Here is a 57,038-nt window from a genome sequence, read left to right as displayed (position 1 = left end):
GAGCACGCCCGCGAGGACGGCGCCCGCACCTTGCGCCGCGGCGATCGCACCCCATGCCGAGGCTCCGCCGAGGTCGCCGCGCGCGATCACGGACCCAGCACCAGGAACGGCGCGACCACGAACAGGTTCCACAGCGCCAACTGCAGCACGCCGCCCCACAGCCGGCGGCGGGAGCGGAACTCCGCCCAGCCTTCGCGCAGGTCGGTGAGCAGCCGCGTGCGCGCGACGCCGGTGCGCGGCGCCACCCGCACGCCGGCCAGGAACAACGCGCTCGCCAGGTAGCTCGCCCCGTCGACGACCAGCACGACCCCGGAGCCGCCCAGCGCCACCAGCACGCCCGCGACGGCCGGACCGGCCACGTCCGGAACCGCATTGGCCAGGCCCAGCACCGAGTTGGCGCGCTGGAGCTGGTTTTCCGTCACGAGGTCCGCGGGCATGGCGGCCGGCGCGGGCTGGTAGAACGCGGACGCCCCGCCGCGGACGGCCGCCGGCAGCGCCATCGACCACAGCTGGGTCGTGCCGGTGAAGACCAGCGCCGCGAACACGAACTGCGCGGTCGCCGACACGAGGTCGGCGCCCACCATGACCGCCCGGCGCGGCACCCGGTCCGCCAGCACGGCGAACGTCATGGCCGGCGGCGCCATCGAGGAGCCGATCAGCGACGTGGCGCAGCCCAGGAAGCCACCCGGCGGGCACGGATGTCACCGCTGTCCCGCCGGCGGGCGGTGTGTCCCTAATGGACGCACGGTACCGGTCGCGTGTCAGGCCTCGCTTCAGCGGACCGGCTTGCGGGCCTCGATCAGGAAACGGCGGGAGTGGGCGACGAACCGGCCGTCGGCCCGGATCAGCTCGTGCAGCGCTTCGAGGCGGTCGCGGTACTTCTCGACGGTGAAGTCCGGGACGAACCAGATGACCTTGCGCAGGAAGTAGACCATCGCGCCGACGTCGAAGAACTCCATCGTCGACTCGGCGGTCCGCAGGTCGACCACGTCCAGGCCGGCCGCCTCCGCCGCGGCCCTGGCCAGTTCCGGCTCGCGATCGCTCTGCCCGAGCGGTTGCGGGCCGAGGAAGAAGTCGTAGACCTCGTGGCCGCTGTCCGGGCCGACCTGCTGGGAGAAGTAGGTGCCGCCGGGCGCCAGGACGCGGGCGATCTCCGCCCAGTGGACCGTCACCGGGTGTCGGCTGGTGACCAGGTCGAACGTGCCGTCGGCGAACGGCAGCGGTGGCCGGTCCTCGTCGGCGACCACGACGACGCCCTTGTCCCGCAGGTTCTCCTGCGCCCGCGCGATGTTGGGCGGCCAGGACTCCGTCGCGACCATGGCCTTGGCCGCGCGCTGCGGTATCCCGGCCAGCACCTCGCCGCCACCGGTCTGGATGTCCAGGCTCATCGTCGCGCGACCGACCCGCTCACCCATCAGCTTCTGGTAACCCCAGGGCGGGCGCTCCTCGGTGGCCCGGCCGTCCAGCCAGGAGAAGTCCCAGCCGGTGACGTCGACCTCCGCGGCCTCCGCGATCAGCGCGTCGAAACCCTTGTCCACAACCGCCTCCCGGCCGGAAGGGTACCGCAGCACTGCTTTCGTCACAGCTGTCCCGGAGGCGACAGCGGGGTCTTGCCTACGGCGACTCGTCCACCAGGTCGGCGTGGTGGGCGATGACGGCGGCTTCGACGCGGTTGCGGACGCCGAGGTGCCTGAACCGCGCCGCCCGCTCCCAGCCCGACTCGACCAGCTGCACCTGCTGCCGCCGGTAGCGGCCGACCAGCCAGGGGAACACGCCGAACACGACCAGCCCGCCCGCGCGCACCAGCCGGCTGTACACGTCGGCCGACAGGGACAGCACCACCGCCCCGTCCGGCGGGCAGCCTGCGCCCGGCCAGGCAGCCCGTCACCGCCACGGCCGGCAGGTACCGCCAATCGACCACCGCCACCACGGTCGCGACCGCCGAAGCCACGAGCGGCAGCCGGCCGGCGGGCGGGACCACGAGCGCGGTGGCCACGACCCCGATCACCGACGTAAGCCGGTCGAGGTCGACCAGGAACGGGCGTCCACAGTCGACCCCGGCCGAGGTCGGGGTCGACCGCGGGAGGTGATCAGAGCGGGATGTAGACGCCGAAGTCGCGGCTCGCGGTGCGGAAGTCCTGGAAGCCGATCCGCGCGCCGGCCGCCCTCGTCACGGTGCCCTTGGCGATGACGCCACCCGACGACGAGGGGCCGTACACGGGTCCGCCGCTGTCACCGGCCCGTGCGGCGGGCCGGCCGTTCACCTGCTCGCCCTCCACCAGGTCCTCGCGGTCGGCGTAGAAGAACAGCACCTTGATGTCGCACACGGGCGCGCCGGTCACGCGGGCGCTGGTGACGCCGGACTGGCACAGGTACTCGCCGGTGTAGACGTCGCCCCAACCGCGGACGACCTCGGTGGAGTTGCTGTCGCCGCCGCCGACGTACTGCTGGTTCACCACGTTGCCGGTGGGGATCAGCATGATGTCGTGGTCGCCGTGCTTCGCCCCCGCCGTGCCGATGTACTCGCCGGTGGGGTCGGTGACGCGCACGTCAGGGTTGCCGCAGTGCCCCGCGGTGAGCAGGAACCGCGCGTTGTCGCCGTTGCGGACGGAGAACCCGGACGTGCACGCGGCGTTGCCCAGGACGATGGTCGCACCGCCCTTCCACGGCGGCGCGTCGTTCTGCCGGGACACCGGCGCGAGCGGCTCCTCGACCACGGTCCGCACCGGCACGTCGACGTCCACGGCGCGGGTCGCGAACTCCGACGTGGCGCCCAGGACGAGACCGCTGCCGTCGGCGGGGAGCTTGATCGCGTGCACGCCGGGTCCGCGCTGCGCCTGCACGACCTCGGCGGCCTCGCGCAGTTCGGCCTCGGAGTGCCGGGCGGCCTCGAAGGCCACCGGTGCCTCGCCCTGCGATGCGGTGTCGCGCACGGCGGCGGGCACGTCGCCCTTCCACCACAGCGCGACGTGGTCGTCTTCCAGGACCAGCCCGGCGAAGCCGGCGTGCCCGCCGCGCCGCACCTCCGCCTGGATCGCGTCGGCGGTGCGCACCAGCGGCTGCTGGGCGAGCATGCGGTCCCAGTCGGTGACCGGTCCGGCGGTGGCGGGGGTGGTGATCAGCGCGGCGGACGTGACGGCCGCGGCGGCCATGGCGGTGATCGTGCGTGCTGTCCTCACGAGCGGAACTCCTCTGCGTGACAGGGACGGACAGCGGCGGCGTCTGACCAGGTTATGGTCTGGACCAAACCGCTGTCACTGACACGACCGGACAAGAACGCACGGAGTCGAACAGGATCGGCCATTCGGACGCTGGAGGCCAGGTGGAGCGAGCTGTGCCGGGACGAGGCCCGGGCCGTCCTCGCGAGGTAGCCTCGGTGGTCGGCACAGTGAACGGAGTGGGACGATGAGCGGGGACCAGGAACCGGTGATCGACGCCGAGATCGTGGAATACGAAGCGCCCCCGGTAGTGGTGCCGCCCGCCGACTACACCGAGGACGGCGTGCCCACGTTCGAGCACGTCCGGGACCGGATCGAGAACCGGGTCGCCACCGGCATCGGGGCCGAGGAGCTCGCCGGGGCCACCCCGGAGGCCAAGGCGGTCGAGGACCAGTTCGAGGCGCGGCGACAGGCCGGTATCGACAAGCTCGAGGAAATCCGCCGGTCGATGCGCGGCGACGCCTAGTGGCATGCCGCAGAGGGTTGACCCGGTAACCCCTGCTACCGCGTTCAACCTGGTCACCGGACGCATCCACGACCGGATCCGGTACCAGGAGTTCACCGTCGTCAGGCGGCGAAGTGCGCCTTCACGGTCGCGATCTCCTGGGCGAAGAGGGCTTCCAGGTCGTCCAGGAAGCCGGCCGGCGCGCCGGGGACCACGCGGAACTCGCGCTCCCAGTCGATGAAGCTGCGGCCCGGTTCGTTCGTCACCGGCCGGACCCGGTAGGTGGCCACGTAGTCCACGATGAACAGCACCTGCGCGACCGAGCGGTAGGTGAGCGAGCGGTCGGTCTCCGAGCGGCCGACGACTTCCTCCCTGGCCAGGTCGTGGTTGGGCAGGAGGGTGAACTCGAACGTCGACGGGACCTTCTTCGCCGAGCCGCCGTGGGTCCAGTGGGCGTTCTCGATGCCCTCGCCGAACACGATGTCGAGCAGCACCATCATGTCCCGGACCTTCGCCCACACCTCGTCGGCGTCCGCGTCGAGGACGGCCGAGTGGTAGACGGAGTACTTCGGCGACAGGGCCATGGTGGGTCTCCTAGTGCGTGGCGGGCACTTCAGGGGGAAGCGCCGCACGGGCGGGCCGCGGGGTGCGTACCCAGTTGACCAAGTCGTCGAAGACCGACGTCGTGTTACCGGACGCCGAATATAGAGGACATATAGCGGGACAACCGGGTACCGGATCGGAATTCCCTAGGGTGCTGGGGGTTGGTTCACGACCCTGATGGATCCTGGGGGATCTCCCATGAATCGTGTTCTGCGCCGAGCGGCCACCCTCGCCGTCGGCACGGTCCTGCTCACCGGTCCGGTGGTCACGTCGGCCGCGGCCGCGCCGGCGCGGGTCGGGCTCCAAGCGGCGCTGGACGGTGCGGTCGCCGTCGGCGCGCCCGGTGCTCTCGCCGGTGTCCTCGACGAGGGCGGGCAGTGGTACGGCCACAGCGGAGTCGGCAACCTCGCCGACCGCGGCACGCCCAAGCCGCGCGGGCAGTTCAGGGCGGGCAGCATCACCAAGACCGTGGTCGCCACCGCCGTGCTGCAACTGGTCGGCGAGGGCAGGGTCGAGCTGGAGGACCGGATCCAGGACCGGCTGCCCGGGCTGCTGCCGTACGCCGAACCGATCACCGTGCGCCAGTTGCTCCAGCACACCAGCGGTATCCCCTTCACCGAGCGGTGGGCCGGCCTGCCGGAGATCGACACGACGCGGTGGCAGCACCAGCCACCGGACGAGACGATCCGCAAGGGGGCCGAGGGCAAGCCGCTGTCCTTCCCACCCGGCCAGGGCGTGGAGTACTCCAACACCAACTACGCGGTGCTGGGCAAGCTGGTCGAGAAGCTCACCGGTCGGTCGTTGCACGCCGAGTTGCAGCGGCGCGTGCTGGACCGGGCGGGGATGCGGGACAGCTACCTCCCCTACCGCCACCCCCACGTCGACCGGCCGGCCGCGCGCGGTTACGAGAGGCTGCACGGCCCCGACGCCGCGCCGACCGACGTCACCGACTACGAGATGTCCCGGTTCTGGGGCTCGGGCAACCTGGTGTCCACGGTCGACGACCTGAACCGGTTCTACCGCGCCCTGCTCGCGGGCGGGCTCGTGCCGGCGGCGCAGGCGGCCGAGATGCGCACGACCGTGCCGAGCGGGATCCCGGGGCTGGAGTTCGGGCTCGGCCTGATGCGGATCCCGCTGCCGCCGGGCTGCGCCGCGCCGGACATCTGGGGCTTCAACGGCTCCGTGCCCGGCTACCACACGTGGACGATGCACTCCCCCGACGCCCGGCGGCAGGTCTCCGTCGTCGTCACCGCGAACCTCACCTCGGTCGCGGCCCAGGACGCCGCGCTCCAGGCGGTGTTCGCCGAGTTCTGCGGAGCGGGTCAGCAGGTCACGTCGCGCGCGGGCGCGGTGGCGAGCAGGTAGGAGTCCGCGGCGGCCCGGGTGCACGCGTTGGCGTGGTAGACGCCGTGACCCGGGCCGTCGAACGTGACCAGGTGCGAGCCCTGCGCCTGCCGGTGCACGGTCCGCGCCCACCGGTAGGGCGTGGCCACGTCGTAGCGACTGGTCAGCAGGAGGAGCGGCGGCGCCTGGTCGACGTCGAGGCGGTGCGGCGGGTTGGTCGGGCGGTCGGTGAACCCGATGCAGGTGGCGGCTTCCTGGTGGCCGAGGAACGTGCCGCGCAAGGTGGGCGCCGCGCGCAGCTCGGCCTCCCGCAACGCCCGGTACTCGGCGAAGTCCGCGAACCGCAAGGCGAAGTCCTGGCACACCACGGCGTAGCGCAGGGAGTCGTAGTTCGGCTCGAACGACACCCGCACGCCGCCGACGTCGGCGATGAGGGACGCCAGGCTCTCCCACGCCCCGCCGCGGAGCTCGGAGAACGCGCCCTGGATCAGCCCGTCCCGGCCCCAGCCGATCTCGTCGGCCTTGTCCAACGCCCGCTCCCAGGCCGCGTGGACGTCCTGGCCGTGCAACGCGCACGTGGTGTTCTCCTCGCACCACGCGACGAACACGCCGAACGCCTCCTCCACGGCCCGCGCCCGGTCCAGCAGCAGCCGGGGCAGGTCGGCGCTGTGGTCGATCACGCCGTCCAGCACCATCGAGCGCACCCGCGGGCCGAACAGCTCCGCGTACTGCTGACCGAGCAGCGTGCCGTAGGAGATGCCGTAGAAGCTGATCCGCCGCTCGCCCAACGCCCTGCGCACCGCGTCCAGGTCCCGCGCCGAACGGGCCGTGTCCACGTGGTCGAACACGGGGTGGTCGGCACGGCAGTCGTCGCGCACCGCGCGGTTGTGCGCGGCCAGCGCGGCGAACGCGGCCTCGTCCGCCGGGTCGTCACCGGGGTTGCGCGCCATCAGGTCGGGCGAACACCGGATCGCGGAGCTGTTGTTCGTGCCGAGTTGGTCGAAGCCGACGACGTCGAACCTGGCCCGCACCTCGGCGCTCAGGTACGGGGCGCGCGCGAACTCCGCGCCGGACCCGCCGGGACCGCCCGCGTCCACGAACACCACGCCGATCCGGCGAGTCGGGTCGGTGGCGCGGACCCGGGAGACGGCCAGGTCGGTCCGCGGGCCGCGCGGGTCGGTCCAGTCCAGCGGGACGGACACCGTGCCGCAGTCGGCCGCGGGCTGGTCCGGGCACGGCTGCCAGGCGATCGTCGTCGCCTCGGCCTCGGGTGCGACCACCAGCAGGCTCGCGGCCAGCGCGGTGACGAGCAACGTCCGCATGGAGTCCCCCAACCGTGAACGCAGGCGTGCAGTCTCGCGACGCCGCCGCGCGGGGCGCAACCCCTGCATACCCCTCGACCGAATTCACATATCTGTGCGCTCGGCGCGCAAATGCACGCAACCGGTTCACGAGTATGACCGCCGGGGACCGCATTCGTTCACAAGCATGACCAGCCCGCATTTTCGCTGCGGTCCCGTTGACCTGCGGTTGCGAACCTCCTAGCATCCGACGGGAAAGTGGTTTCCCGTCCTACGGCGCAATGAAGCACCAGGGGGCATCGTGTCTTCCACTGCGTCGGAATCGGTTATTCCCTACGCCACGGAGACGTATTATGCGCGTGAAACCCATGATTGCCTGCGTCGGGCTGTTGGCCGGCGCTCTGGTCGCGGTGGCGTCGTCCACCGCGCAGGCCGCGCCCACGCGGTACGAGGCGGAGAACTCGCCCGCGGTGTGCTCCGGCTCGATCGACACCGACTGGAGCGGGTACAGCGGTAGCGGGTTCTGCAACGGCGCCAACTCCACCAGCGGCTACCTCCAGTTCACCGTCACCGCCGCGGCCGCGGGCACGGCGACGGTGGGCGTCCGGTTCGCCAACGGGACCACCACGGCCCGGCCCGCCAACCTGCTCGTGAACGGGTCGACGGTGCAGTCGCCGTCGTTCGAGGGCACGGGCGCCTGGTCGACGTGGGCGACCAAGACGTTCAGCGTGCGGGTCAACGCCGGCAGCAACACGATCCGGCTGAACCCGACCACCTCGGGCGGCCTGCCCAACGTCGACCACCTCGACGTCGAGACCGGCGGCGACCCGCAACCGCAGCCGCCCGGCGGGCTCGTCGGCTGGGCCGCGCAGGCCGGTGGCACGACCGGTGGCGCGGGCGGCTCCACGGTCACCGTGAGCACGTTCGCCGACTTCCGCACGCAGGCGCAGTCCGCGGGCGCCAAGACCATCCTGGTCAACGGCATGCTCAGCGGCACGGGCACCGTCGAGATCGGCGCGGACAAGACGATCCGGGGCGTCGGCGCCGGCTCGGGCATCTCCGGGACCACCCTCAACATCGAGGACATGAGCCCGGCCAACGTGATCATCCAGAACATGAACATCCGCGGGAAGGTCGGCGGCGACGCGATCCAGATCGAGAGCGCCACGCACATCTGGATCGACCACAACACCATGTCCAGCACCATCGAGGACAACCCCGACCACTACGACGGCATGCTGGACATCACCCACGCCGCGGACTACATCACCGTGTCGTGGAACGTCATCCGCAACCACTGGAAGACCTCGCTCGTCGGGCACTCCGACGGCAACGGCGGCGAGGACCGCGGCCACCTGCGGGTCACCTACCACCACAACTGGTTCGACCGCACCTTCGAACGCAGCCCGCGGGTGCGGTTCGGCGAGACGGTCCACGTGTTCAACAACTACTACACCAACGTCGACAACAACGCCGATTCCTACGCCATCGCCTCGCTCATGGACGCCGGCCTCCTCGTGGAGGGCAACGTCTTCGAGAACGTGCAGCAGGCGTGCTGGTCGGCGAGCGGTTACGCGGACTCCGACCCCGGACGCCTGGTGGCCCGGGACAATTCTTTGACCAACTCCGGCCCGTGCGAGGTCAACGGCACGGTGGCCGCCATCCCGTACACCTACACCGCCGACCCCGTCGGCACGGTGAAGTCCTCCGTCACGGCGGGCTCCGGCACGGGCAAGCTCTGATCCACGTCCTGGACGCGGCGGCGACCGGCACCGACCCGGTCGCCGCCGTTCCGGTGGCCGGCGCGAGGCCTTCGATGCCACCCTGGACCCCATGGGGGATGTGCGGAGATCGATCGCGGTGGTCGGACTGGTCACCTTGATCGCGGCCGGGTGCGGCGGTCGTTCGGAGGCGGACTACGAGCGGGTGGCGAAGGGGCCGCAGGCCTCGGCGGACCGGGTCGCGGCGGCGGAGTCGGGCCGTGCGCGGGTCGCGGCGTTGCGGGCGTTGGTGCCGTGGCACGGGTGGCCGGAGCACTCGCTGGACCAATCGTGCGGTGTGGCCGGTCATCGGCACATGTCGCAGGTGTTCGGGCCCGACGACGGTCATGTGAGCTGCTCGACCGTCCTCGTGTGGTACGCGGGTTTCGACGGGGACCTCGCCGAGGAGATCCGGCGGTTCGACGGTCTGGCCACCGGGGCGGGCTGGTCGGGCAGCGAGTCGGACGTCCACATGTCGATCGACTACTACGCGAGGTACCGGGGCAGGCCCGAGGGCCCGCGCACCTACGACGCGAGCAACCTGCCCGGTCTCGGGTACCTCGACCCGCGTGACGACGAACAGCGCGGTTCGACGTGCAGCGGGTCGAGCAACGACTGGACCCTGCGCCAGCGCTGGCTGGAAGCCGGACAGCCGCTGCCCGCCCACGAGCCGGACGGGGCGGACGCGCTGGTGCGCGACTCCCCGACCCTGCTGCACGACGAGCAGCCACTCGACCACGCGGCGGTGAAGACGGCTTTGCTGGCACAGCACCGTTACGTGGCCGTGACCGCGCTGTCGCTGCACTGCGCCTACTACTTCGACTGAGTCCTCCGCGCCAAGCTCTCGACAGGTCTCGATCAGTACTGGTAGCACGTGTCGGTAGCCGGCTTCGGGAACTTCATGCGGTCCCTGGTGTTCGGGCCGCAGATGCCGTCGGCGGCCGTGCCGATGTGCCTCTGGATGGCCTTCAACGCGGCTTCGGTGCGCGGCCCGAAGCTGCCGTCGTCGGCCAGGTCCCCCACCTTCTCGTCCGAGTAGGGCGACGCCAGGTCGAGGTCCGGGTAGCACCGGCGCATCATCGACTGGAATCGGGACACCACCGAGGTGTTCGCCGCGTACTCGCGACCGATGGTGCACGTGGTGCTGCCCTTGACCGTCGGCACCATGATCGTGCGACCCGACCTCACGACCTCGGACGTCGTGGTGCACAACGCCGCCAGTGCCGCGGATGCCGGAGCGGCGGACATGATCACCGCCGCCCCCAGCACCGCGGCGGCCAGCCCGGACGCCCCGTAACGCCTACCTCGTGCCCCCATGCGATGCCCCTTTCCCGCGGTGTCCCGTCCACCGCGGAGAACCAGCCGCGGCAGGGAAGCCGCGACGGGCAGGAGCGTACGAGCGCAGGACCGGCCCCCGGTGTCCGGTGAACACCCGACACCGGGGGCCGGTCGGCGCTGGGTCGAGCGTCCGACGCTCAGCCCAGGAGCGAGGCGAAGCGGGACAGGCCGTGCTCGGCGACCCGCCGGCCGAGGACGACTCCGGCCTCGTCCGCCGAACGCGTGTGGATGCCGGACCAGACCCGTGCGTCCACGTTGTCCTTCGTGAGGTCGGCCCACCGCTGGTAGGTCCGCGTCACGCCCGGCGCGGTGGGACTGGTGGCGGTGAACGGCCGCCGCGCGGAGGGACCGGTGAACGCGGTCAGCACGACCTCGGCCGCCCCGGCGTAGGTGTTGTGGCCGCTGGGGTAGTCCGGGTGCGCGGGCGTGTCGTGCAGCGGAGTCCACTGTGGATCGACCGTGGCCCGGATGGCGGTGATCGGCCGCCAGCGCAGGTACGCGTACTTCGTGTCCGAGGTCGCGATCTGGGTGTCCACCAGGATCACGTGGAACGCCGCCACCAGCGCGGCCCGGCGGGCGGGCGGTCCGCCGAGCTGGGTGACGGCCGCGCGCAGCGGTTGGGTGTAGCCGGCCGCGGAGCTCTGGAGCCAGAACTGCGCGGTCGCGGTCTGGGACGCGGTGCGCACCGTGCTGTTCACGGCACCGTAAGCACGCACCTCCGCCAGGTCGATCCGGTCGCGTGGCGAGTCGAGGGCGGGCGGCGGCGGCAGGCGGAACTGGTCGGCGCGGGCCAGCACGAACGGCCGCGCCAGGCGGTTGCCTGCTTGCTGCGGCGGCGTGAGCGACGGAGGCGTCGGCTGCCATACGCCCGGTGCCGGCGAAGGCAGCTCGAACGGCGCGTTGACCGAAGCCGGGGCGAGGCCGTCACCCTGGCGCTCGGCCAGGAGGTCACGCGCCTCCTCGATGCCGTCGGCGACGCCGAGGTCGCGCTGCCCACCGGGCGTGAGGCGGTCCAGCGTCGTGCGCAACGCGGCGTCCAACTCCGCCCGGCGGGTGGGAGCCAGCGCCACCAGCGCGGTGTGCAGCGCCGAGGCCACGGCCGCGTCGGCACGGGTGCGGTGCGCGGCCGGGACGTCGTGCGCGGCACGTGCGGCGGCGAGCCAGCCGATCGCCCACGTCCGGCTGTTGGTCGACTGGGCGGACGCGCCGGCCGCCGCGACCGTCGCCGCGGTCACGTCGAACCACTCGGCCACCACGTCCACCCGGTGCTGCGGCGACCCGGCGGCCGGAGCCGCGCCCACCACCGCGAAGATCCCGGCGAGCACCAAGACGAAGACTCTGTTCATGCACGAGAGCATTGGGGCACAACGGAAGCGCTGTCCACGACGCCCACATGGCGGGAGCGGCCTGTCGCCCTCCGCTACTGTTCCCCCTGGCACGACCCGAAATGTCGGTGTCAGACAGTCGGGAGGACGGCAGGTTCACGCCTCGTCGGCCGGGTACACGCGTCGCGGCACGCACTCTGGTGACACCAGCCCCGACGAGAGGACCCACGACGATCATGGCCGCCGGCCGAGTGCCCGAGCACCCCGCGGACGCCGTCGAGCTCCGCACCGCCGACCCCGGCCGGGACGCCGCCGCGTGGCGGACCTACCAGCGCGGCCTGCACGAGGTGTACTCCGGGATCGGCGCGGCCGACCTGGCCCTGGGGCGGGAGGCGCCCGCCGCCACGCCGGCGTTGCCGGCCGGGGCCGAGGAGGTCCTCCGGCTCGTCGCCCGACCGGAGGTCGCCGCCCGGCTCCGGCAGCTCGGCGGTGGCGCCCGCCTCGCCGAAGCCGCGCGGGACGCGGTGGCCGGCGCGTCCGCCGTGGCACCGCTGTCGGTCCGCGAGGACACCCCGGAGAGCCGGCTCGCCGGTGGCCGCGCGATGCAGCGGACCCGGCTGCGTGCCGAGCGACTCGGCCTCGGGCCGCACCCGATGACCACCGCGGTCTACCTGTTCGACCTGCCGGCCGGCCCGGCGGCGACGATCCTCGACGCCGCCGAGACCGCCGAGCTGCACGACTTGCGCACCCGTTTCCACCGGGTGGCCCCGAAACCGGACGGGCCGGTGGCCCCGCTCTCGCGCTTGACCCGCACCACCGGCCCGGCCGTGCCGTCCCGGCGCCGGCCGGTCGACTCGGTGCTCACCATGGGATTCCCACCGGGGCATCCGGCGGCCTGACGCCCAGGTCGGCTCAGGACAGCGGGGTGAGGATGGCCTTGAGGTCACGACGGCCGGCCAGCCCCAGCTTCCGGTAGACGCGGGACAGGTGGAACTCGACCGTGCGCACGGTCAGGTACTGCTCCTCGGCGATCTGCCGGTTGCTGCGGCCGGTCCGGGCCAGTTCGCCGATCTTGCGCTCCTGCCTGGTGAGCCCGCCGGCGCGGTTCAGGGCGGTCATCCTGGCCAACGCCTCCTCCGCCCGCGCGGACCACATCGCGTAACCCCGGCGGCGGGCGGTGTCCCGCACCGCTTCCAACGTCTTGCGCGCCTCGCCGTGCAGCTCGCGCGTGCCCAACGCCAGGGCGAGGTCGTAACGGGCGTGCAGCGAGTCGCCGACCGCGTCCGTGCCGTCCAGGACCGCGACCACCTCGCGCAGGGACGCGGGTTCGCCTCCCGCGATCAACGCCGCGGCGTGCGAGGCCAGGCCGACCGAACGCGGGGTGCGCCAGCGGCGGGCCGCCGCCATCTCCTTCGACACCAACGCCTGCGCCAGGTCGGTGCGGCCGATCGCGTTCGCGCACACCGCCGCCCGCGACCGCCACGGCGCCACCGCCGGGTTCGTCACGCCCCACGCCGTCAGGTCGCGACCGCAGTCCAGGAAGTCCTCCAACGCCCGGTCGTACTGCCCGAGCGCGAACCGCAGCGCGCCCCGCGCCATGAACAGCTCGGCGCGGTCCTGCACGCCGGCCAGCGGGCCGCTGAACCCGTGCTCCAGCAGCAGGTCGTGCGCGCGGTTCAGCTCGCCGAGGTCGACCAGCGCCGACACCAGCCACGCCACGGCCACGCTGCGGATCTGCCGGCACACGTCGCGCCGCAGCGACCCGGCGAGCACCTTGGCCGCGCCGCCGGGATCGCCGCCCAGCCACATCAGCCGGGCCACCAGCAGCGCCACCACGCCACGCGCCTCGCCGAAGTCGATGACGTCCGGGCTGCGCATCGCGCGGACGCTGAGGTCCAACGCGGTGTCCAGCTCGTCGGCGTAGGCCAGCACGAGGATCCCGCACCAGAACGCGCCCGTCTCGCGCCCGCCGGGCAGCGCGAGCAGCTGCTTGGCGGTGGCGACCGTCCCGACCCGGTCCACGCCCCGGTTCGCCAGCTGCACGGCCCGCGCGGCGAGCCGCTGCTCCTCCGGCACGCCCGCCGCGTCCAGCCCGGCGCAGTGCGCGTCGTCCGGCGCCGGTCCGCCCGGCACGTACACCAAGCCGCCCAGCTGGGGACCGCGCACCCCGGCCGGACCGGTGGCGAGCAGGTCGATCACCTCCCGCACCACCTGGTCGGCCTCACCCCACCGCCCGCGCTCCACCAGCTCGGCCCTGGTCCGCCGCACCCCCTCCAGGGACAGCCCGTCGGGGCCGACGTTCTCGGGCAGCCGCCACTCCACCGGGACGCGACGACCCGTGCCGGTGGACCGATCGACGTCGTGCTCCACACACACCCCCAAGATCCGCGTGCCCGCGCGCCACGGCGACGGGCACGGCGTTGACGTTTCGCCTCTGCGATCCCGTCGGCGTGCGGCGGCGCCACCGAGGGGAAGCGTGCTCCACGGGGGGTGTGAGCGCGCCGCGGCGACCGCCGGTCGGTGGCCTCGCCACCCGTGACCGCCGCGGTCGACAGCGCTCCCCCGCCCCAGCCGTGGGATTCGCGGTCCGCGACGCTGCGGGCCGATGCGTGCTCAGACCTGTGCGCTCAGATCGGGCGGAACGTCAACAACGTGACGCGCCCGGCACCCGGTTCTCCGACCGGTGCGAAACCCGCTTCAGCCCCCAGGCGGGTCCAGTCCCCCCAACCCCTTTCCCGACCACCCAGAATAGTCATCATCTCAATATCCGACAGCTTACCGAGGTCAGGTACACCTGATCGGGTGAGAAGGTGGTTCACAATCCACAACCGAGCGTCACGATCGTCCCCGATGGCCTCTCTGACCCTGGCCAGGACCCGCACCGCGTCGAGGTCGTCCCAATTCTGCAGCGAGCGCTTGACCAGATAAGCGTCGAACCCCCGCGGCACCTTCTCGAAGAAATCGGTCGCGATCGCCTCCGCCCGGTCCGCCACGCCGCAGCGCGCGAATTCCTCGGCCGCGCCGGCGATCGCGAGCGGGTGGTCGCACACCGCGCCCGTCACGCCGGGGTGGCGGCGCAGCAGCTCGGCCAGGAAGCTGCCCCGACCGCCGCCGACGTCGGCGATCCGGCGGTACCGGTGCGAGCGCAGGTCGTCGAACAGCTCGTAGGTCTCGGGGCCGTCGTTGCGCACCATGGCCCGGTCGAACAGGTCCGAGGCGGCCGGATCACCGCGCAGGTGCTGGTAGAACGGCTCGCCGAACAGGTGGTCGAACGTCGGTTCACCGGTCCGCACCGCGTGCGCCACGTCCTCGTAGGGCCGCCACATCATCGGGTCGGTGAGGAAGAGCAGCACGTCCCGGAAACCGCCGGGCCCGCCGGTGCGCAGGCCGTCGGAGGCCGGGGTGAGCGAGAACCGGCCCGCGCCGTCCTCGGCCAGCACGCCCGCCGTCGCGGCGGCGGCGAGCACCCGGCGCAGGCGTGAGGCGTCCACGCCCGCCAACGCGGCCAGCTCCGCCGCCGTGCCCGGCCCGTCGGCCAGCAGGTCCGGAATGCCCAGTTCGACCACGGCGCGGATCGTGCCGATCGACCACTTCACCGCGGCGAGGTGGAACACCAGCCGCCGCGCGTCGCCGCGGGCCGCGGCGGGCAGCACGGGCGCGGCGCCGTCGTCCGCCGCGAATTGCGCGCCGTCCATCACCGGTCTCCTGTCATGTCGTCGATCGACCTCCGCCCGACCCGTCCCGGGAACGTCACGACACCGCCGCCACGAACCCGCCGTCCACGCGCAGCACCGAACCGGTCACGTAATCCGCCTGCCGGCTCGCCAGGTAGCCGACGGCCGCGGCCACCTCCTCGGGCGTGCCGTACCGGCCGACGTCGTTGGCCACCCATTCCGCCGCCGCACGCCGTTCGATCTCCGGCAGCTCCGTGCCCCAGCCGCGCTCCGGGCCGACGCGCGCCAGCCAGTCGCGCATGTACTCGACCATGATCGGCCCCGGTGACACGACGTTCGACGTCACGCCCGTGCCCTTCAGCTCACGGGCCAGCGACACGGCGAGGTTGTGCCGGGCCGCGAGCGCCGCCGAGTACTGCGGCTGCATCGCGATCGGCTGGGTGGCCAGGCCGCCGCCGACCTGGACCACGCGACCCCACCCGCGTTCCCGCATGGCGGGCACGAACGCGCGGATCATCCGCACCGCGGACACCACGTTCACCTGGTAGGCGGCGGCCCACAGGTCCGGCTCCGCGTCGAACCACGGCACGAGGTCCGTGCCGCCCGCGTTGTTGACCAGGATGTCGACCGGACCGCCGGCGCCCGCCGCGCGCACCACCTCGGCCGCGCCCGCGTCGGTCGACAGGTCGCCCAGCGCGAGGTCCACCCGGTGGCCGTGGCCGCGCACCTTCTCCGCGACCACCTCCAGCTTGTCCCGGTCGCGCCCGTGGACCACGACGTCCGCGCCTTCGGCGGCCAGCACGTCGGCCACCGCCGCGCCGATGCCGGAACTCGACCCCGTCACCAGCGCCCGTTTCCCGCTCAGCCCCAAATCCACGAATACTCCTCGTGACGATCATTCGCCGACGACCCCCGGACGAGTGAGCATCGATTACCCGTCCGGGGGTCGTTTCCGCAGTTATCCCTCGACGCGCGCCAACAATTCGTCGGTGAGCGCGGCCAGTCGCGCCGCGTCCTTCGGCGAGAACAACCCGTTGTGCACGCTCATCTGGCTGTACAGGTTGAACGCGGTGAGCGGTTCGGCCGGCGGGTTGTCCAGCAGCCGCACGATCGGCGCGACGACGGCGGTGGCCGGTTTCGCCAGCGCCTTCTGCTGCTCGATGTACATCGCGGTCTGCGGGTCGAACTCACCCACGAAGCCGGTCGACGTGGTGCCGGGGTGGAACAGGACGTAGCGCACCGGCCCGTCGCCGTGCCGTTCGGCGAAGGTCACCCCGAGCAGGTCGTCCAGCCGCCCGGTCATGAACATGGCGTTGACGCCGTCGTAGCGGCGCGTGCTCTGCAGGTCGTCCCACGCCACCGGGGTGTCGTGGCCGGGGCCCGCCACGTTGACGATCACCGGCCGCTCGGTCTTCTCCAGCGCGGGCCGCAGCCCGTAGCTGAACAGCAGCCTGCTCAGGTAGAACAGGGCGAAGTTGTCCTCGAAGCCCTCCGCCGTCTCACGCCGGTACGTGCGGAAGAAGCGCGCGCACAGCACCAGGCCGTCGATCGCCGGGTTCGCGTCCAGGATCTCGTCGACGACGCGCCGGTTGGCCGACACCAGGCTCAGGTCGGCCCGGACGAACTCCAGGGAGCCGGGGGCGCGCTCCGCCTCACCGGCCAGCGCCTCGCCCTTGCGGGGGTTCGTGCCGAGCGCGACGACGTGGTCCCCCCGGGTGAACAGCGCCCGCGCCACGGCCGCGCCGATGCCGTCGGTGGCGCCCGTGATCACGAATGTCCTCTTCAAACCGTGCTCCCTGGCTCTCGTTTATCGTTGAACTGGTGTGATGCGCGCTCAACGCATCGCCTCGATGACCCGGGAGAACGACATCATCTCGGGTTCGAGGACGCTGAAGTAGGAGATGCCGAATCGCTTGCGCGCCTCGTGCAGTTGCTCCACGCATTCTTCGGGTGTGCCGACCAGGATTGACGGCAACTCGACGAGCTGGTCGGCCGTGAGGTCCAGATCATTCTGCCACACGTCGGCGATCACGCGTTCCGCGCCGGGCAGCAATACGCGGTGAACGGGAATGTTGAGTTCGACGTCGTGCACGCGATCGCCGAGGTGCGCGTGCACGAATTCGACGCGATCGGCCAACTCCGCGACGCTGCCCAGCTTGAGCCCTTCGCCGTCGCGGACGCGGGTGGTGCCGGTGAACGCGATGACGTCGGCGCGTTCGGCGGCCAGCCGCAGCACCCGGTCGCCGCGACCGGCGACCATGACGGGCGGTCCGGCCGACTCCTTGAGCCGGTCCACGGTGCGCGCCAGGTGCGCGACCCGCTCGGCGGCGGGCGTCCAGGGCAACCCCGCCGCGTCGAACTGGCCGCGCTCGTAGCCCGCGCCGAGGCCGACCTCGACCCGGCCGCCCGAGTAGCGGTCGATGGTCTCGACGTCGCGGGCGAGCACGGCCGGTTCGTAGAACGTCGTGTTGAGCACGAGCGTCCCGACGCGGACGCGCTCGGTGGCCTCGGCGGCGAGCAGCAGGGTCGGCAGCGGCGCGGGCATCCCGAGGTGGTCGGACACCTGCACCACGTCGTAGCCCAACCGCTCGGCGAGCCTGGCCCTGGCCACCCACTCGGACCGCTCGACGGGCGTGAAGAGGCCGACGCCGAAGCGGAACGGCCGGTCGTGCACGGTGGTCACGTGCTACCCCTTCAGTACGGGCGCGCGGCCCGCGCCGCGCGCAGTGCCGAGCCCCACCAGGCGAGCCGGTCGAGCATCACCTTCGCCGCCGACTCGCTGCCCGTCGCGTCACGCGGCGCGCCGTCGACGAAGAGGTCCCACACGTTGGTGAAGCTGACGGACTCGCGGACGGTCGTGGCGTGCAGCTCGGCGAACACGTGCCGCAGGTGCTCGACCGCGCGCAGGCCCGCGCCCGCGCCGCCGTAGGACACGAACCCGACCGGCTTGGCGTTCCACTCGGCGTTGAACCAGTCGATCGCGTTCTTCAGCGCGGCGGGCGGCGCGTGGTTGTACTCGGGCGTGACGATGACGAACGCGTCGGCGGCGTCGAGCTTGCCCGCCAGCGCGTCGCGCACCCGCGCCGTGCCGGCGTCCGGTTGCTTGCCGGGTTCGGGCAGGACGAGCGGCAGCGGGTAGTCGAGCAGGTCGAGCAGCTCGACCCGGAAGTCGGGGTGGGTGCGGGCGACGGTCTCGAACCACCGCGCGGCGGTCGGCCCGAACCGGCCGTCGCGGACGCTGCCCACGACGACGAGGAGGGTGAGCGGTTCTGCGGTCATGACGGGACCTTTCCTGTGGTGGTCGTGCGGAGACCGGTGAGGGCGACGGCGGCGCCGACCGCCGCTGCCGCGGTGACCAGTGCCATCGCCGCACGGGGTCCGCCGGTGGTGAGCAGCAGCGCGACCAGCGGCAGCGCCACGACCGAGCCGAGCTGCACGAACGTCTGGTAGACCGGCACGGCGGCGGCGCGTAGGTCGGCCGGCACGGTCGCGGTGGCCTGGAGGTTCAGCGCGACGAACGACAGCACGAACCCGGCTTCGACCAGCAGCAGCACCGGCAGCACGGCGGTGGCGTACGGCTCCGGGTCCGGCCGCGCGAGGTAGAGGGCGTTGCCCGCCACCGAGCACAGCGCGCCGGCCGCGATCAGCCGGGCCGTGCCGAACCGGCGCACGAGCCGCGCGCCGTGGGGCGCGGCGAGGACCAGCGGCAGGCTGGCGGGCAGCAGGGCGAGGGCGAGCTGCCACGGCGCGAGGTGCGCGAGCTGCGTGGTGACCAGCAGCATCAGCCCGATGTACGTGCCGTTCAGCGCGGCGGCGCCGAAACCGGCGCGCAGCAGCGAGCCGTCGCGCAGGACGGCTTTGCCGAGTGGCGGCGGCGGCGCGGCGGGCGCGCGGGGTATCACCCTCAGCCCGGCGGCGAACAGCACCAGCGCGACCGGCGCCGGGAACAGGAACGTCCAGTGCCAGTCGTTCGCGCTGAGCACGCCGGACAGCAGCAGGCCCGAGGTGAACCCCGCCGCGCCGAAGAGCGAGTAGACCGAGACGGCGCGCCGCCGTGCCGGGCCGTCGAACACCGAGACGATGATCGCCAGCCCGGCGGGCGCGGTGAGCGCGGCGCAGAAGCCCTTGACCAGGCGGGTCGCGACGAGCACGCCGAGCGAGTCGGTGAGGCCCGCGACCACGGACGCCACCGCGAACACCAGCATCGCGCCCAGGTAGAGCTCCTTGCGCCCGACGCGCGCGGCCAGGTGGGGACCGGGCACGAGCAGCAGCGCGAACCCGAGCGCGAAGCCGCTCATCACCCACTGCGCGTCCAGGGGCGTGACGGCGAACCCGGCGCTGAGGGGAGTCAGCGCCGGGAGCACCGCGGAGACCTCGAGGGCGTCCAGCAGCATGTTGCCGGAGAGGACGAACAGCAGCGCCCACGCCTTGCGGTCCCACTCCACGCCCTCACGCACGGGCGGGTGCCTTGTCCAGCAGCGGCGCCAGCTCGCGGCTGGCGAGCTCCAGGTGCCGGACCACCAGGTCGTCGGGCATCGCGCCGACGCTGGCCCAGAAGATCAGGTGCTCGACCGGCAGCCCGTCGGCCCGTTGGAGGATGCGCGCGGCGGCCTCGTCGGGGGTCATGATCTCCAACGCGCCCCACGGGCCGTCCTCGCGGCGGTCGCGGAACTGGCTCGGCTCGATCAGCGGCGGTGGCGGCGCGTCCGTGCCCTCGACGGAGAGCTGCCGGTAGCTGTTCATCTGGTGCGCGAGGTGCGGCGCGACGCGGGCCCAGGCCGCGTCCGGGTCGTCGGCGAGCAGCACGGGCAGCAGGTCGGACATCCGGGCCGACGCCGGGTCGTGGCCGCCTTCGACCAGCCCGTCGCGGTAGTGCGGGAAGATGTCGGGCGAGATGTGCAGCAGCCCGAGGCCGAGCCTTCCGGCGATGCGCGCGCCGCGCGGGCCGTAGAAGCCGCCCCACATGGGCACGGGGTCCTGCACCGGCAGCGGTGTGACGCCGCCTTCCCGCCACAGCCGCTGGACTTCGCGGATGACGTGCTCGGTCCGGGCGAACCGGCGGCCGTGGTCCGCGCCGACCAGCTCGAACTCGGGCACGCGGTAGCCGGCGCCCATGCCGAGTTCCAGCCGCCCGCCGCTGATGAGGTCCACGACGGCCGCTTCCTCGGCCAGGTGCGCGGGGTGGCGCAGCGCGGGCAGGGTGACGGCGGTGCCGATGCGGACGTTGCGGGTGCGTGCCGCGGCGGCGGCGGCGAACGTCAGCGGCTGGGGCAGGTAGCCGTCGGGGAACAGGTGGTGCTCGGTGAACCACACGCCGTTCGCGCCGAGCCGGTCGGCCTCCTCGCACAGCTCCAGGCTGCGCGCGTAGTGGTCCGCCCAGGGCCGTTGCCACTGCGCGGGGTTGCGCAGGTCGAAGAGAAAGCCGACGTCCATACCGGTCTCCTTGAGTCAGTTCCGCCAGGTGCGCGCGCCCGCGAAGCCCGCGGCGCGTTCAGGCCTGCGCCACCGCGCCGCCCGCCGCGGCACCTCTTCCTCCACGACCGCCGCCGCTGCCGCCCGCAGCCGCAGGACCGCCGCCAACGCCGCCAGCTCCACCGGGTCGGGATCGCCCTTCTCCACGCGCAGCACCGGTTCGGGCCGCGGGCCTCGGCCGCCCACCACCGGATGCGGGTCGCGATCGCTTGCCACCGCCGACCGCGGGTCCTGGTCGCCCACCGCCGCCAACCGCCGGTCCCGGGCCGTCATTGCGGTGGGTTGCCGTGCTTGCGGCGCGGCAGGTCGGCGTCTTTGGTCTCCAGCATCGCGAACGTGCGAATGAGCACTTCGCGCGTCCGGCGCGGGTCGATCACGTCGTCCACCAGGCCGCGCTCGGCCGCGTAGAACGGGTGCACCAGCTCACCGCGGTACTGGTCGATCTTCTCCTGCCTGGTGCGCGAGGGATCCGCGGAGGCCGCTATCTCGCGCCGGAACACGACGTCCGCCGCCGCCTCCGCGCCCATCACCGCGATCTCGTTGGTGGGCCAGGCGTACGAGACGTCCGCGCCGATCGACCTCGAGTCCATCACGATGTACGCGCCGCCGTACGCCTTCCGCAGCACCACCGACACCCGCGGCACGGTCGCGTTGCAGTACGCGTACAACAACTTCGCGCCACGCCGGATGATGCCGTCGTGCTCCTGGTCGACCCCCGGCAGGAAGCCGGGCACGTCCACCAGCGTGAGCAACGGGATGTTGAACGAGTCGCAGAACTGGACGAACCGCGCGCCCTTCTCGCTCGCCCGGATGTCCAGCACCCCGGCGAGCACCGCCGGCTGGCTGGCCACGATCCCGACCAGCTGCCCGTCCAACCGGGCGAAGGTGCACACCAGGTTCGGCGCCCACAGCGCGTGCACCTCGAAGTGGTGCCCGTCGTCGACGACCTCCTCGATCACGTCGCGCACGTCGTAGGACCGCGCGCCGTCCACGGGCACCAGGTCGAGCAGGGCGTCGCCGCGCCGGTCCACCGGGTCGTCACCGCGCACCACGGGCGGCAGCTCGCGGTTGTTGGCGGGCAGCATGGACAGCAGCAGCCGGACGTCGGCCAGGCAGCTCTCCTCGTCGTCGTAGACGAAGTGCGCCACGCCGGACGTGCCGCCGTGCACCTCCGCGCCGCCCAACCCCTCCATCGAGATCTCTTCGCCGGTCACCGCGCGGACCACGTCCGGCCCGGTGATGAACATCTGCGAGACGCCCCGCACCATGAACGCGAAGTCGGTCAACGCGGGCGAGTACGCGGCGCCGCCGGCGCACGGCCCGAGCATCACGCTGATCTGCGGTATCACGCCGGACGCGCGCACGTTGCGCTGGAAGATGCCGCCGTAGCCCGCGAGCGCGGACACGCCCTCCTGGATGCGCGCCCCCGCGCCGTCGTTCAACGACACCAGCGGCGCGCCCGCCGCGATGGCCAGGTCCATCACCTTGTGGATCTTCTGGGCGTGCGCCTCGCCCAGCGCGCCGCCGAACGCGCGGAAGTCGTGCGCGTACACGAACACCCGCCGGCCGTCGACGCTGCCCCACCCGGCCACCACGCCGTCGCCGTGCGGGCGCTTGGCCTCCAGGCCGAACCCGGTGGCGCGGTGCCTGCGCAGCGGCTCCACCTCCGTGAAGCTGCCCTTGTCCAGCAACAGCTCGATCCGCTCGTGCGCGGTCAGCTTGCCCTTCGCGTGCTGCCGTTCGGTGGCACGCGGGTCCTCGCCCGCCCTGGTCAGCTCCTTCAGAGCGGCCAACTCGTCGATCCGGGCGACGTGCGCCTCCGGTTCGCGGACTGTCGTCATGCTTCCCCCCGATCTCAACCCAGCAGGGTGCCGCCGCTGGTGTCGATGAACGCGCCGGTGATCCAGCGCGCGTCCTCGGTCGCCAGGAACGCCACCACGTTCGCGACGTCGTCCGCCTTGGCGACCTGCTTGAACGCCGACAGCTGCGACATCGCCTCGACGGCCTCCGGGATGTCGAACACGGGGCTGCCGTTGTCGGTGATGCCCGGCGCGACGCTGTTGACCGTGATGCCGCGCGGCGCGAGGTGGCGCGCCATGTGCAGCGACAGCTGCTCGATCGCGCCCTTGCTCATCGAGTACGCCACCTGCTCGGGGTTGGCGACCCTGGTGACGCCGGACGAGATGTTGATGATCCGACCGCCGTCGGCCAGCGACGCCGACGCGCGCTGCACGATGAAGAACGGCGCCTTGGCGTTGACCGCCATCAGCCGGTCGAAGTCCTCCGGCGTCACGTCCTCGGGCGCGAGGCCCGCCGCGGTCTGCGCCGCCGCGTTGTTCACCACGATGTCCAACGTCGTGGCGCCGGTGCGCTCGCGAAGTCCCCGCTCCAGGCCGAGGAACAGCTCGTGCACGTCGCCGGGCACGCCGAGCTCGGCCCGCACGGCGAACGCCCGGCCGCCGTCCTTCTCGATGAGCGCCACGGTCTCGGCGGCGGCCTCGTCGTTGCTCGCGTAGTGGACGGCGACCAGCGCGCCCTCCTCGGCCAGCCGCCGCGCGGTGGCCCGTCCGATGCCCCGGCTGGCACCCGTGACCAGCGCGGTCTTGCCTTCGAGCTTGCCCATGGTGGTCCTCTCCTGCGGTGTGTGCTGTGGTGCGGGCGGCGTGCCGAGGCCGCTGACCATCCCGGCGAGGTGCGCCTGCACGGCGTCGAAGCGCATGAGCTCGCCGAAGACCTCGCGCAGCGGCTCCACCTCCGGGCCGCCGAGCAGCAGCAGCGCCTGCGCCTGGATGTTGGTCAGGGTCCGGGCGCCCGCGGCGTGCCGGACGGCGTCGTAGTGCTCCAGCGGGCCGTCGTCGTCGCCGCCCGCGAGCCGCGCCGACAGCCGCTGCCCGAGTTCGGCGGCGTCCTGGAGACCCAGGTTGAGCGCCTGGCCGCCCACCGGCATCTGCCGGTGGGCGGCGTCGCCCGCGAGCAGCACCCGGCCCCGGCGGTAGGTCGCGGCCTGCCGGCTGGTGTTGCCGAACGCGTTGAGCCACGTGGGCCGCCCGCCGCCGATGTCCTCGCCGGTGACCGCCGCCCACGCCCGCACGACTTCGGCGAACGTGGGCGGACCCGATCGCGGCGCGGGCGTGGAGCCGAACACGTGCACCATGACGCGGGTGCTGCCGTCGGGCCAGCGGTGGGCGGTGGCCAGGCCGTTGGGGTGCCGCTCGAACCGGCGGTCGGGGATGTCGACGCCCTCGACGTCGGCCCGCAGCATCTCCAGCGTGGCGTCCCGGCCGGGGAAGTCGAACCCGGCGAGGGCTCGCACGGTGCTCTCCTCGCCGTCGCAGCCGACCAGGTACGCGGCGGTGATCCGGTCGGCGCCGGTCACCGCGACGACGTGGTCCTCCCGCTCGTCCAGGCCGGTCAGCTCCCGGCCGCGCAGCACCCGCGCGCCGAGCCGGACCGCGCGGTCCGCCAGCGCCTGCTCCAGCACGGCCTGCGGGCACTTCCACTGCCCGGCGAAGCGGTGGCCCGGGTCGGCCGCCGCCAGGTCGAGGCGGATGCCGCCGAAGTGGCCGGGGCCGCCCGGCGGCAACCCGCCGAGCGCCGCCAGCACGTCCCGCTCGGCCAGCACGTCCATGGTGCGGGCGTGCAAGGTCGAGGCGCGGGACTCGGTGGTGGGCTCGGTCAGCCGCTCCAGCACGGTGACCCGCGCGCCGCTCGCGCACAGGTCGCCCGCGAGCAGCAGCCCGACCGGGCCCGCCCCCACCACGACGACGTCGGCGTCCATCGCGTCAGCGCCGCTCTTCCGCGTAGGCCTTGGCGTGGCCGAGCGTCGCCCGGCTGTTGTTGCCCAGCGCGTCCCGGAGGAACGTCCTCGCCTCGGCCACGCCCGCGTCCGGTCCGAGGACCTTGGCGATGTTGTCCGCGTTGATGATCACGGTGTGCTGGGACGACGCGGTGGTGACGCCGTTCTCGTCCTCCTCGAACGTCCAGTAGCCGGTGTGCAGGGTCATCAGCGCGGGCAGGGTGGTCTGCTTGTAGGCGATCTTGTGGTGCGGGAAGCAGACCCGGACCGACTCGGTGGTGTGCGAGGAGCCGTCCTTGGTGAGCGTCTCCATCCGCAGCACCTGCAAGCCGGGCGTGTCCTCGGTCAGCGTCACCGACGCCACGTGCGGCAGGCGCTCGGTCCACCGGCCCGCGTCGTTGACGAAGTCGTAGACGTCCTTGGCCGCGCCGTCGATCGTGACGGTGTCCACGAAGGACATCGTCAGCTCGGCGGTCCGGGTGGCCAGCTCGACGTTGGCCTTCAACGACGGCAGCTCGGCCTTGCTGTTGCGGTCGACCGCCTGGTCGATCCACTCCAGCCCTTCCGGGTCGTCGTCGATCGCGCGGTAGGTGTGCAGCAGGCGCAGCCGCGTCTGCTCGCCGAGCGGCTCGACGACCCAGGTGCCGCTCATCTCCGCGACGGGCGGCGACGAGACCTCCTGGGCGAACGTGATGCGCAGGTTGTCCGGGTCGAGCTCGCGGCGCGAGGTCCAGTTCTTCGGCTCGCCGTTGGCCGTGGCCCAGATCCGGATGCGCTCGTGGTTGCCCTCGCGCTCCACGTAGTCCACGTACACCGACGGCGGGAACAGCCTCGGCCAGTTCTCCACCTCGGCGAGCATGCGGTAGACGTCCGCGGCCGGCGCCCGCACGGTGATCTCGTGCTCGACCTCGCGGACCGGGAAGCCGGTCATGGGTGTCCTCCTCGATCGGTGCTGACTCGGTCGGTGCTGCTCAGAAGTTGCCCAGGCCGCCGCAGACGTTGAGCGCCTGCGCGGTGATCGAGGCGGCCGTGTCGGAGGCCAGGTAGCCGACGAGGCCCGCCACCTCCTCGGGCGTGGAGTACCGGCCGAGCGGGATCTTGGCGGTGAACTTCTCCATGATCGCCTCCTCGGTGGTGCTGTACGCCGCCGCGTAGCCCTGCCGGACCCGTTGCGCCATCGGCGTTTCCACGTAGCCGGGGCAGACGGCGTTGACCGTGATGCCGGTCGGCGCGAGCTCGTTGCCCAGCGCCTTGGTGAAGCCGACGACGCCGTGCTTGGACGCCGAGTACGGCGCGCCGAGCACCACGCCCTGCTTGCCCGCGGTGGAGGCGATGTTGATGATCCGGCCGCGGTCCTTGCCGCGCATGCCACCGGTGTTGAGCACTTCGCGGGTGACCAGGAAGACGCTGGTGAGGTTGGTCGCGATGACGTCGAGCCACAGGTCGTCCTCGATGTCGGCGGTCACGCCGCCGCCGCTGCGGCCCGCGTTGTTCACCAGCACGTCGATCGGGCCGTAGCGGTCGACGGCGGCCCGCACGACGTGGCGGATGTCGGCTTTTTCCCGCACGTCGCCGGTCGTGCCGTCCACGTCGAGGCCCTCGTCCTGGAGGTCCTTGACGGTGCGCAGCAGCGCTTCCTCGCCGCGGGCGCACAGGAAGACCCGGTGGCCCTGCTCGGCGAGCAGCCGCGCGGTCGCCAGGCCGATGCCGCTCGTCGCGCCGGTGACCAGCGCGACCTTTCCGTTCTCGGTCATGGGTTTTCCTTCGTGCTCAGACCGCTTGGGCGGCGAGGTGGGAGTTGACGAGGTCGACCAGGGCGGCGGGCGTGCGGGCGTCGGCCAGCGCGTCTTCGTCGAGGGAGATGCCGTACTCGCGTTCGATGCGGCCGCCGGTCTCCAGCAGCGCCAGCGACTCGTAGCCCAGCTCCTCGAAGTCGCTCTCGGCGATGTCGCCGTCGAGGTCGACGGCCTCGTCCGTGCCGGCGCCCTCGCGGAGGATGCGCTTGAGGTCGTCGATGGTGAACTTGACGGACATGGTGGTTCCTCTCGGCAGTCTCAGGTCTGTTCGGGCGCGCGGACGACCACCGCGGAGTTGAACCCGCCGTGCCCGCGCGCGATCACCAGCGCGGCCTTCAGGTCCGCGCGGCGCGGCGCGCCGGTCACCAGGTCCAGCTCGTAGCGCTCGGCCGGGCGGGTGTTGACCGTCGGCGGTATCACGCCGTCGCGCAGCGAGAGCAGTGCGGCGGCCAGGTCCAGCGGCGCGGCGCCGGAGTACAGCCGGCCCGTCCCGGTCTTCGGCGCGGTCACGGGCACGCCGCGCGGGCCGAAGACCTTGGTGACGGCCTCCGCCTCGGCCCGGTCCAGCTCGGGCACGGCGGCGGCGTCGGCGAACACCACGCCGATCTCGTCGGCCACGGCGCCGGCGTCGGCCAGCGCGCGTTGGATCGCCTTCTGCAACGTCGGCGCGCGGTCGCTGCCCGGCGGCGGGTCCATCGTGGACGCGTGGCCGGCGATCTCGCCGTAGACGTGCGCGCCGCGCGCGGTGGCGTGCTGCTGGTCCTCCAGCACCAGCAGCGCGCCGCCCTCGCCCGGCACGTGCCCGGCGGCGTCCTCGTCGAACGGCAGGTAGGCGCGCCGCGGGTCGTCGTGCTCGCTGAGCCGGCCGCTGGTCAGCTGCGCGACCCAGCCCCACGGGCAGATCGACGCGTCCACCGCGCCCGCCAGCACCACCGACGTGCCGTTGCGGATCTGGCGGCGGGCCTGCGCCACCGCGTCCAGGCCACCCGCCTGGTCGCTCACCACCACGCTGCTCGGGCCGCGCAGCCCGTTGCGGATGGAGATCTGGCCGCTGTTCACCGCGTAGAACCAGGCGAACGACTGGTAGGCGCTGACGTACTGGCCGCCCTTGCTCCACAACGCCCGCAGCTCGTTCTGGCCGAACTCGAAGCCGCCGGAGTGGCTCGCGGTGATCACGCCGATGTCGTAGTCGGCCAGCTCGGACGGCACGAGGCGCGCGTCGGCGAACGCCCAGTCGGCCGCCACCAGCGCGAGCCTGGTCATCCGGTCGGTCTGCGGCAGCAGCCTGCCCGGCAGGTGCTCCTCGGCGACGAAGTCGCGGATCTCGCCCGCGAGCCGGGCCGGGTAGCTCGACGGGTCGAACCGGGAGACCCGGTCCAGCGCGCCGACGCCGGCCAGGGTGTTGGCCCAGTAGGCGTCCACGCCGAGCCCGGTCGGCGCGGCCACGCCGAGGCCCGTCACGACGACGCTCACGGCCGCACCCGCCCCGGGTCGGTCAGCACCACGGCGCTCTGGAAGCCGCCGAAGCCGCTGCCGACGGACAGCACCGCGTCGGTCCGCCAGTCCCGGGCCACCAGCGGCACGTAGTCCAGGTCGCACTCCGGGTCCGGGTCGTGCAGGTTCGCCGTCGGCGGCACCACGTCGTGCCGCATGGCCAGCACCGAGGCGGCGACCTCGATCGAGCCGATCGCGCCCAGCGAGTGGCCGACCATGGACTTGATCGAGCTGACCGGCACGCGGTAGGCCTGCTCGCCCAGGCTGCGCTTGAACGCCGCCGTCTCGTGCCGGTCGTTCTGCCTGGTGCCCGAGCCGTGCGCGTTGACGTAGTCGATGTCCTCGGGGTTGACCCGCGCCTGGGCCATGGCGACCCGGATCGCCTCTGCCATCTCCCGGCCGTCGGGCTTGAGGCCGGTCATGTGGAACGCGTTGGACCGGGTCGCGTACCCGGCGACCTCGGCGTACACCGTCGCGCCGCGGGCGCGGGCGCTCTCCAGCTCCTCCAGCACGAACACCGCCGCGCCCTCGCCGAGCACGAACCCGTTGCGGCTCGCGTCGAACGGCCGCGAGGCGTGCTCCGGGTCGTCGTTGCGCGGCGTGGTGGCCTTGATGGCGTCGAAGCAGGCCACGGTGATCGGCGAGATCGGCGCGTCGGTGGCGCCCGCGACCATCACGTCCGCCGAACCCTCGCGGATCACGTCGGTGGCGTAGCCGATCGCGTCCAGGCCCGACGTGCAGCCGGTCGAGACGACCGTGCTCGGCCCCTCCGCGCCGACCGCCCAGGCGACCTCCGTCGCGAACGAGCTGGGCGCGAGGTAGTTGTACAGGTGCGGCACGGCGTAGCGGTGGTCGACCAGCTCCAGCCGGCCGCCGTCGCTGACCGTGCGGTACTCCTCGTCCAAGCCCATCGTCGCGCCGACCGCGCTGCCGATGGTCACGCCGACCCGGCCGGGGTCGACCGAGGAGAACTCCAGCCCGCTGTCCTCCACGGCCTGGCGGGCGGTGACGACGGCGAACTGCGCGGCCCGGTCCATGCGCCGGACCTCCTGCGGCCCGAGGCCGTGCAGCTCGGCGTCGAAGTCGACCTCCGCCGCCACCTGCGAGCGGAACGGCGACGGGTCGAAGAAGGAGATGCGGCGGGTGGCGGTGCGGCCCGCGGTGAGCAGGTCCCAGAAGTTCTTCACGCCCGGTGTGCCGGGGGCGGTGACGCCGACCCCCGTGATCACCACTCGACGGTTGGTCACGGTGTGCTCCAGTGGTAGAACCGGCTCGCCATCGCGTCCGCGGGCGAGCGCCACGTCTTCGGGTCGTAGGCCTCGATGAACGGCTTCAGGTCGTCGCTGATCCGGACGAAGCGCGGGTCGCCCTTGGCGTCCTCGATGCGCTCGCCGCCGTGGTCGTCGTCGAAGTCCTGGAGGTGGAAGTACAGGCCGCGGTAGTGGAAGAGCTGGCGCCGGCGGGTGCCCATGCGGCCCGGCATGTCGCTCCGGTCGAACTCGCGGAACAGCGCGGCGACGTCGCCCGCGGATCCCGGGTCCATCCGTGCCACGATCAAGGTGCTGTGCATCGGTTTCCTCCTGCGTCAGCCGGCCGGCCCGAACCAGCGGTCCAGGGCCGTCGGCAGGTCGTGGTGAGTGCCCGGCGCGGCCCAGGCCACGTGGCCGTCGGGCCGGACGAGGACCGCCGTGGTCCCGCCGGGGAGGTCGTCGGCCGCGGTCGCGGTGACGACGTCGATCCGGTCGGCCCAGGGAGCCGCCCGTCGGCGCAGGACGGCGTTGTCCGCGAGGTCGAGCAGGACGCCGCGGCCGGCGCGCAGCAGCTCCGCGCCGCTCGTGCGGTGGTGGCCGCGGGTCAGGTCGAGGTGGGGCAACCGCAGGCCCAGCAACGGGTTCTCGCCGCCGCCGACGTCGTAGCGGATGTCCAGGCCGCTCACCCGGGCCGCGAGGTGCCGTTCCACCTCCGGGTGGCGCAGCAGCTCGGTGAACACCTCCCGCAGCGGCGCGACCTCCGCGCCGCCGAGGATGAACGTGCTCTGCGCGCGGGTGTTCACCAGCAGTTGGCGACCGACCTCGTGCCGTTCGGCGTGGTAGGTGTCCAGCAGGGACGGCGGCGCCGTGCCGTTGACGACGGCGGCCAGCTTCCAGCCCAGGTTCACCGCGTCCTGGACACCGGTGTTCATGCCCTGGCCGCCGGCCGGCAGGTGCACGTGGGCGGCGTCGCCGGCGAGCAGCACCCGGCCGCGGCGGTACTCGGTGACCTGGCGGGCCGCGTCGCCGAACGCGCTCACCCAGACCGGCTCGGCCTGCGAGATGTCGGTGTCGGTGAGCCGTTTCCAGACCTCCGCGACCTCGGCGAACGCCGGCGGTCCGCTGCGGCGCCGGGGCGGGGTGCCGCGCTCGCCCACGATGACCCTCGTGGTCCCGTCGGGCAGGCGCGCGGTCATCACCATGCCGCCGGGCACCTGCTCGCCGATCATCCGCGGCTCGATGTCGATGCCGCGCAGGTCGGCCATCAGCAGTTCGGTGGTGGCGTCCGTGCCGGGGAAGTCGAACCCGGCCAGCTTGCGCACCGTGCTGCGACCGCCGTCGCACCCGACGAGGTAGCGGGCGCGCACGGTCTCCGAGGTGCCGGCGACGTGCACCGTGACGCCGTCCGCGTCCTCCTCGAACCCGACGAACTCGACGCCGCGCCGGACGTCCGCGCCCAGTTGGCGCACCCAGCTCTCCAGCACGGCCTCGGTGCGGTGCTGCGGCACGGTCTTCGCCGACTCACGCGCCGCGCCGAGCACGCCGAGGTCCAGCGGTATGCCGCCGAAGTGCCCGAACGTGCCCGTCTGGATCCCGCCGAACCGCGGCAGCAGGCCGCGCTGGTCGAACACCTCCATCGTGCGGATGGTGAACCCGATGCCCCGCGACTCGCCGGTGCGCTCGGGCAGCCGTTCGAGCACGACCACGTCGACGCCCGCCAACCGCAGCTCGCCGGCCAGCATGAGACCCGCGGGTCCCGCGCCCACGACAACGACCGATGCGTACACAGTCCCCTCCCCGGGGGTGGAAGGCTTCATTCGGAGAGCCGGCAGACGACGGCGCCGGCGGCGATCGCGTCGCCCGGCTTCGCGGTGAGGCCGCGGACGACCCCGGCCCGGTGGGCGAGCAGCGGTTGCTCCATCTTCATCGCCTCGACGACCAGGACCAGGTCGCCCGCGCCGACCCGCTGGCCCTCCTCGACGGCGACCTTCACGGTGGTGCCCTGCATGGGCGACACCAGCTCGTCGCCCGTCGCGGCGGCCTTGCGCACCGCCGCACGCGGTTTGCGGACCGCCGTGGCGACGGGTCCGCGCGTGAGCGACGGCAGCGACACCTCAAGGCGGCGGCGGCCGACCTCGACCACGACCGTCTCGCGCGGTGCGGCGGCCGGCTCGTCGTGCGGCTCGCCCTCGTACGGCGGCACGCGGTTGTCGAACTCGGTCTCGATCCACCGGGTGTGCACCGCGAACGGCTCACCCGCGAACGCCGGGTCGTCCACCACCGCGCGGTGGAACGGCAGCGTGGTCGGCACGCCGTCGACCTGGAACTCGGCCAGCGCGCGGGCCGCCCGGCGCAGCGCCTGCCCGCGGGTCGCGCCGGTGACGACCAGCTTGGCCAGCAACGAGTCCCACGCGGGCCGCACGACCGTGCCGCTCTCCACGCCGGAGTCCAGCCGCACGCCCGGCCCGGAGGGCGGCGCGAACCGCGTCACCGTGCCCGGCGCGGGCAGGAAGCCCCGACCGGGGTCCTCGCTGTTGAGCCGGAACTCCAGGGAGTGCCCGCGCGGCACGGGGTCCACGTCGTCCAGCCGCTCGCCGCGGGCCACCCGGAACATCTCCCGCACCAGGTCGACGCCCGTGACCTCCTCCGTCACCGGGTGCTCGACCTGGAGCCTGGTGTTGACCTCCAGGAACGAGATCGCGCCGTCCCGGGCGACCAGGAACTCGCACGTGCCCGCGCCGACGTACCCGACGTGCGCCAGGATCGCCTTGGACGCCCGGTACAGCTCGGCGTTCTGCGCGTCGGTGAGGAACGGCGCGGGCGCCTCCTCGACCAGCTTCTGGTGGCGGCGCTGCAACGAGCAGTCCCGCGTGGAGACGACCACGACGGTGCCGTGCCGGTCGGCCAGGCACTGCGTCTCCACGTGCCGCGGCCGGTCCAGGTAGCGCTCCACGAAGCACTCGCCGCGCCCGAACGCGGCGGTGGCCTCGCGCACCGCCGACTCGAACAGCTCGGGGATCTCCTCACGGGTCCGGGCCACCTTCAGGCCGCGGCCGCCACCGCCGAACGCCGCCTTGATCGCGATCGGCAGCCCGTGCTCGTCGGCGAACGCGACCGCTTCCTCGGGCCCGGCGACCGGCGCCGGCTTGCCCGCGACCAGCGGCGCGCCCACCTCGCGGGCGATGCGCCGGGCCTGCACCTTGTCGCCGAGCGCGCGGATCGCGTCCGGCGACGGCCCGATCCAGGTCAACCCGGCGTCCAGGACGGCCTGGGCGAACCCGGCGTGCTCGGACAGGAAGCCGTAACCGGGGTGCACGGCGTCCGCGCCGGACTCCCGTGCGGCGGCCAGCACCTTGTCGATGTCGAGGTAGCTCGTCGCCGGTGTGTCGCCGCCCAGCGCGAACGCCTCGTCGGCCAGGCGCACGTGCGGTGCGTCCCGGTCGGGATCGGCGTACACCGCCACGCATTCCAGTCCTTCGTCCCGGCACGCGCGGGCAACGCGCACCGCGATCTCGCCGCGATTGGCGATCAGCACTTTTCGCACGGTAGGACCCCCATCCCCGTTTCGAACCACGACCGTGCACCGGGCAGGTTTCATCACCCCGAAAAGAATTCCGGGGTGAATCGACCCGAACGGTCAGAGCGAGCCGTTGTCCCGCATGTTCTCGGCGATCCGCCGCAGCACGTCGTTGGCCGCGAGGAACTCCTCCTGCGTGATGCCGCGCAACTGCTTGTCGGCGTGCGCGTTGACCAGCACCTCGGCCCTCGCGTGCGCCGCGACGCCCGCCTCGGTCGGGGTGATCGCGTCACCGTCCAACTCGGCCCAGCCGCGGGCGGCGAAATCCTCGACGACCGGCCGGTAGGACCGTTCGCGGTCCGCGACGAGGAACGGCGCGAACGCCTCGTCGATCTCCGGCACGGTGGCGACACCGATGTTGATGGCGTGCAGCACCTGCCACTGCCGCCGGTCGATACCCACGTCCCGCAACGCGGTCGTGGTCGCGGCGTCGAACGCCTGGTGCAGCAGGAGCAGCCAGTAGCCGATGCGCTTGGTGGTGTTCTGCTGGAGCACGGACCCTCCCCCTCGGGCTGATGCGATCAGCGGTCAGCGGCCGTGGCCGCGGTCGTGCGGGATCACCCAGTACGGCGTGAGGGTGATCCGGTCGAACAGCCAGCGGCCGTCCACCAGGGCGTACGAGTCGGTGAACTTGCCCGCCACCAGGTACGTCTCCCGGTCGAAGACGACCTTCTCCTCGAAGAAGCACACGCCGGTCGCCCGGTCGCCGTGGATCTCCACGTCGTGCCCGTGCACGAACTGCTTGACCAGCACCCCGGACGCGACCGGGTTGTCCGCGTCGATCCGCGCGGGCAGGCCCGCGAAGTACTCCGCGATGGCGGCGCGGCCGTCGGCCCGGCCGACCTCGCCGTAGTCGAGGTGCGCGTCCTCGGTGAACAGCTCGCCGACGCTCCCCCACGCGTCGTCGTTGATCAACCGGGGCAGGCGGTGGCGCAACTCGTGCAGCGCGCGTGCCTGCTCCAACTCGTCGACGCGCGCGACGAGCGCTTTCACCTGCGCCGCCAGATCGGCTTCTTCGGCCATGGCTCGCGTTTACCCTTCGTCCCATTCGCGATGAGTGGCGACGGTCCCGATCCACGACTTACCGGAATTGTCGGTGCGGGACGCACTCATTCACACGGGATCGATGCTGGCACGGCCGCTTCGACGCCGACAAGGGCCGCACCCGGATACTACGGTCGACCCGCAAACTCGCGACCGACAATTTGTGACCCACGTCACCGCACCACGGCGCCTAATGGGCCGCGGTGCGGTCGGGGCAGCACCTCACGCGTGGTGCTGCAGCGCCGCGCGCAGCTCGTCGCGGCCGGTCACACCGAGTTTTTCGTAGGTGTTGGAAAGGTGGAACTCGACCGTGCGCAGCGCCAGGAACAGTTTCGTCGCGATCTCTTTGTTCGAGTATCCTGCGACCACCAGTTCGGCGATGCGGGCCTGCTGCCGGGTCAACGCGGGCCTGCGCGGTGGCGCGGCGACCGCGGCCAGCGCGCGCTCGGCCAGCTGCGCCCGTTGCGGGTTGCCGGTCTGCCGGGCCAGCCGGTGCGCGCACTGCAGCCGTTGCCGGGCGCCCACCACGTCGCCCCGCGCGGCCAGCCGGATGCCGAGCTCGTAGTGCGACCGCGCCAGCTCGGGCCACGCCTGCGCCAGCTCCAGCAGCTGCCCGGCCTCGCTGAGGCGCTCGACCTCCTGGCCGTCGGCGTCCACGACCGCCAAGGCGCACAACGCGCGCCCGACCGTGCGGGACTCGCCCCACAGGACGGCGGCCTCGTACTCCTGCCGCGCCAGGGCGACGGCGAGCTGGTCCCGCCCGGCCGAGAACGCCGCCAGCGCCGCCTCGCTGCGCCACGGCGTCACCGCCGGGTTTGCCACGCCGCGCGCGATCAACTCCCGCCCGCAGCCCAGGTACTGGGCCACCGCCAGACCGGGCCGCCCGTCCGCCATCGCCATCGCGCCCCGTGCGGCGAGCAGCACCGGGCGGCACGCGACGCCCGCCTCCAGCGCCTCGTCCAGCCGGTGCTCCCGGGCGAGCGCGCGGGCGCCGGCCGCGTCGCCGCACTCGGCCAGCAGCTCCACCGCCCAGCCGACGGCGACCAGGCGGGTCTCGAGCTGCGTGTCGGCCGACATCAGCCGGGCGAGCAGCGCGTGCGCGCGCTCCACGTCGCCGAACAGCCGGGCGATGCGCGCCTGGAGCAACGCCACCACGCCGGAGACCTCCGGCCGGTCGGCGTTGAGCAGGCTGTGCGCGTCGGCGGTGACCAGCTCACCGCCGTAGATCAACGTCGACAGCGCCCGTGCGACGCAGACCTCGCGGCTCCGACAGGCCGCGTCCTCCAACGCCTCTTCGGCGCACCGGATCGCGCCGACCCAGTCCCGCCCGACCACCAGCAGGCGCAGCGCGCGGTCGGCCGCGCACGGCGCCCCCGTGGCCTCGTCGACGTGCTCGACGGGCACGACCTCTCTTCGCCCCAACGGCAGGAACGCTTCGAACAGCGGAGCGTCCCTGCTCTGCCCAGACCTCGACCGATCTGCCGAATGCACCATCCCGGACCCCTCGTGAACGTCCCCACAGCGCCGCCCTCACCCTGACGGCCCACCCACCGAAACCGGTCACGCTCGGTCAGAAAACCTGTAACCCACGGTAGAACCATCCCATTCCAATATCCAGCGGGATAGCGGCGGTGGCACGCCCGCGACCACGTCGATCCTGTGAACACGAGCACTCTTCGCCTGCCGGACGGGGGCACGCGGCGCGGCGAACGGGGGGCCTGCGGCCGGATGGGTCAGGGTGCCGGGTTCGGGTGGAACTCCACGTGGGTCCGGATGGTGTCCACGGCGGCGATGCCGTAGATCTCCTCCACCGCGTTCGCCGCCGCGTGGCAGGTGCGGAAGCGCTGGAACGGGGTCAGGCCGAGCCGGCTGATCTGGAGGTAGGTGCAGTTGAGCAGGAACCGGTGGCGGAGGAAGTCCGGGCTGCGGAACACGGCCTCGCGGTAGGTGCGGTTGCCGGCGAGCGGCGGTTCGGTCGGCGCTTCGGTCGGCATCGGCGGGAAGACCAGGTCCCGCTCGATCAGCGGCTCGACGCGTCGGCCGTAGTCGTGGCACCGGACGGCCCACCGGCGGGCGTACGGCGTCGGGTTCGCACCGCCGTCCAGCGTGGCGAGCACGGCCCGCGTCCTGGCGACCAGGGTCTCGCGGTGCGCGTCGTAGTGGTCGTCGAACGCCGCGCGGACCGCGTCCGGGTCGACGCACGAGCTCAGGAACCCCTCGGCGTGGGAGCGGTAGGACGCGAAGCCCGCCGTGACGGGCGGGCACGCGGTCACCGTGGTGGCCAGCATCAGCTCCAGTGCGATCAGCTCCTTGGCGTCGGCGCCCGCGCGGACCCGGTCGAGCATCCGGAACAGCAGGTTCGTGGTCTCGGAGGCGAACGAGGCCATCAGCTCGCCGGTCTCCGCGCTGCGGATCACGTGCGGCCTGGCGTCGTAGGGCTGCTCGTGGATGGAGTTGTCCGGGAACCACGGCACGAGCGGCCCGCGCTCCTGCTCGCGCCGGGCCAGGAGCCGGTGCTGGGCCAGGTCGTGCGCCAGGTCGGGCTCGGTCGTGGACGGGTGGGCGGCCAGGTACTCGCCGACCACGCTCTCGATGCGCGGCCGGACCACGCGCGCCCACGTGTCGGGGTCGGTCTTGGCGAACAGGCGCAGGTGCGGGCCCTGCCGCCAGTGCCGGGTGAGGTAGAGGCCGTCCACGCGCGAGCGCAGGTGCTGGAAGACGGGGCGGACCGCGTCGAGGATGAGCCGGTCCTTGTCCGGGTCGTAGTAGTAGACGTGCAGGCTGTGCCAGGTGGTGCGGGTGTCCAGGTCGGCGCGTTCGGTCTCGACGGTCACAGCGGTGCCACCTCGTCCTGGTGATCGGGGAGTTCGGACAGCGTTCGGGCGGCGAGGGAGGCCAGCCGCGCCTCCGTGGCCGTCGAGAGGCCGAGGCGGTTGCACAGCAGGTGCGCGCAGCGCAGGACGACGTACGGGACCACCGGGTCGTCCGGTCGCAGCGCCCGCGCCAGTCCGGCGAACGGCGACAGCGCGTCCACGGGGGCGAAGTCGCCGCGCGCCCGCAACCCGGTCAGGGTCGCGTGCAGGACCCGGATCGACAGCCACCACGCCGCGAGGACGTCGGTGTGGGCGAGGTCGGCGGGGTCGGCCGACGCGTGCGCCCACAGCCGCCGGGTCTGGTCGCGCAGGTCGTCACGGCGGTCCGGGAGGCCCGGCGACGGCAGCCGGGTCCGCACCGCGGCGAAGCGGGCGACGGCCCGTCGCAGGTCGGGTTCGCACACCGCGAGGGTGAGCGTGAGCATGGCCAGCGCCGCGGCCGCCCGCCGTTCGCGAGGTGCGGCCAGGAGGTGGACGGCGATGCGGCTGGAGTCGGCGAAGTGCCGTTCGACGGCGCGCAACGCCCGGCCGTCGCCGTACGCGTGGTGTTCCGGCTCGTAGGCGATGAACTCCACCGTGTCGACCTCTCGCAGCCGCCGGTCCCACTTGGCCAGGCGCTCGCCCTCGGCGCGGCGGCGGGCGACGGCCTCGTAGTCGCCCTGGGACCAGCGGTCGGGCGGCGAGGGGTGGTCGGCCAGGTGCCGTGCGCACGACCGCACCACCGCCGCCCTGATCCCGGCCGCCGGAGCCCTGGCGAGCAGGCGCAGGCGCACGTGCGGTCCGCCCTCCCAGTAGCGGAGGAAGAACCAGCCGCCGACCTGCCCCGTCCGGGTCAGCTCCTCGCACAGCGGGGCCATCGCCCGGGAGACCAGGAGGTCCTGGTCGCCGCGGTGGAAGACGTGCGCGCCGACCCAGTCGCGAACCGGTTCAGCCATGCCGGTCCGTCACGGAGGGCTCGAAGACCTGGCCGGGGGCGACGGACGTGGCGGGGACGAACTCGACCTCGACAGGCAGCGGGCGGGCCATCCCGCCGCCGGACACACCGCCCGCCCCGGACCCGCCCGCCGACGGTCCTGGCGTGCGGTCGATGAACCCGGCGTGCGGCACCGGTTCCTCCAGCGCCGGGGTCAACCGACGGCCTCCCACCGGCCGCCGCGGTCCCACTCGTCACCCCACTCGTCGCCGAACGCGCCGAGCTCGGTCAGCCCGTGCCCCTGCGTCAGCTCTTCCGGACCCACCGCCGGCACCACACCGATCATCCCGCCCAGGAGGTCGTCGAGGTTCTGCACAGGCTCGGGGACAGTCATGAGATCACTTCCAGGATCGGGATCGTGGTGCGCCCGAACGGTTCGCCCGGTCCAGTGCAGCACGGCCGATCCGGTATCCCACGTCGAACCACTCGGGCGGGTTGCCCGCGCCGATCCCCCGGCCGCACGCCTCGTGATCGGCGCCGTTACGCCACGGCGGTTCTCCGTCACCTGGACGTGGTCGGCTCGTGCGGCTTGGTGCGCCACGGGTAGTCGGCCGAGCGGTCCGTCACCGTGACGCCGGGTCGAGCAGTCCCCGGAAGGGGGAACGACCGCGCGTGCAGCGGACGTCGCCGCTCGAACCTGGTGGACCGCGCGCGTTTCAGGTGGCGTGACCGCGTGTGCGCACGAGAAGACGGCCGGACCGCGGTCACACCACGGGTGGTCGCCCGGTCGGGTTGGGCGGACCCCGGCGCGACACGCTCGGCCCGCCAGTCCGCTGTGGACGGCGCGGTGGCCGGAAACCTCGTCCGCGGCGAACACCGGTCCGGGTGAACCTGGCGGTCTGCGTTGGCGGGGCGGTGTAGCGGCCGGCAAGGCTGGTGGCGGACCGGGCCGGCGGCGGCGAAGGGTGAGGCGTGCACACTGCGAACGATCACGAGGACCACTCCGTCGCCATCGTGGGTGCGGCTTGTCGGCTGCCCGGCGGGATCGACGACCTCGGCGGGCTGTGGCAGGCGTTGGTCGACGGCCGGGACCTGGTCGGCGAGGCACCGACCGACCGGTTCGACCTCGGCCGGTTCACCGACCGGGACCTGCCGCGACCGGGCAAGGGCTACACCACGGCGGGCGGGTACCTGGACGACCTCGCGGGGTTCGACGCGGCGCACTTCGGCATCTCGCCGAAGGAGGCCGGGCAGATCGACCCGCAGCACCGGTTGCTGCTGGAGCTGGCGGCCGAGGCGCTGGACGACGCCGGGATCGCGCGCGAGGTCCTGGCCGGCAGCGACACGGCGGTGTTCGTCGGCATCTCCGACAACGCCTACGGCACCCTGCAGATGGTCGACGCGCGCCGGATCAGCGCCTACACCATGTCCGGCGCCGCGTCCTCGATCGCCGCCAACCGCATCTCCTACTGCCTCGACCTGCGCGGACCGAGCATGGCCGTGGACACCGCCTGCTCCTCGTCGCTCGTGGCGTTCGACCAGGCGTGCCGGGCGGTGCTGGACGGCACCAGCCGCACGGCCTTGTGCGGCGGGGTGAACGCGTTGGTCAGCCCCTACCACTACGTCGGTTTCTCGCAGGCCTCGATGCTGTCGAGGACAGGCCGCTGCTCGGCGTTCTCCGCCGACGCCGACGGCTTCGTGCGCGCCGAGGGCGGCGGGTTGGTCGTGCTCAAGCGGCTCGCGGACGCCCGGGCCGACGGCGACCGGATCCACGCCGTGGTCCTGGCCAACGGCAGCAACAGCGACGGCCGCACCATGGGCCTGTCGCTGCCCAACGCCGATGCCCAGGAAGAGTTGCTCCGGGCGGTGTACGCCAGGGCCGGCGTACGCCCGGACGAGATCGCCTACTTCGAGGCGCACGGCACCGGCACTCCCGTGGGTGACCCGATCGAGTGCACCGCGATCGGCCGGGCGCTGGGACGCCACCGCACCGCCGGTCCGCTGCCGATCGGGTCGGTCAAGACCAACGTCGGCCACCTCGAACCCGCCTCCGGCATCGTCGGCCTGCTCAAGGCCGTGCTGGTGCTGCGGCACCGGCTGATCCCGCCGTCGCTGCACGCCGATCCGCCCAACCCGGACATCGACTTCACCGGCCTCGGCCTGGCGGTGGTCACCGCACCGCGCCCGATCCCCGGCGACGACCGGATCGTCGCCGGCGTCAACTCCTTCGGCTTCGGCGGCGCCAACGCCCACGTCGTGCTGGCCTCGCCGCCCGCGCCGGAGCCGGTCGAGCCGCAGGGCGACGACCCGCGCCCGGTGCTGGTGTCGGCGAGTTCACCCGAAGCGCTGGAGCAGGCCACCGCCGACCTCGTCGACCACCTCGGCCGCTCCGAGGACTTCTACGACCTCGCCTACACGACGTGCGTGCGCCGCGGCCACCACCGGTACCGCCGGGGGGTGCTCGCCACCGGACCGGCGGAGGCCGCCCGCCTGCTGCCCGACGCGACGCCGGTCGAGGCCGTCGGCGAGGGCCGGATCGGGTTCGTCTACTCCGGCAACGCCTCGCAGTGGGCCGGGATGGGCGTGGACCTGTTGTCCGACAAGGACTTCCGGGTAGCCGTGGAACAGGTGGACACCGCGCTCACCGCGTACCTCGGCTGGTCCGTGCTGGACCGCCTCACCACGGTCACGGCGGAGGAGCTGGCTGCCACCGGGATCGCCCAGCCGCTGCTGTTCGCCGTCCAGGTCGGCGTGACCGAGGTCCTGCGCGCCAACGGCATCGTGCCCGCGGCCGTGCTCGGCCACAGCGTCGGCGAGGTGGCCGCCGCCTGGGCCGCCGGCGCGCTGCCGCTGGACCAGGCCGCCTGGGTGATCGCCGAGCGCAGCCGGGCCCAAGCCCCCACCGCCGGTGGCCGGATGGCCGCGGTGCCGCTGTCCGCCGACGACCTGCGCCGACTGCACCCGGCGGCGGAGATCGCCGGGATCAACACGCCCAAGGACGTCACCGTCGCAGGCCCTGCCGACGCCGTCGCGGCCCTGGTCGCCGACCTCGAAGCCCACGACGTCGCCTGCGCCGACCTCGGCCTGGACTACGCCTTCCACACCGCCGCGATGGACCCGGTCCGCGAACCCCTGTGCGCCGCGCTCTCCGGCCTGAGCCCGGCCGGCACCACCATCCCCCTGGTCTCCACCGTCACCGGCGCCGTGATCGACGGCGCCGAGCTGGACGCGGACTACTGGTGGCGCAACGTCCGCGAGCCGGTCCGCTTCGCCGACGCCGTCACGCACGCCCTGGCCGACGGCGTGGACGTGCTGGTCGAGATCGGCCCGCACCCCGTGCTGCGCGGCTACTTGCGCAAGCTCGCCGCAGCACGCCCACAGACCCCGACCGCGGTCGTGCCGACCCTGCACCGCGACGCCGACGGGCCGGCCGCCACCCGCACCGCCGTGTCCACCGTGCTCGCCGCGGGCGGCCGGGTCGACCGCGACCGCTACTTCCCGACCCCCGGCCGCGTCACCGACCTGCCCGCCTACCCCTGGCAACGGGAGCGGCACTGGGAAGGCACTCCCGAGCAGTGGCTGCGCACCAGCGGCGACGGCCGCGTCCACCACCCGATGCTCGGCGAACGCCTGCCGTCACCGCAGCCGTTGTGGCAGGGCCCGGTGGAACCGGTGCTCGTGCCGTGGCTGGTGGACCACCGACTGGCGGGCTCGGTGGTGATGCCGGCCGCCGGGTTCGTGGAGATGGCTCTCGCCGCGGGCAACCGGGCCCTCGGTCACCCGGTGGAGGTCAGGCACCTGGAGATCAGCCGACCCCTGGTCGTGCCGTGGCCCGACGCGTCGAGCGCGCACACGCAGGTCTCGGTCGACCCGCGCGCCGGCACCGTGACCATCACGAGCACCGACGGCGCCGATCCCGATCCGCGTGCGCACGTCCGCGGCCGGGTCCGCCGGCTGATCGGCCGAGCGCCCGGACCGCAGGACCCCGAAGCCCTCCGCGCCGGTCTGAGCCGCCGCGTCGACGGCGCCGACCAGTACGCCGAGCTGGATGGGCTCGGCCTCGGCTACGGCCCCGCGTTCCAGGTCCTCACCGAACTGCTCGTCGGTGACGGCCGGGTGCTCGCCTCCTACCGGCACGACGGCCCGGCGGACGACTTCGTGCTCCACCCCGTGCTGCTCGACGGCGCCCTCCAGGCGGGTGCGCCGCTCATCGCCCGGAAGCTCCGGGAAGACGCCTTCCTGCCCGCCGCGTTCGACGCCCTGCGGGTGTGGCGCACGCCGGCGAGCGAGGGCCTCGTGCACGTCCGGGAACGGATGCTCACCTCCAACGAGGCCTGTTGGGACATCACCGTGCTGGACCCCGACGGCACGGTGACCGTCGAGGTCGAGGGCGCCCGGATGCGCCGGATGGGCGGGACGGGACGGAGCGGAGTCCGGCGCGGGCACACCGTACTTCGCGCCGCCCCGCACCACGACGAGCCGGCGCCGCCGAGCCCGTTGCCCGGCGCGGACGAGCTGCTGGCCGCCGCACGGCCCAGGCTCGGGGAACTCCGGGAGACCTCCGAAGCCGGGCTGGCCCGCGCCGGTGAGCTGCACGTGGAGCTCGCGGCGCACTGGATCGTCGAGGCGGTGCGTGACTCGCTGCCCGGGGCGGTGGAGTTCTCGCTCGGTGACCTGGTGGCCTCGGGCCTGCCGACCAAGCACCTCCGATTCGTGGAACTGCTGCTGCCGCGGGCCGAGGCGGCGGGTCTCCTGCGGCCGGTGGCACCGGGGCGGTGGCGGTTCTCCGGGACCGTTCCGGACTCCGACAAGCTCCTGCGCCAGGTCTTGGCCGAGGTGCCGTCGGCCGCCGTCGAGATACTCACCGCCCTCACCTTCAACCACGTGGTCGGGTTGGTCCGGGGCGAGGCGGACCCGTTGGAGCAGCTGGCCACCGACGAGAACCAGCGGCTGCTGGCCCAGTTCTACGACCTCGGAGGGACCAGCCGCTTCCACAACCTGGTGGTCCAGGAGTTGCTGCGGCAGGTGGTCCGGCAGTGGCCGGCAGACCGGCCGCTGCGGGTCCTGGAGGTCGGCGCGGGCACCGGCGGGCTCACCGCCGCGGTGCTGCCCGTGCTGCCCGCCGACCGGACCCGCTACACGTTCACCGACGTGTCGTCGTACTTCACCTCCCGCGCCGAACAGCGGTTCGCCGGCCGTGACTGGGTGGAGTTCGGCACCTTCGACCTGGACCGCCCGCCGGCCGAGCAGGGGTTCGCCGAGGGCGCGTTCGACGTCGTGCTGGCCGCCAACGCCCTGCACACGGCCAAGGACCTGACCCGGGCGCTGACGAACGTCGCGGCGCTCCTGGCGCCCGGCGGCAGGCTGGTCGCCCACGAATCGCACAACCCCGTCGTGCTCGCGCCGGTCTTCGGGCTGTTGGACGGCTTCTGGCACGCCGAGGACCGGGCGCTGCGGCCGGACACCGTGCTGCTCGACCGCGACCGGTGGCCGGACCTGTTGCGCCGAACCGGTTTCACCGACGTCGTGCAGACTGGTGCCGAGACCACGCGGCTGCGCCGTGACTTCTCGGTGCTGATGGCCACGGCGCCGCACGTCGACCGCGACCGGCCCGCGCTGCCGCCGGGCGACCCGGACCTGCGCTGGACGTTGCTCCCCGAGACCGACGCCGAAACGCCGCTGGCCGAGCGGACCGCACGGCTGCTGCGCTCGGCGGGCTGCCCCGAGCCGCGGGTCGTGCCGGCCGCTGAGTGGACGCCGGACGGCACCGACCCGGTGCTGATCCTCGGTGAACCGGGAACGCCGCTCCTGGACCGGACCACGCGGTGCGCGGCGCTGCTGCGGTCGATCGCCGAACGCCCCGGCACGGGCGCCGTGTGGCTGGTGACCCGACCCTGTGGCGCGCTACCGACGGAGGTCGAGGCGCCGGGTGACGCGGCGGTCTGGGGCGTGGCTCGCGTGGTCGCCAACGAGTGCCCCGACCTCGTGGTGCGGCGTATCTCCCTCGCCCGCACGGGCGACTCCGCGGAGCGACTGGCCAGGGAACTGCTCGCACCGGGCGCGGAGGACGAGTTCGCGCTCACCCCGCACGGCCGGTTCGCACCCCGTGAGGTCGACCTGCCCGCCACGGTGCCCGATCCCGCCGCGTACCAACTGGAGGTGCGGTCACCCGGCTTGTCCTACGAACTCGGCTGGCGTGCGGTCGAACGCCCCGAACCGGGACCGGACCAGGTGCGGGTCGCCGTGCGGGCCGCCGCGCTGAACTACCGGGACGTCATGCAGGCCACCGGGTTCCTGCCGGCGGAGAGCTACGAGTTCACCGGTCTGCACTCGCCCGGCCTGGAGTGCGCGGGCGTGGTGACGGCGGTGGGCGAGGCCGTGACCCGGTTCGCCGTCGGCGACCGGGTGGCCGGGCTGGCGCCGGGCTCGCTCGCCTCCGAGGTCCTCGCGCCGGCGCGGTCGTTGATGCCGGTGCCCGGGTCGATGACCGACACCGAGGCGGCGACCATGCCGGTCGTGTTCGGCACCGTCGTCTACGGCCTGGGCAGGCTGGCCCGGCTGGAGGCGGGCGAGACGGTGCTGGTGCACGGCGGCGCGGGCGGTGTCGGGCTGGCCGCCCTCCAGTTCGCCCGGGCCTGCGGCGCGACGGTGATCGCCACGGCCGGCAGCCCAGCCAAACGGGTCCTCCTGCGCACCCTCGGTGTCGAGCACGTGCTGGACTCGCGCAGCCTCGACTTCGCCGACGAGGTCCGCCGGATCACGGGCGGGCGCGGGGTGGACGTGGTGCTCAACTCGCTGGCAGGTCCGGCGATCGTCCGCAGCCTGGAGCTGCTGCGCCCCGGCGGCCGGTTCGTCGAGCTCGGCAAGCGCGACATGTACGAGGACAACGACCTCCCGCTGCGCCCTTTCGTCAACAACCTGGCCTTCTTCGGCGTCGACCTGTCCGCGCTGTCGACCGACCCGGTGGTCGCCGAACGGCTGCTCGCCGAGGCGATGGACGAGCACGCCTACCGCCCGTTGCCGCACACGGTCTTCCCCGCCGGGCGGATCGGCGAGGCGTTCCGGCAGCTCCAGCACTCCTGGCACGTCGGCAAGGTCGTGGTGTCCTTCGACCCCGGCGCCGAACCGGTGACGGTGACGGGCGCCCCGGCGGCGCCCGCCCTCGACCCCGGCGGGACCTACCTGGTGACCGGCGGGCTGGGCGGGTTCGGCGCGGCCACCGCGCGGTGGCTGGCCGGACGCGGCGCCCGGCACCTCGCCCTCGTCGGTCGACGCGGCGCGGACTCGCCCGAAGCGCCGGCGCTGCTCGCCGAGCTGGAGGCACGTGGGGTGCACGCCACGGCGCACCGCGCCGACGCCGCCGACCCGGAGGCCATGCGCCGGATCGTCACCGAACTGGATCCACCGCTGCGCGGTGTCGTGCACGCCGCGATGCACCTGGACGACGCGCCGCTCACCGAACTGGACGACGAGCGCTTCCGCGCCGTGCTCAGCCCCAAGCTCGGTGGCGCGGTCGTGCTCGACGAGCTGACCAGGGACCTCGACCTGGACCTGTTCGCCCTCTACTCCTCGGGCGCGGCGCTCGTCGGCAACCACCAGCAGGCTCCCTACGTGGCGGGGAACCTGTTCCTGGAAGCGCTGGCGCGACGACGCCGTGCCCTGGGCCTGCCGGGCACGGCGATCGCGTGGGGCGCCATCGGCGAGACCGGTTACGTCGCCCGCAACAACATCGAGGCCACGATGTCCGCGATCGGGATGGACCCGATCACACCGGCGGACGCGTTCGACGCGTTGGGGGAACTGCTGGCCGCGGACCACGCGGTGGCCTGGGTCGGCCGGTTCAACTGGTCGAAGTTCAGCGCCCTGGTGCCCGCCCTGCGCACGCCGCGGTTCGGCGCGCTGGCCCGACCATCCGAAGTCGCCGGCGGCGAGCGCAAGGAGGAGCTGATCCGCCAACTCGGCCGGATGGAGCCGGAGGAGGCGGTGGCCACCATCTCCGAGCAGGTCACCTCCCTGCTCGGCGAGGTGCTGCGGATGGACCCGACCGCCATCGACCACCACCGCCGCATCGACCACTACGGCATGGACTCGCTGATGGCCGCCGAACTGCTGGTCTCCGCACGCCGCCGCTTCGACGTCGACATACCGCCCCTGGAACTCGCCCGGTCCGGCGGCACGGTCGCCGACATCACCGAGCTGATCCACCTGCGCCTCGGCCTGCGCCGTCCGGAAAGGATCTCCTCGTGACCGCGCGCCGACCGGCACGGGCCTCGCTCGCGGACACGATCGCGCTCGGCGCCCTGGTGCTCGTGCCCACGCTCGCCCAGGGCGCGATCCTGCGGCGACGTCGCATGGTGGGGCTGGCCGCCCGGTGGGACACCAACGACTGGGCGTGCCGGCTGCTGCGCCGGCTGCGGCGGCAACACGGCACGGGACCGTTGCTGGTCAAGGTGTTGCACCGCCGGGTGTTGTTGCTGCTGTCACCGGAGGACGCCCGGCAGGCGTTGGAGCGGACCACGGTCTCGCTCACCGCGGCCAGCCGGGACAAGGTCGCCACCCTCGGCCACTTCGAGCCCGGCGCGGTGCTGCTCTCCCGCGGCCTGATCCGGGAGGAGCGCCGCCGCTTCAACGAGTCCGTGCTCGACCACCCCAAGACCGACCACCACCTGTGCCCCGCCTTCGACGCCGTCATCCGCGCCGAGGCCGCCGACCTGATCGGCCGCACGACCGGCCGCGGGGCGGAGCTGACCTGGGACGAGTTCGTGCGCACCTACCGGCGGATCGTGCGGCGGGTGGTCCTCGGCGACGCGGCCAAGGACGACGAGCAGCTCACCGCGCTGCTCGACGCGCTGCGCGCCGACGCCAACTGGTTCCGGCTGCGCCCCCGGCGCGACGCGTTGCGCGAGCGGTTGTGGGACCGGGTGCTCGGCTACCTCGACGAGGGGTCCGGCGGGCTGGCCTCGTGCGTCGCCGAGGCGCCCCAGACCGCGCGGACCCTGCCGCAGGCGCAGGCCCAGCACTGGCTGTTCGCCTTCGACGCCGCCCCGATCGCCACCTTCCTGGCGCTGGGCCTGCTGGCGGGGCACCCGGACCGGACGCGCACCGATCACGACTACTTGCGCGCGTGCGTGCGGGAGTCGTTGCGGCTGTGGCCGACGACCCTGGCCATCCTGCGCGACACCACCCGGCGCACGACCTGGTCGGACGGCAGCACCGTGCCGGCGGGGACCGCGGTCGTCTACTACAGCTCCTACTTCCACCGCGACGCCGACCGCCTGCCCTACGCGGACCGGTTCGAGCCGGAGGTGTGGCTGGACGGGCGGGCGTCGGAGGACTGGTCGCTCGCGCCGTTCAGCCGGGGTCCGGCCGAGTGCCCGGGGCAGCACCTGGTGCTCTTCACCAGCGCCACCCTGCTGTCCGCGTTGCTCGACCAGGGCTTGCGGCAGGTCGGCGGCGTCCGGTTGACGCCCGACCGCCCGCTGCCCCGCACGGCCGACCACCACGCGCTGCGGTTCGCATGAGCCGGCTGATCGGGCGGCTGCTCTTCTCCCGGTCACGGGTGCGCCCGGCCCGGTTGCGGCGCGCGGTGCGGGACCGGGTCGTGGTCGTCACCGGCGCCTCGCACGGCGTCGGCAGGCAGACCGCGCGGCAGTTGGCCGACGCGGGCGCGACCGTGCTCGTCCTGGCCCGGTCGGCGCACCTGCTCGACGAGCTGGTGGAGCAGATCCGGGCGCACGGCGGGCGGGCCGACGCCTACCCCGTCGACCTCGCCGACTTCACCGCCGTGCGCGAGGTCGCCGAGCGGATCCTCGCCGAGCACGGGCCGGTCGACGTGCTGGTCAACAACGCGGGCAAGTCGATCCGCCGCTCGGTGGAGCTGTCCGGGCGGCGGTTCCACGACTTCCGGCGGCTCACCGACGTCAACTACCTCGGCCCGCTGCGGCTGACGCTGGAACTGCTGCCCGCCATGCGCGCGGCCCGACGCGGCCGGATCGTGTCGGTGTCCACGTTCGCCGCGCGGATGCCGCCGTTCCCCCGGTGGGGCGGCTACCAGGCGTCGAAGGCGGCGTTCGACGTGTGGCTGCGCGCGCTGGCGCCCGAGGTGGCCGGTGACGGCGTCCGGGTCGTGCCGGTCTACCTCGGGCTGGTGGACACCAGGATGAGCGCGCCGCTGCTGGCCGCCGGCCGGGTGCCCGCGTTGGACGTGCGGGACGCGGCGCAGACCGTGTGCGCGGCGGTGTGCACGCGGCGGCACAGCCTCGGTCCGTGGTGGTGCCTGCCCGCCGAGCTGGGCGCGGGGGTGGTCTCCCGGCCGCTGCGGGCGGTCCTGGCGTGGTGGTACCGCCGTGGTCGGGACACGCCGGCCGCGGTGCGCGCCGCTCGTGCCGCGGCGGACCGGCCGCGACCGGAGTCGCTCCCCGCCCAGGCCGAGCGCCGGCCGCCGCCCGGACGGGTGCCCGTGGCCCGTCCCGACCGGTCCGAACAGCCGTGACCACGCGGCGTGAGCGCCGGTCACGCGTCCGGGGAATGGCCGATCACCCGAGCCGGCGCGGATCATGGCCGCGGACCGCGGTGTCCCGGCCCCGACAGGCGCGAGCCGAGGGAGTGTCGATGGAGCTGCGTGATCGTCCGACAGGCCGCACGAGCCGGCCGCGGTTGGCCGCCGCGCTCGTGCCGACGGTGGTGGCAGGCGCGGTGGTCCTCGGTGGCATCGCCGAGGGCGTGATCGGGGTGTCGTTCACCAGCGGCAGCCCCTTCACCGTGACGGTGGACCGGGTGGAGTCCGACGGGTTGCGCATCGTGCCGGGCTCCGCGGCCGGTGATCCCGGCGTGCCCACCCTGCTGGCGCGGCTGCCCGCCGCCGAGCTGACCGGGCTGTGCCAGTCGGTGACGGCCGACCTGCCGGTGGTGGGTCGGGTGACGACGGTGCTGCGGGCGCCGCACGTGCGCACGACCGACCTGGTGCTGGAGGTGCGCGGCATCACCGGCGGCCTGGACGTGAGCCGACTCCTGCTCGGACCGCTGGCGGACGCGGGCGGCACGCCGGGGTACCAGGCGGGCAGGACCACGCTCACCGACCTGAAGATCAGCGCGGGCTCGGTCACCGCGGGCACGTTCACGGTCGCGGACCTCGACCTGAGCTACCACCGGGGCGACGGGGGCTGTTCGTCCACAACGGACGGACAGGGCCGGTGAACGGCGACTTCGCCCGCTTCCGGCGTTCCTGCCCGTTCTCCGCCGGGGTGCTGACCACCGCCGCCGGGCTGGAACTGGTCCTCGTGGTCGGCGCCGTGCCCAACGCGCTGCGCTTCGCCGGCGCCGCCGCACCGTGGAGCTGGCTGCTCGGCGGCGTGCTGGTCGTCGCGGGCGCGACCCTGCTGCTCGACCCGGCCCGCAGGCACTTCGCGGGCGTGGCGGCCCTCGTCGCCGGCCTGCTCAGCCTGGTCGGCGCCAACCTCGGCGGGTTCCTGGTCGGCTTCCTGCTCGCGGCCTCCGGCGGCGCGCTGGCGCTGGCCTGGGTGCCCGACCGCGGCACGGGCCCGGCCGAGTCACCGGCGGAAGGCACTGGATGAACGACGCCCGGCTCCGGCACGCCGTGTGCGACAAGACCGTCCTGCTCACCGGGACGTCCAGTGACGTCACCGACGCCGCGACGCGTCACCTGACCCGTGCGGGCGCGCGGGTCCTCGTCGCCACCCACCCCGCCCACCGGCTGATCGGCGAGGTCTCGGTCTACCGGGCCGATCCGGGCACGCCCGCCGCCATGCGCGTGCTGGCCGAACGGCTGCTCGACGAGCACGGCCGCCTCGACATCGTGATCCACACCGCGGGCACGCCGCCGCGGCAGCCGTCCTGCCGGGACTTCCAGGACACGATCAACACCCACTACGTCGGCCCGACGACGCTCATCCGCGGCCTGCTGCCCGCGCTGCGGGCCGGCGGCTCGGCCCACCTGATCAACGTCTGCCCCGCGCACCTCCGCCTGCCCCTCCCGGCCCGCTGGGGCGGCCACCGCGCGTCGAAGGCCGCGTTCGACACCTGGTTCCGCGGCCTGGCCCTGAAAGGCCGCGACCGCGGCCTCACCACCACGAGCGTCTACACCGGACTCGTCGGGGCCGATGCGGTCACGCTGATCTGCCACGCCATCACCTCGCGACCGCGGCAGATCGCGCCCTGGTGGCTCAAGTGGACCCGCACCATCGGCCATTGAGCTGAAAGTCCCGAAACGAGACGTCGATTTCGCGGCCCGGCCGCGAGCCGGCGGCTAGTCCGAACAGCTCAGCGCGCGTGGGTCCGCGACCGTGCCGCCGACGTTGCGCCGCAACGGTTCCGCGGCGCGGGCGGCCGGTCGATCGCGCAGTTCACCCAGCCGATCCGGGTGTTCGGCCGTGCGCCGGCCTGGTCGGGTGACGGGGCGCGGGCGCACCGGCAATCGGCCGCACGCGACGCACCGCGACCGGTCGTGGGCGCGTCTCGATTGCCTTGCCAAACAGAAATGTTCCGACGGACACTCCTGAACGTTTCAGAGCCGGACACCGATGTCGGGCGCCGGGCAGCCTTCGCGCTCTCCGCCCTTGCCTTGGCCGTGGAGGAAGCTGCCCGATGAAACTCAAGAACGCGATGCCGTGCGCCCTCGACGGACACCGATCGCGCTGTCGCGTGACGAACGCCGCCGACGTCACCACCCACCGAGTTCACCTTCTCCGGAGGTCCGGACCATGAAACGAAGGCACCTGCTCGCGAGCGCGGCCGCCGCCCTGACCCTGGTGGCCGCCGCGGTCGTCGCCGTCGGCACCGCGCAGGCGGACAGCGGCGTGAAGGTCATGCCGCTCGGCGACTCGATCACCGACGGCTTCAACGTCCCCGGTGGCTACCGCGTCGACCTGTGGCAGAAGCTCGTCGCCGGCGGTCGCACGGTCGACTTCGTCGGGTCGATGACCAACGGCCCGACCAGCCTCGGCGACCGCAACCACGAGGGCCACTCGGGCTGGACCATCGCCCAGATCGACAGCAACGTCACCAACTGGCTGCGCACGTACACGCCGCGCACCATCCTGCTGCACATCGGCACGAACGACATGAACGGCAGCAACCCGGGCGGCGCGCCCCAACGCCTCTCCGCCCTGGTCGACCGCATCACCACGCTGGCGCCGAACGCGGAGCTGTTCGTCGCGACGATCGTGCCGCTGTCGGGCCGCGACGCGAACGTCCGCGCGTTCAACGCCACGATCCCGTCGATGGTGCAGAGCAAGGTCAGCGCGGGCAAGAAGGTGCACCTGGTCGACATGTACCGCGCGCTGACCACCGCCGACCTCGCCGACGGCGTGCACCCCAACGCCGGCGGCTACTCGAAGATGGCCACTGCCTGGTACACCGCGCTGTTGTCCGTCCCGGGCAGCATCGACGACCCCACCACGACCACGACGACCACCAGCCAAACGACGACCACCACGAGCACCACCACCACGACCACGAGCCAGCCCGGTGGCGGGGCGTGCGCGGCGACCCACCGCGTGGTCAACTCGTGGGGCGGCGGCTACCAGGCCGAGGTGAAGGTGGCCAACACCTCCACCGCGTCGCTCAACGGGTGGACGGTCCGCCTGACCCTCCCGTCCGGGCACACCGTCAACAACCTCTGGGGCGGCGTGAACACCGGGACCAGCGGAGCCGTGTCGGTGCGGAACGCGCCGTACAACGGCTCCCTGGGCAGCGGCACGTCGACCACGTTCGGCTACGTGGCCAACGGCCCGAACGCGAACCCGCCGACCGAGATGACCTGCGTCAGCCCGTGATCCCGGTGCTCGGGCACCGCCGCGTCACGTCGACGCGGCGGTGCCCGGTCCGGCGGATGATCAGGGCACGGTGGTCTCGTAGATCCCCCGGCCGAACGTGGCCGCCACGAGCCGGTGGTTGCGGCCGTCGTACTCGATGTCGTCGACCGCGACCCTCGGCATCCCGTGGCCCAGCCGGAGCCAGTGCCCGGCCGCGAAGGCGCTGCCGACGAACACGCCCTGGTCCGTGGCCACGTACAGCTGTCCGGCGCGACCGAGCACGACGTCGTTCACCGGCGCCGACGGCAGGTTGCCCGAGATGTCGGTCCACCGCGCGCCCGCCGACCGGGTCATCAGCACGTGCGGCTGGTCGGAGCCGGACCGGTAGCCGGACAGCGTCACGTACGCCGTGGCGGGGTCACGCTCGGACACCGCGATCCGGGTCACCCACGGCCGGCCGTCGAGCACCTTCGCCCAGGTGGCCCCCAGGTCGCGGGTGACCCACACCCGGCCGTCGTCGGTGCCGACCCAGATCGTGCGCGGGTCGGACGGCGCGGCGGCGACCGTGGTGATGGTGCCGTACGGGTAGGTGTCCTGGCCCGGTCCGCCGGTCAGGTCCGGGCTGATCGGCGTCCAGGTCACCCCGTTGTCGACCGACCGGTTGAGCCGGTTGCCGCCGTAGTACAGGACTCGCGGGTCGGACGGGTCGAACTGCACCGGGGTGAACCAGTTGCGCCGGTCCGCGGTGGTGCCGGGGGTGAAGAACTCCATCGTCGTGCCGCCGTCGGTGGACCGGAAGCAGTTGCCGTACTGGTAGCAGGCGAAGACGTTGTCCTTGTCGCGCGGGTTGATGATGTTCTCCTCGCCGTCGCCGCCGAGGTACTCGTTGAACGCCGGCCCGCCCCACGACCGCAGCGAGCCGTTGTCCTGGGTGCCGCCGGACACGCGCGTGACGTCCTGCGGGCTGATCGCCACGCTGTAGAACTGGGTCCACGGCTCGTGCTCGGCCTTGACCCAGCCGCCGTCGCCGTCGGCGTCCGACCGGTACACGCCGCCGTCGTTGCCCAGGTAGGCCCGCGCCGGGTAGCGGGGATCCCAGACCATGGCGTGGTGGTCGACGTGGATCGAGGCGTCGTCGGCGGTCCAGGTCGCGCCGCCGTCCTTGGTGGTCATCAGCGGGACGCCGGCGACGTGCACGTGCCGGGCGTCGTCCGGGTCGACCCAGACCTTGCCGAACCACCAGCCGAAGCTCGACTGCGAGGACTTCAGCACGTCCGGTTCGGGCAGCCGCGTCCAGCTGTCACCGGCGTCGGCCGAGGTGTAGAAGCCCGCGAACGGGCCCGCGGTGCTGTTGACGATGGCGTACAGCCTGCCCGGTTCGGACGCCGAGACGCCGATGCCCATGCGGCCGACCTCGGGACCGGCCGGCGGCAGCCCGCCCTCGAGCCGCTGCCAGGTCAGGCCGCCGTCGGTGGAGCGGTGGACGCCCGAGCCCACGCCGCCGTAGGTCCGCTTCACCGGGGTGCGGCGGTGGTCCCACAGCACGGCGTACACGCGCTTCGGATCGGTCGGGTCGATCTGCACGTCGACCGCGCCGGTGAACTCGTTCGGCACGTCGAGCACGCGCCGCCAACTGCCGCCGCCGTTGGCGGACAAATACACCCCGCGGTCGCCGCCCGCGCTGTAGAGCGACCCGTTGGCGGCGACGAAAAGGCGGTTGGAGTCGGTCGGGTCGATCGCGATGCCGCCGACGCTGCCGGAGTCGCGCAGGCCGACGTTGCGCCACGACGTGCCGCCGTCGGTGGAGCGGTAGACGCCGGTGCCCTCGTAGGTCACGCTGCCGCCACCCGGGTTGGGCTCGCCGGTGCCGACGTACAGCGTGCCGTCACCGGCCGCCGCCACCGCGCCCATGGCCTGGGTGCCGTTGTCCGGCCACGCGGTGGCGAACGTGCGCCCGGCGTCGGTGGACCGCCACAGCCCACCGCTCGCGGCGGCGGCGTAGACGGTGTCGGGTCGGCGCGGGTCCAGCGCCAGGCTCACGATCCGGCCGCCGATGTTCGTCGGGCCGATCGAGCGCCACGGCGCGCCGGCGGCCGGGATCCGGTCGGCCTGGGCGGCGGCGAGTTCGTGCGCGTGCCGGGGGATGGTGTCGCCGCGGACGGCTTTCTGGAGGAACCGGTGCTCGGCGGGCGCCGACGGGCCGCGGACCGGGCGGTACTCGCCGGGCTGCCCGGTGCCGGGTGGGTCGGCGAGGGCTGGCACGGGCGCGAGCAGCATCAGCGCACCGGCGAGGACCAGCAGACGACGGACTCTCATGGAACCCCCAGACGTGGACGTCGGCATGGCGTCGCGGACGCTAGGGGATGCGGCGGCCGGCCGGACACCGACGATCGTGGGTCCTTCTTGACAGTTGGCCGGGCCTGGTGCTCACCCGGTGTAGAGGGTGAGGCCGTACGCCGACAGCGGCTCGGCGATCGGCTGGATCCACGTCGTCCCGCCGGTGGAGCAGGTGCCGGACCCGCCGGAGACCAGGCCGACCGCGCGGACCGCGGTGCCCGTACCGGGGTGGGTGACGGCAGGCGCGCCGGACGCGCCGGGCTCGGGGCACGCGTTGGCGCGGATGAGCTGGCCGACGCAGCCCTGCGGGTAGCAGACCGTCTGGTTGATCCCGATGACGCTGCCGCACCGCCACCCCGAGGCCGGGCTGGAGTAGCAGATCGACGAGCCGACGGGCGGGGTCGTGACACCGCTGATCGTGACGTCCGGGCCGCTGCTGTGCCGGTCGACCAGCGGCGTGGACACCGCGGCCGTCGACGTCACGCGGATCAACCCGTAGTCGTTGGCAGGGAACGACGAGCCGGCGCTCGGGCCGATGTAGCCGCCGACGCCGTGCCAGTCGCTGCCGGCAGCGACGCAGTGGCCGGCCGACAGGATGTAGCGGGTGGCGCCCGAGCGCGCGTTGAAGCCCAACGTGCACCGCGCGCCGCCGCTGTAGATCGCTTGCCCGCCGATCAGGTCCCACACCGGGCGGGGCGCTTCGGCGACGTGCTCGACGGTGACCGCGCCCGCGCCGAGCCCGCGTGCCCACTCGGCGACCCCGGTCGCGGCGCCGTGCACCGAGACCACCAGGGTGTTGGTCGCGGTGTCGACGTGCCACCCGGTGACGGTGCCCGGACGCGTGGCCGCGCCCCGGTCCAGCCGTTCCTGGGCGAGGGCGGGCCCGGCGGTGTCGCCGGAGACCGGCCCGGCCGTGGTGAACGCGAGACCGGCCGCCAGCACGGCCGCACCCGCTCGACGCGCGAAGGTCATGGTGCGCTCCCTCCAGGGTCGCGACGGTAGCGGCGGCGGGGCGCGCCGGATAGCGACCGTTGGTGGACTCCGCGTCACCGCGCGTGACCCCGGCGGCACCTACTCTGGTGAGGTGGGGATCGCGATCCTGTGCGCGCTGGCAGGTGCGGTGCTGAGCGCGGTCGGCGCCGCCCTCCAGCACGCGGGCGTCCGGGACGTCGGCGACCTCACCGTGCGGCGGTTCACCCGGCTGGCGGGCAACCGGCGGTGGCTGCTCGGGTTCGCGGTGCTGTTCGTCGCCGCGGTGCTGCAGATCGTGGCCTTGGCCATGGCGCCGGTGACGGTCGTCGCGCCGCTCGCCGTCATGTCGCTGCCGATCATCGCGGCGATCGGCGTCCGGCACGTGACGCGGGGGTTCGCGGTGGCCGTGATGGCGGCGACGGGCGGGGTGGCCACGTTCGTCGCGATCGCCGCGCGGACCGCCGTGACGACGGACGTGGAACCGGCGACGGTGCTGCGGGCCGGTCAGGTGGTCGCCGCCGTGGTGTGCGCGTTCGTCGTGGTCGGCGCGTTGCGGAGCGGGACGGCACGTGCCCTCGCGCTGGCCGCCGGCGCGGGCGCGGCGTACGGGCTGGTCGCCGTGCTGGTGCGGGACGTGACGACGTCGCTGCCGTCGCTGCCGTGGGTGTCGTTCACCGGGCTGGCGCTGGCTTTCCTGGTCGGCGCGGCGCTGATCCAGCTCGGGTACGCGAGCGGTCCGGCGGACCTCGTGGTGGCCGGCCAGACGGTGGTGAACCCGATCGTCGCGGCGTGGATCGGCATGGTGCTGCTGGACGAGACCCAGGGCGCAGGCCGCGGCACGGTGATCGCCTTGGTCACGAGCGCCGCCGTGTCGCTGACGGGCATCGCCGCCATCGCCCGCTTCCACCGCCGCCGCCTGGCGTCCTCGCCGGCCGACTGCGCGACCACGCCGCCGTGACCACGGGTCCCGGTGGACGGCCGTCCACCGGGATGGTGCGGTCAGCCCGTGAGGACCACGTCGTAGTGGTAGTCACCGCAGACGGTGTGCAGGCGCGGTGGGTAGCGCCACAGGGTGGTCGAGCAGGTGCGCCACTGGAGCGGGTGCTCGGTGGCGCCCAGCGGGGCGAGGGAGACGGTCTTCGGCTCGTCGCACGGCGCGGTGATCTTGCCGTACGTGGAGCCCCACTTGTAGTCGATGTGCCGCAACGGCGCGCAGTCGCCGACGGTGATCACGAACGAGTTCGGTCCGTGCTCGGGGGCCGTGTCGCCGGGGTGGTACCGGATCAGGGACACCTCGGCGGCGGTCGGGACGGCGGGCGTGGCGGCGGCGAAGGTGGTCGGGGTGAGGAGCAGGACGATCAGCAGGGCGAATAATCGGCTTGCGGACACCAAGGCCTCCTGGGCAGTCGGGGGTACCGCCCGTCCGAGTGCCCACAACGCCCGGCCGCCACACCTGCGGGGTTCGGTGAGGGCGGCTCGGTGCACCGAGGGGGTGACCTGGGTGAGCCCGAAGCGCTCCGGTCCCGCATCGCGCCTCGGCGGCGGTCGGTCAGTCCGGGTCCATCCCGCCGGCGCCGGCCGTGCCCTCGGGCGTCGCCTCGTCCGGGGTGGTGTTGGCGGACCCCGCCTGCTCGTCGGCGTAGGTCGGGCGCGAGTGCTCCTCGGCGAAGTCCGGTTCCGCGGCGGCGGGGTCGGGTTCCGGTGTGGTCACGGCCATGGTGTATCCCTTCGGGTGACGGCCCAAACCAGCAGGGGAGATCGTGCGCATCGGGGTGTTCTACGACGGGACGTGGTTCGCTTACCTGAGCGATTTCTACGCCACCGCGCATCCGCGTCGGGCGCGGATCTCGCTCGCCGGGCTGCACGACGCCGTGCGCTGGCACCTCCACACCCGGACCGGTGTCCCCCTCGACGACTGCGTGCTCCACGAGGCGCACTACGTGCGCGGCCGCATCGAGACACCGGCGGCGGCGTTCGACGCGGCCCTGGCCGCCGCCGGTGTCACGCGGCACGACCTCCCGCTGCACGGCGGCAAGGAGAAGGGCGTCGACGTCCACTTCGCGCTCGAGGCGTGGGAGCTCGCGACCACCGCGCCGTTGGACTGGGTCGTGCTGATCACCGGTGACGCCGACTTCACGCCGCTGGCCACCCGGCTGACCGGGCGCGGCATCGGGGTGGTGGTGCCGGTCGTGGACGACCGGTCGGCCCCTGAGCCGCAACCCGCCTGGACCCCGCGCACGGCGGCGCCGCTGCGGGCCGCGGCGACCTCGACGCCCGCGTTCGACGACCTCTTCGCGCCCGCCGACCGCCTCGGCTACCCGTTGAGCCGCCCGTTCGTGCGGTCCACCGAGGTCGTCGCCTCGCCCGCCGGCACGCCGCGCGGTCGCCGTCGCGGCACCGTGACCGGGTGGAAGCCGGGGCAGCCGCACGGGTTCATCACCGACAGCCGCGGCAGCTCGTGGTACGCCTCCCGCGACGACCTGCCCACCGGCCTCGCCATGCTGCCCACCGGCACACCGGTGTCGTTCACCGGGTCGCCGGTGCCGTCGCCGGGCCGGAAGTACCCGCGCGCGGAGTCGATCCGGTTCGAGTGACCACCGGGGTGCGCGGACGCCGGCGTGGTCTTGATGCCGGTAACCGGCGGCGGGGGGGGGGGGGGGGGGGGGGGGGGGGGGGGGGGCGGGCGGGGGGGGGGGGGGGGGCCCGGCCCCCCCCCCCCCCCCCCAACCGCTGC

General features: G+C 73.4%; 53 protein-coding genes (1 of these 53 cut by a window edge). 14 read left to right on the top strand and 39 right to left on the bottom strand.

Going from position 1 to position 57,038, the window contains the following annotated elements:
• The 5 genes from LNK82_RS18930 to LNK82_RS18910 form a co-directional block, all read right to left on the bottom strand.
• Positions 1 to 90: the start of an MFS transporter gene (locus LNK82_RS18930; RefSeq protein ID WP_230568328.1), read on the bottom strand. The gene continues 396 nt to the left of window position 1, outside the view; only the first 90 of its 486 coding nucleotides appear in the window; the start codon lies at positions 88 to 90; the stop codon falls past the left edge of the window.
• The gene (locus tag LNK82_RS18925; RefSeq protein WP_230568327.1) at positions 87 to 644 is read right to left on the bottom strand and encodes an MFS transporter; all 558 of its coding nucleotides are present in this window, start codon (positions 642 to 644) and stop codon (positions 87 to 89) included. The genes LNK82_RS18930 and LNK82_RS18925 overlap by 4 nt, the downstream gene beginning before the upstream one ends.
• Before the next feature lie 129 nt (positions 645 to 773).
• Positions 774 to 1,538: a class I SAM-dependent methyltransferase gene (locus tag LNK82_RS18920; RefSeq protein ID WP_230568326.1), complete on the bottom strand. Its 765-nt coding sequence runs from the start codon at positions 1,536 to 1,538 to the stop codon at positions 774 to 776.
• A 76-nt stretch (positions 1,539 to 1,614) separates the two neighbouring features.
• On the bottom strand, positions 1,615 to 1,839 hold the full coding sequence (locus LNK82_RS18915) for a hypothetical protein (protein WP_230568325.1): 225 nt from the start codon (positions 1,837 to 1,839) through the stop codon (positions 1,615 to 1,617).
• 251 nt (positions 1,840 to 2,090) lie between these two features.
• Positions 2,091 to 3,179: a chymotrypsin family serine protease gene (locus LNK82_RS18910; protein ID WP_230568324.1), complete on the bottom strand. Its 1,089-nt coding sequence runs from the start codon at positions 3,177 to 3,179 to the stop codon at positions 2,091 to 2,093.
• A 226-nt stretch (positions 3,180 to 3,405) separates the two neighbouring features.
• Between LNK82_RS18910 and LNK82_RS18905 the strand changes: the two genes are divergently transcribed.
• Positions 3,406 to 3,684: a hypothetical protein gene (locus LNK82_RS18905; protein WP_230568323.1), complete on the top strand. Its 279-nt coding sequence runs from the start codon at positions 3,406 to 3,408 to the stop codon at positions 3,682 to 3,684.
• 101 nt (positions 3,685 to 3,785) lie between these two features.
• Here the strand turns inward: LNK82_RS18905 and LNK82_RS18900 are convergent, their stop codons facing one another.
• Positions 3,786 to 4,247 carry an SRPBCC family protein gene (locus tag LNK82_RS18900; RefSeq protein WP_230568322.1) on the bottom strand — a complete coding sequence of 154 codons (462 nt, stop codon included), beginning with the start codon at positions 4,245 to 4,247 and terminating at the stop codon, positions 3,786 to 3,788.
• Between the two features lie 217 nt (positions 4,248 to 4,464).
• Here LNK82_RS18900 and LNK82_RS18895 point away from each other — a divergent pair, with 217 nt between their 5' ends.
• Entirely contained in the window at positions 4,465 to 5,631 is a 1,167-nt protein-coding gene (locus LNK82_RS18895) for a serine hydrolase domain-containing protein (RefSeq protein ID WP_230568321.1), read from the top strand.
• On the opposite strand, the gene LNK82_RS18890 is transcribed toward LNK82_RS18895, so the two are convergent.
• Positions 5,589 to 6,932 carry an alpha/beta hydrolase gene (locus LNK82_RS18890; protein WP_230568320.1) on the bottom strand — a complete coding sequence of 448 codons (1,344 nt, stop codon included), beginning with the start codon at positions 6,930 to 6,932 and terminating at the stop codon, positions 5,589 to 5,591. The genes LNK82_RS18895 and LNK82_RS18890 overlap by 43 nt on opposite strands.
• Positions 6,933 to 7,279: 347 nt before the next feature.
• On the opposite strand from LNK82_RS18890, the gene LNK82_RS18885 reads away from it, so the two are divergent.
• Positions 7,280 to 8,653 (top strand): pectate lyase family protein, encoded by a 1,374-nt coding sequence (locus tag LNK82_RS18885; RefSeq protein ID WP_230568342.1) that lies wholly within the window; start codon positions 7,280 to 7,282, stop codon positions 8,651 to 8,653.
• A 91-nt stretch (positions 8,654 to 8,744) separates the two neighbouring features.
• Positions 8,745 to 9,497 carry a hypothetical protein gene (locus tag LNK82_RS18880; RefSeq protein ID WP_230568319.1) on the top strand — a complete coding sequence of 251 codons (753 nt, stop codon included), beginning with the start codon at positions 8,745 to 8,747 and terminating at the stop codon, positions 9,495 to 9,497.
• A gap of 32 nt (positions 9,498 to 9,529) precedes the next feature.
• Here LNK82_RS18880 and LNK82_RS47770 read toward each other — a convergent pair whose 3' ends face one another.
• Complete coding sequence (locus LNK82_RS47770) at positions 9,530 to 9,988, bottom strand: peptidoglycan-binding domain-containing protein (RefSeq protein ID WP_308257238.1); 459 nt, start codon at positions 9,986 to 9,988, stop codon at positions 9,530 to 9,532.
• A gap of 158 nt (positions 9,989 to 10,146) precedes the next feature.
• Positions 10,147 to 11,355, bottom strand: a complete 1,209-nt coding sequence (locus LNK82_RS18870) for a vanadium-dependent haloperoxidase (RefSeq protein WP_230568318.1) — start codon at positions 11,353 to 11,355, stop codon at positions 10,147 to 10,149.
• Between the two features lie 215 nt (positions 11,356 to 11,570).
• On the opposite strand from LNK82_RS18870, the gene LNK82_RS18865 reads away from it, so the two are divergent.
• On the top strand, positions 11,571 to 12,233 hold the full coding sequence (locus LNK82_RS18865; protein ID WP_230568317.1) for a hypothetical protein: 663 nt from the start codon (positions 11,571 to 11,573) through the stop codon (positions 12,231 to 12,233).
• Positions 12,234 to 12,246: 13 nt separating this feature from the next.
• Here the strand turns inward: LNK82_RS18865 and LNK82_RS47765 are convergent, their stop codons facing one another.
• The 26 genes from LNK82_RS47765 to LNK82_RS18730 all read right to left on the bottom strand — a co-directional run bounded on the left by LNK82_RS47765 (position 12,247) and on the right by LNK82_RS18730 (position 37,617).
• Positions 12,247 to 13,704 (bottom strand): helix-turn-helix domain-containing protein, encoded by a 1,458-nt coding sequence (locus LNK82_RS47765; protein ID WP_230568316.1) that lies wholly within the window; start codon positions 13,702 to 13,704, stop codon positions 12,247 to 12,249.
• Between the two features lie 257 nt (positions 13,705 to 13,961).
• Positions 13,962 to 15,029: a methyltransferase gene (locus LNK82_RS18855; protein WP_230568315.1), complete on the bottom strand. Its 1,068-nt coding sequence runs from the start codon at positions 15,027 to 15,029 to the stop codon at positions 13,962 to 13,964.
• Between the two features lie 55 nt (positions 15,030 to 15,084).
• Positions 15,085 to 15,885: an SDR family NAD(P)-dependent oxidoreductase gene (locus LNK82_RS18850; RefSeq protein ID WP_230568314.1), complete on the bottom strand. Its 801-nt coding sequence runs from the start codon at positions 15,883 to 15,885 to the stop codon at positions 15,085 to 15,087.
• 81 nt (positions 15,886 to 15,966) lie between these two features.
• The gene (locus tag LNK82_RS18845; protein ID WP_230568313.1) at positions 15,967 to 16,794 is read right to left on the bottom strand and encodes an SDR family NAD(P)-dependent oxidoreductase; all 828 of its coding nucleotides are present in this window, start codon (positions 16,792 to 16,794) and stop codon (positions 15,967 to 15,969) included.
• Between the two features lie 48 nt (positions 16,795 to 16,842).
• Entirely contained in the window at positions 16,843 to 17,691 is an 849-nt protein-coding gene (locus LNK82_RS18840) for a TIGR03621 family F420-dependent LLM class oxidoreductase (RefSeq protein WP_230568312.1), read from the bottom strand.
• Between the two features lie 11 nt (positions 17,692 to 17,702).
• On the bottom strand, positions 17,703 to 18,287 hold the full coding sequence (locus LNK82_RS18835) for an NADPH-dependent FMN reductase (protein ID WP_230568311.1): 585 nt from the start codon (positions 18,285 to 18,287) through the stop codon (positions 17,703 to 17,705).
• On the bottom strand, positions 18,284 to 19,465 hold the full coding sequence (locus tag LNK82_RS18830) for an MFS transporter (protein ID WP_230568310.1): 1,182 nt from the start codon (positions 19,463 to 19,465) through the stop codon (positions 18,284 to 18,286). The genes LNK82_RS18835 and LNK82_RS18830 overlap by 4 nt, the downstream gene beginning before the upstream one ends.
• A complete protein-coding gene (locus tag LNK82_RS18825) occupies positions 19,458 to 20,441 on the bottom strand; it encodes an LLM class flavin-dependent oxidoreductase (RefSeq protein ID WP_230568309.1) in 984 nt (327 codons plus the stop codon). The genes LNK82_RS18830 and LNK82_RS18825 overlap by 8 nt, the downstream gene beginning before the upstream one ends.
• A 15-nt stretch (positions 20,442 to 20,456) precedes the next feature.
• Positions 20,457 to 20,753, bottom strand: coding sequence for an acyl-CoA carboxylase epsilon subunit (locus tag LNK82_RS18820; RefSeq protein ID WP_230568308.1), 297 nt, complete (start codon positions 20,751 to 20,753; stop codon positions 20,457 to 20,459).
• Positions 20,750 to 22,321 (bottom strand): acyl-CoA carboxylase subunit beta, encoded by a 1,572-nt coding sequence (locus LNK82_RS18815; RefSeq protein WP_230568307.1) that lies wholly within the window; start codon positions 22,319 to 22,321, stop codon positions 20,750 to 20,752. The genes LNK82_RS18820 and LNK82_RS18815 overlap by 4 nt, the downstream gene beginning before the upstream one ends.
• Before the next feature lie 14 nt (positions 22,322 to 22,335).
• Positions 22,336 to 24,258 (bottom strand): SDR family oxidoreductase, encoded by a 1,923-nt coding sequence (locus tag LNK82_RS47760; RefSeq protein ID WP_308257237.1) that lies wholly within the window; start codon positions 24,256 to 24,258, stop codon positions 22,336 to 22,338.
• Between the two features lie 4 nt (positions 24,259 to 24,262).
• On the bottom strand, positions 24,263 to 25,207 hold the full coding sequence (locus LNK82_RS18800; RefSeq protein WP_230568306.1) for an aromatase/cyclase: 945 nt from the start codon (positions 25,205 to 25,207) through the stop codon (positions 24,263 to 24,265).
• A 40-nt stretch (positions 25,208 to 25,247) separates the two neighbouring features.
• The gene (gene fabG / locus LNK82_RS18795; RefSeq protein WP_230568305.1) at positions 25,248 to 26,030 is read right to left on the bottom strand and encodes a 3-oxoacyl-ACP reductase FabG; all 783 of its coding nucleotides are present in this window, start codon (positions 26,028 to 26,030) and stop codon (positions 25,248 to 25,250) included.
• Between the two features lie 16 nt (positions 26,031 to 26,046).
• Entirely contained in the window at positions 26,047 to 26,310 is a 264-nt protein-coding gene (locus LNK82_RS18790; protein ID WP_230568304.1) for an acyl carrier protein, read from the bottom strand.
• 20 nt (positions 26,311 to 26,330) lie between these two features.
• Positions 26,331 to 27,545 (bottom strand): ketosynthase chain-length factor, encoded by a 1,215-nt coding sequence (locus tag LNK82_RS18785; protein ID WP_230568303.1) that lies wholly within the window; start codon positions 27,543 to 27,545, stop codon positions 26,331 to 26,333.
• Positions 27,542 to 28,813: a beta-ketoacyl-[acyl-carrier-protein] synthase family protein gene (locus tag LNK82_RS18780; RefSeq protein ID WP_230568302.1), complete on the bottom strand. Its 1,272-nt coding sequence runs from the start codon at positions 28,811 to 28,813 to the stop codon at positions 27,542 to 27,544. The genes LNK82_RS18785 and LNK82_RS18780 overlap by 4 nt, the downstream gene beginning before the upstream one ends.
• Positions 28,810 to 29,136 (bottom strand): TcmI family type II polyketide cyclase, encoded by a 327-nt coding sequence (locus LNK82_RS18775; protein WP_230568301.1) that lies wholly within the window; start codon positions 29,134 to 29,136, stop codon positions 28,810 to 28,812. Before LNK82_RS18775 ends, LNK82_RS18780 begins: the two co-directional genes overlap by 4 nt.
• Before the next feature lie 15 nt (positions 29,137 to 29,151).
• Positions 29,152 to 30,603 (bottom strand): FAD-dependent monooxygenase, encoded by a 1,452-nt coding sequence (locus LNK82_RS18770; protein WP_230568300.1) that lies wholly within the window; start codon positions 30,601 to 30,603, stop codon positions 29,152 to 29,154.
• Between the two features lie 26 nt (positions 30,604 to 30,629).
• The gene (locus tag LNK82_RS18765; protein WP_230568299.1) at positions 30,630 to 32,414 is read right to left on the bottom strand and encodes an acetyl/propionyl/methylcrotonyl-CoA carboxylase subunit alpha; all 1,785 of its coding nucleotides are present in this window, start codon (positions 32,412 to 32,414) and stop codon (positions 30,630 to 30,632) included.
• A gap of 39 nt (positions 32,415 to 32,453) precedes the next feature.
• Entirely contained in the window at positions 32,454 to 32,888 is a 435-nt protein-coding gene (locus LNK82_RS18760) for a winged helix DNA-binding protein (RefSeq protein WP_230568298.1), read from the bottom strand.
• A gap of 33 nt (positions 32,889 to 32,921) precedes the next feature.
• Positions 32,922 to 33,416 carry a nuclear transport factor 2 family protein gene (locus LNK82_RS18755; protein ID WP_230568297.1) on the bottom strand — a complete coding sequence of 165 codons (495 nt, stop codon included), beginning with the start codon at positions 33,414 to 33,416 and terminating at the stop codon, positions 32,922 to 32,924.
• Positions 33,417 to 33,659: 243 nt separating this feature from the next.
• Positions 33,660 to 34,841 (bottom strand): LuxR family transcriptional regulator, encoded by a 1,182-nt coding sequence (locus LNK82_RS47755; RefSeq protein ID WP_230568296.1) that lies wholly within the window; start codon positions 34,839 to 34,841, stop codon positions 33,660 to 33,662.
• Between the two features lie 329 nt (positions 34,842 to 35,170).
• Positions 35,171 to 36,271 (bottom strand): thiopeptide maturation pyridine synthase, encoded by a 1,101-nt coding sequence (locus LNK82_RS18745; protein WP_230568295.1) that lies wholly within the window; start codon positions 36,269 to 36,271, stop codon positions 35,171 to 35,173.
• Positions 36,268 to 37,245, bottom strand: coding sequence for a thiopeptide-type bacteriocin biosynthesis protein (locus LNK82_RS18740; protein ID WP_230568294.1), 978 nt, complete (start codon positions 37,243 to 37,245; stop codon positions 36,268 to 36,270). The genes LNK82_RS18745 and LNK82_RS18740 overlap by 4 nt, the downstream gene beginning before the upstream one ends.
• Positions 37,238 to 37,441: a hypothetical protein gene (locus tag LNK82_RS18735; protein WP_230568293.1), complete on the bottom strand. Its 204-nt coding sequence runs from the start codon at positions 37,439 to 37,441 to the stop codon at positions 37,238 to 37,240. The genes LNK82_RS18740 and LNK82_RS18735 overlap by 8 nt, the downstream gene beginning before the upstream one ends.
• Complete coding sequence (locus tag LNK82_RS18730; RefSeq protein WP_230568292.1) at positions 37,438 to 37,617, bottom strand: hypothetical protein; 180 nt, start codon at positions 37,615 to 37,617, stop codon at positions 37,438 to 37,440. The genes LNK82_RS18735 and LNK82_RS18730 overlap by 4 nt, the downstream gene beginning before the upstream one ends.
• 578 nt (positions 37,618 to 38,195) lie before the next feature.
• Here LNK82_RS18730 and LNK82_RS47750 point away from each other — a divergent pair.
• From LNK82_RS47750 to LNK82_RS18695, 7 genes are all read left to right on the top strand, one after another.
• Positions 38,196 to 45,470 (top strand): type I polyketide synthase, encoded by a 7,275-nt coding sequence (locus tag LNK82_RS47750; RefSeq protein ID WP_230568291.1) that lies wholly within the window; start codon positions 38,196 to 38,198, stop codon positions 45,468 to 45,470.
• Complete coding sequence (locus LNK82_RS18720; protein ID WP_230568290.1) at positions 45,467 to 46,744, top strand: cytochrome P450; 1,278 nt, start codon at positions 45,467 to 45,469, stop codon at positions 46,742 to 46,744. The genes LNK82_RS47750 and LNK82_RS18720 overlap by 4 nt, the downstream gene beginning before the upstream one ends.
• Entirely contained in the window at positions 46,741 to 47,715 is a 975-nt protein-coding gene (locus tag LNK82_RS18715; RefSeq protein ID WP_230568289.1) for an SDR family NAD(P)-dependent oxidoreductase, read from the top strand. The genes LNK82_RS18720 and LNK82_RS18715 overlap by 4 nt, the downstream gene beginning before the upstream one ends.
• Positions 47,716 to 47,834: 119 nt before the next feature.
• Positions 47,835 to 48,419, top strand: a complete 585-nt coding sequence (locus LNK82_RS18710; protein WP_230568288.1) for a DUF6230 family protein — start codon at positions 47,835 to 47,837, stop codon at positions 48,417 to 48,419.
• Positions 48,416 to 48,796, top strand: a complete 381-nt coding sequence (locus LNK82_RS18705) for a DUF6114 domain-containing protein (protein WP_230568287.1) — start codon at positions 48,416 to 48,418, stop codon at positions 48,794 to 48,796. Before LNK82_RS18710 ends, LNK82_RS18705 begins: the two co-directional genes overlap by 4 nt.
• The gene (locus LNK82_RS18700) at positions 48,793 to 49,434 is read left to right on the top strand and encodes an SDR family NAD(P)-dependent oxidoreductase (RefSeq protein WP_230568286.1); all 642 of its coding nucleotides are present in this window, start codon (positions 48,793 to 48,795) and stop codon (positions 49,432 to 49,434) included. Before LNK82_RS18705 ends, LNK82_RS18700 begins: the two co-directional genes overlap by 4 nt.
• Before the next feature lie 508 nt (positions 49,435 to 49,942).
• The gene (locus LNK82_RS18695) at positions 49,943 to 51,016 is read left to right on the top strand and encodes a cellulose binding domain-containing protein (RefSeq protein WP_230568285.1); all 1,074 of its coding nucleotides are present in this window, start codon (positions 49,943 to 49,945) and stop codon (positions 51,014 to 51,016) included.
• Positions 51,017 to 51,076: 60 nt separating this feature from the next.
• Here LNK82_RS18695 and LNK82_RS18690 read toward each other — a convergent pair whose 3' ends face one another.
• Together LNK82_RS18690 and LNK82_RS18685 are read right to left on the bottom strand one after the other, a co-directional pair.
• Positions 51,077 to 53,311 carry a WD40/YVTN/BNR-like repeat-containing protein gene (locus LNK82_RS18690; protein WP_230568284.1) on the bottom strand — a complete coding sequence of 745 codons (2,235 nt, stop codon included), beginning with the start codon at positions 53,309 to 53,311 and terminating at the stop codon, positions 51,077 to 51,079.
• A 111-nt stretch (positions 53,312 to 53,422) separates the two neighbouring features.
• On the bottom strand, positions 53,423 to 54,304 hold the full coding sequence (locus LNK82_RS18685; protein WP_230568283.1) for a S1 family peptidase: 882 nt from the start codon (positions 54,302 to 54,304) through the stop codon (positions 53,423 to 53,425).
• A 112-nt stretch (positions 54,305 to 54,416) separates the two neighbouring features.
• Here LNK82_RS18685 and LNK82_RS18680 point away from each other — a divergent pair, with 112 nt between their 5' ends.
• The gene (locus tag LNK82_RS18680; protein WP_230568282.1) at positions 54,417 to 55,262 is read left to right on the top strand and encodes a DMT family transporter; all 846 of its coding nucleotides are present in this window, start codon (positions 54,417 to 54,419) and stop codon (positions 55,260 to 55,262) included.
• Positions 55,263 to 55,303: 41 nt separating this feature from the next.
• Here LNK82_RS18680 and LNK82_RS18675 read toward each other — a convergent pair whose 3' ends face one another.
• On the bottom strand, positions 55,304 to 55,693 hold the full coding sequence (locus LNK82_RS18675; protein ID WP_230568281.1) for a hypothetical protein: 390 nt from the start codon (positions 55,691 to 55,693) through the stop codon (positions 55,304 to 55,306).
• A 160-nt stretch (positions 55,694 to 55,853) separates the two neighbouring features.
• A complete protein-coding gene (locus LNK82_RS18670; protein ID WP_230568280.1) occupies positions 55,854 to 56,015 on the bottom strand; it encodes a hypothetical protein in 162 nt (53 codons plus the stop codon).
• 49 nt (positions 56,016 to 56,064) lie between these two features.
• Between LNK82_RS18670 and LNK82_RS18665 the strand changes: the two genes are divergently transcribed.
• Complete coding sequence (locus LNK82_RS18665) at positions 56,065 to 56,898, top strand: NYN domain-containing protein (RefSeq protein ID WP_230568279.1); 834 nt, start codon at positions 56,065 to 56,067, stop codon at positions 56,896 to 56,898.
• Positions 56,899 to 57,038 lie beyond the last annotated feature (140 nt).

It is taken from the genome of Saccharothrix luteola (genome assembly GCF_020859565.1).
In the GTDB taxonomy this organism is placed as follows: domain Bacteria; phylum Actinomycetota; class Actinomycetes; order Mycobacteriales; family Pseudonocardiaceae; genus Actinosynnema; species Actinosynnema luteola.
The sequence above is the reverse complement of the archived record's forward strand: the minus strand, read 5'-3'. Positions and strand labels throughout refer to the sequence as shown.

Excerpts from the sequence above, each read along its gene's own strand:
- LNK82_RS18925 (WP_230568327.1), bottom strand. The coding sequence starts at position 644 with ATGGCGCCGCCGGCCATGACGTTCGCCGTGCTGGCGGACCGGGTGCCG.
- LNK82_RS18905 (WP_230568323.1), top strand. The coding sequence starts at position 3,406 with ATGAGCGGGGACCAGGAACCGGTGATCGACGCCGAGATCGTGGAATAC.
- LNK82_RS18900 (WP_230568322.1), bottom strand. The coding sequence starts at position 4,247 with ATGGCCCTGTCGCCGAAGTACTCCGTCTACCACTCGGCCGTCCTCGAC.
- LNK82_RS18895 (WP_230568321.1), top strand. The coding sequence starts at position 4,465 with ATGAATCGTGTTCTGCGCCGAGCGGCCACCCTCGCCGTCGGCACGGTC.
- LNK82_RS18890 (WP_230568320.1), bottom strand. The coding sequence starts at position 6,932 with ATGCGGACGTTGCTCGTCACCGCGCTGGCCGCGAGCCTGCTGGTGGTC.
- LNK82_RS18885 (WP_230568342.1), top strand. The coding sequence starts at position 7,280 with ATGATTGCCTGCGTCGGGCTGTTGGCCGGCGCTCTGGTCGCGGTGGCG.
- LNK82_RS18880 (WP_230568319.1), top strand. The coding sequence starts at position 8,745 with ATGGGGGATGTGCGGAGATCGATCGCGGTGGTCGGACTGGTCACCTTG.
- LNK82_RS47770 (WP_308257238.1), bottom strand. The coding sequence starts at position 9,988 with ATGGGGGCACGAGGTAGGCGTTACGGGGCGTCCGGGCTGGCCGCCGCG.
- LNK82_RS18870 (WP_230568318.1), bottom strand. The coding sequence starts at position 11,355 with ATGAACAGAGTCTTCGTCTTGGTGCTCGCCGGGATCTTCGCGGTGGTG.
- LNK82_RS18865 (WP_230568317.1), top strand. The coding sequence starts at position 11,571 with ATGGCCGCCGGCCGAGTGCCCGAGCACCCCGCGGACGCCGTCGAGCTC.
- LNK82_RS18855 (WP_230568315.1), bottom strand. The coding sequence starts at position 15,029 with ATGGACGGCGCGCAATTCGCGGCGGACGACGGCGCCGCGCCCGTGCTG.
- LNK82_RS18835 (WP_230568311.1), bottom strand. The coding sequence starts at position 18,287 with ATGACCGCAGAACCGCTCACCCTCCTCGTCGTCGTGGGCAGCGTCCGC.
- LNK82_RS18825 (WP_230568309.1), bottom strand. The coding sequence starts at position 20,441 with ATGGACGTCGGCTTTCTCTTCGACCTGCGCAACCCCGCGCAGTGGCAA.
- LNK82_RS18820 (WP_230568308.1), bottom strand. The coding sequence starts at position 20,753 with ATGACGGCCCGGGACCGGCGGTTGGCGGCGGTGGGCGACCAGGACCCG.
- LNK82_RS18815 (WP_230568307.1), bottom strand. The coding sequence starts at position 22,321 with ATGACGACAGTCCGCGAACCGGAGGCGCACGTCGCCCGGATCGACGAG.
- LNK82_RS47760 (WP_308257237.1), bottom strand. The coding sequence starts at position 24,258 with ATGGACGCCGACGTCGTCGTGGTGGGGGCGGGCCCGGTCGGGCTGCTG.
- LNK82_RS18800 (WP_230568306.1), bottom strand. The coding sequence starts at position 25,207 with ATGACCGGCTTCCCGGTCCGCGAGGTCGAGCACGAGATCACCGTGCGG.
- fabG (WP_230568305.1), bottom strand. The coding sequence starts at position 26,030 with ATGACCGAGAACGGAAAGGTCGCGCTGGTCACCGGCGCGACGAGCGGC.
- LNK82_RS18790 (WP_230568304.1), bottom strand. The coding sequence starts at position 26,310 with ATGTCCGTCAAGTTCACCATCGACGACCTCAAGCGCATCCTCCGCGAG.
- LNK82_RS18775 (WP_230568301.1), bottom strand. The coding sequence starts at position 29,136 with ATGCACAGCACCTTGATCGTGGCACGGATGGACCCGGGATCCGCGGGC.
- LNK82_RS18765 (WP_230568299.1), bottom strand. The coding sequence starts at position 32,414 with ATGAAACCTGCCCGGTGCACGGTCGTGGTTCGAAACGGGGATGGGGGT.
- LNK82_RS18755 (WP_230568297.1), bottom strand. The coding sequence starts at position 33,416 with ATGGCCGAAGAAGCCGATCTGGCGGCGCAGGTGAAAGCGCTCGTCGCG.
- LNK82_RS18740 (WP_230568294.1), bottom strand. The coding sequence starts at position 37,245 with ATGGCTGAACCGGTTCGCGACTGGGTCGGCGCGCACGTCTTCCACCGC.
- LNK82_RS18730 (WP_230568292.1), bottom strand. The coding sequence starts at position 37,617 with ATGACTGTCCCCGAGCCTGTGCAGAACCTCGACGACCTCCTGGGCGGG.
- LNK82_RS18715 (WP_230568289.1), top strand. The coding sequence starts at position 46,741 with ATGAGCCGGCTGATCGGGCGGCTGCTCTTCTCCCGGTCACGGGTGCGC.
- LNK82_RS18710 (WP_230568288.1), top strand. The coding sequence starts at position 47,835 with ATGGAGCTGCGTGATCGTCCGACAGGCCGCACGAGCCGGCCGCGGTTG.
- LNK82_RS18700 (WP_230568286.1), top strand. The coding sequence starts at position 48,793 with ATGAACGACGCCCGGCTCCGGCACGCCGTGTGCGACAAGACCGTCCTG.
- LNK82_RS18695 (WP_230568285.1), top strand. The coding sequence starts at position 49,943 with ATGAAACGAAGGCACCTGCTCGCGAGCGCGGCCGCCGCCCTGACCCTG.
- LNK82_RS18690 (WP_230568284.1), bottom strand. The coding sequence starts at position 53,311 with ATGAGAGTCCGTCGTCTGCTGGTCCTCGCCGGTGCGCTGATGCTGCTC.
- LNK82_RS18685 (WP_230568283.1), bottom strand. The coding sequence starts at position 54,304 with ATGACCTTCGCGCGTCGAGCGGGTGCGGCCGTGCTGGCGGCCGGTCTC.